At 40.7% G+C, this 57,671-nt stretch carries 42 protein-coding genes and 1 pseudogene (1 of these 43 running past the window's edge); 19 read left to right on the top strand and 24 right to left on the bottom strand.

Features of this window, described 5'->3' with window-relative positions; translation table 11 throughout:
* The 3 genes and pseudogenes from SANK73390_RS13260 to pyrC form a co-directional block, all read right to left on the bottom strand.
* On the bottom strand, positions 1-196 hold the 5' portion of the coding sequence (locus tag SANK73390_RS13260; protein ID WP_462766477.1) for an H-NS histone family protein. Its footprint begins 110 nt before the window's first position; only the first 196 of its 306 coding nucleotides appear in the window; its start codon is at positions 194-196; its stop codon lies beyond the left edge, outside the window.
* 197 nt (positions 197-393) lie between these two features.
* Positions 394-603, bottom strand: coding sequence for a cold-shock protein (locus SANK73390_RS13255; protein ID WP_462766476.1), 210 nt, complete (start codon positions 601-603; stop codon positions 394-396).
* Positions 604-935: 332 nt separating this feature from the next.
* Positions 936-1,980: pseudogene (gene pyrC, locus SANK73390_RS13250) on the bottom strand (dihydroorotase).
* Between the two features lie 191 nt (positions 1,981-2,171).
* Here pyrC and SANK73390_RS13245 point away from each other — a divergent pair.
* The 3 genes from SANK73390_RS13245 (at position 2,172) to SANK73390_RS13235 (ending at position 6,516) form a co-directional block, all read left to right on the top strand.
* Positions 2,172-4,547 carry a bifunctional diguanylate cyclase/phosphodiesterase gene (locus SANK73390_RS13245; protein ID WP_462766475.1) on the top strand — a complete coding sequence of 792 codons (2,376 nt, stop codon included), beginning with the start codon at positions 2,172-2,174 and terminating at the stop codon, positions 4,545-4,547.
* Positions 4,548-4,819: 272 nt separating this feature from the next.
* Positions 4,820-5,707, top strand: a complete 888-nt coding sequence (locus SANK73390_RS13240) for a LysR substrate-binding domain-containing protein (RefSeq protein WP_462766473.1) — start codon at positions 4,820-4,822, stop codon at positions 5,705-5,707.
* A gap of 59 nt (positions 5,708-5,766) precedes the next feature.
* A complete protein-coding gene (locus tag SANK73390_RS13235; RefSeq protein ID WP_462766472.1) occupies positions 5,767-6,516 on the top strand; it encodes a YdcF family protein in 750 nt (249 codons plus the stop codon).
* Positions 6,517-6,538: 22 nt separating this feature from the next.
* Here SANK73390_RS13235 and SANK73390_RS13230 read toward each other — a convergent pair whose 3' ends face one another.
* Positions 6,539-7,291: a Nif3-like dinuclear metal center hexameric protein gene (locus tag SANK73390_RS13230; RefSeq protein WP_462766471.1), complete on the bottom strand. Its 753-nt coding sequence runs from the start codon at positions 7,289-7,291 to the stop codon at positions 6,539-6,541.
* A gap of 163 nt (positions 7,292-7,454) precedes the next feature.
* Between SANK73390_RS13230 and SANK73390_RS13225 the strand changes: the two genes are divergently transcribed.
* Complete coding sequence (locus SANK73390_RS13225) at positions 7,455-7,820, top strand: hypothetical protein (protein WP_462766469.1); 366 nt, start codon at positions 7,455-7,457, stop codon at positions 7,818-7,820.
* Between the two features lie 84 nt (positions 7,821-7,904).
* Here the strand turns inward: SANK73390_RS13225 and SANK73390_RS13220 are convergent, their stop codons facing one another.
* The gene (locus tag SANK73390_RS13220; RefSeq protein ID WP_462766468.1) at positions 7,905-8,447 is read right to left on the bottom strand and encodes an SRPBCC family protein; all 543 of its coding nucleotides are present in this window, start codon (positions 8,445-8,447) and stop codon (positions 7,905-7,907) included.
* A gap of 443 nt (positions 8,448-8,890) precedes the next feature.
* Here SANK73390_RS13220 and SANK73390_RS13215 point away from each other — a divergent pair, with 443 nt between their 5' ends.
* Entirely contained in the window at positions 8,891-9,838 is a 948-nt protein-coding gene (locus tag SANK73390_RS13215; RefSeq protein ID WP_462766466.1) for an ABC transporter ATP-binding protein, read from the top strand.
* Positions 9,828-11,027 (top strand): ABC transporter permease, encoded by a 1,200-nt coding sequence (locus SANK73390_RS13210; RefSeq protein ID WP_462766465.1) that lies wholly within the window; start codon positions 9,828-9,830, stop codon positions 11,025-11,027. The genes SANK73390_RS13215 and SANK73390_RS13210 overlap by 11 nt, the downstream gene beginning before the upstream one ends.
* Positions 11,028-11,067: 40 nt before the next feature.
* Here the strand turns inward: SANK73390_RS13210 and SANK73390_RS13205 are convergent, their stop codons facing one another.
* Both SANK73390_RS13205 and gshA read right to left on the bottom strand, forming a co-directional pair.
* Positions 11,068-11,676 (bottom strand): transglycosylase SLT domain-containing protein, encoded by a 609-nt coding sequence (locus SANK73390_RS13205; RefSeq protein WP_261594271.1) that lies wholly within the window; start codon positions 11,674-11,676, stop codon positions 11,068-11,070.
* Positions 11,677-11,799: 123 nt separating this feature from the next.
* Positions 11,800-13,377 (bottom strand): glutamate--cysteine ligase, encoded by a 1,578-nt coding sequence (gshA, locus tag SANK73390_RS13200; protein ID WP_462766463.1) that lies wholly within the window; start codon positions 13,375-13,377, stop codon positions 11,800-11,802.
* A gap of 798 nt (positions 13,378-14,175) precedes the next feature.
* On the opposite strand from gshA, the gene SANK73390_RS13195 reads away from it, so the two are divergent.
* Positions 14,176-15,723: a methyl-accepting chemotaxis protein gene (locus SANK73390_RS13195; protein ID WP_462766461.1), complete on the top strand. Its 1,548-nt coding sequence runs from the start codon at positions 14,176-14,178 to the stop codon at positions 15,721-15,723.
* Between the two features lie 765 nt (positions 15,724-16,488).
* Entirely contained in the window at positions 16,489-18,735 is a 2,247-nt protein-coding gene (locus tag SANK73390_RS13190; RefSeq protein ID WP_462766459.1) for a S9 family peptidase, read from the top strand.
* A 56-nt stretch (positions 18,736-18,791) separates the two neighbouring features.
* Here the strand turns inward: SANK73390_RS13190 and SANK73390_RS13185 are convergent, their stop codons facing one another.
* The 8 genes from SANK73390_RS13185 to pspA form a co-directional block, all read right to left on the bottom strand.
* Complete coding sequence (locus tag SANK73390_RS13185; RefSeq protein ID WP_261591800.1) at positions 18,792-19,136, bottom strand: 4a-hydroxytetrahydrobiopterin dehydratase; 345 nt, start codon at positions 19,134-19,136, stop codon at positions 18,792-18,794.
* A gap of 11 nt (positions 19,137-19,147) precedes the next feature.
* On the bottom strand, positions 19,148-19,945 hold the full coding sequence (gene phhA, locus SANK73390_RS13180; protein ID WP_261591799.1) for a phenylalanine 4-monooxygenase: 798 nt from the start codon (positions 19,943-19,945) through the stop codon (positions 19,148-19,150).
* A 209-nt stretch (positions 19,946-20,154) separates the two neighbouring features.
* Positions 20,155-21,342, bottom strand: coding sequence for a trans-sulfuration enzyme family protein (locus SANK73390_RS13175; protein ID WP_462766456.1), 1,188 nt, complete (start codon positions 21,340-21,342; stop codon positions 20,155-20,157).
* A 150-nt stretch (positions 21,343-21,492) separates the two neighbouring features.
* A complete protein-coding gene (locus tag SANK73390_RS13170) occupies positions 21,493-22,548 on the bottom strand; it encodes a TIGR01620 family protein (RefSeq protein ID WP_462766454.1) in 1,056 nt (351 codons plus the stop codon).
* Positions 22,545-23,951, bottom strand: coding sequence for a YcjX family GTP-binding protein (locus tag SANK73390_RS13165; protein WP_462766452.1), 1,407 nt, complete (start codon positions 23,949-23,951; stop codon positions 22,545-22,547). The genes SANK73390_RS13170 and SANK73390_RS13165 overlap by 4 nt, the downstream gene beginning before the upstream one ends.
* 77 nt (positions 23,952-24,028) lie before the next feature.
* On the bottom strand, positions 24,029-24,442 hold the full coding sequence (gene pspC / locus SANK73390_RS13160; protein WP_462766451.1) for an envelope stress response membrane protein PspC: 414 nt from the start codon (positions 24,440-24,442) through the stop codon (positions 24,029-24,031).
* A complete protein-coding gene (gene pspB / locus SANK73390_RS13155; protein WP_261591794.1) occupies positions 24,439-24,669 on the bottom strand; it encodes an envelope stress response membrane protein PspB in 231 nt (76 codons plus the stop codon). Before pspB ends, pspC begins: the two co-directional genes overlap by 4 nt.
* Before the next feature lie 76 nt (positions 24,670-24,745).
* On the bottom strand, positions 24,746-25,408 hold the full coding sequence (gene pspA / locus SANK73390_RS13150) for a phage shock protein PspA (protein WP_261591793.1): 663 nt from the start codon (positions 25,406-25,408) through the stop codon (positions 24,746-24,748).
* Positions 25,409-25,594: 186 nt separating this feature from the next.
* Between pspA and pspF the strand changes: the two genes are divergently transcribed.
* From pspF to SANK73390_RS13115, 7 genes are all read left to right on the top strand, one after another.
* Entirely contained in the window at positions 25,595-26,680 is a 1,086-nt protein-coding gene (gene pspF / locus SANK73390_RS13145) for a phage shock protein operon transcriptional activator (protein WP_462766449.1), read from the top strand.
* 2 nt (positions 26,681-26,682) lie between these two features.
* Positions 26,683-28,287, top strand: a complete 1,605-nt coding sequence (locus SANK73390_RS13140; RefSeq protein ID WP_462766447.1) for an ABC transporter substrate-binding protein — start codon at positions 26,683-26,685, stop codon at positions 28,285-28,287.
* Entirely contained in the window at positions 28,287-29,321 is a 1,035-nt protein-coding gene (locus SANK73390_RS13135; protein ID WP_462766445.1) for an ABC transporter permease, read from the top strand. The genes SANK73390_RS13140 and SANK73390_RS13135 overlap by 1 nt, the downstream gene beginning before the upstream one ends.
* Entirely contained in the window at positions 29,308-30,201 is an 894-nt protein-coding gene (locus tag SANK73390_RS13130) for an ABC transporter permease subunit (RefSeq protein ID WP_261591789.1), read from the top strand. Before SANK73390_RS13135 ends, SANK73390_RS13130 begins: the two co-directional genes overlap by 14 nt.
* Positions 30,201-31,208, top strand: coding sequence for a peptide ABC transporter ATP-binding protein (locus SANK73390_RS13125; RefSeq protein WP_261591788.1), 1,008 nt, complete (start codon positions 30,201-30,203; stop codon positions 31,206-31,208). Before SANK73390_RS13130 ends, SANK73390_RS13125 begins: the two co-directional genes overlap by 1 nt.
* Positions 31,193-31,954: an ATP-binding cassette domain-containing protein gene (locus tag SANK73390_RS13120; RefSeq protein WP_261591787.1), complete on the top strand. Its 762-nt coding sequence runs from the start codon at positions 31,193-31,195 to the stop codon at positions 31,952-31,954. Before SANK73390_RS13125 ends, SANK73390_RS13120 begins: the two co-directional genes overlap by 16 nt.
* Positions 31,955-32,539: 585 nt before the next feature.
* Entirely contained in the window at positions 32,540-35,293 is a 2,754-nt protein-coding gene (locus tag SANK73390_RS13115; RefSeq protein WP_462766443.1) for a tetratricopeptide repeat protein, read from the top strand.
* 201 nt (positions 35,294-35,494) lie between these two features.
* On the opposite strand, the gene SANK73390_RS13110 is transcribed toward SANK73390_RS13115, so the two are convergent.
* Positions 35,495-38,674 carry an amidohydrolase family protein gene (locus SANK73390_RS13110; RefSeq protein WP_462766441.1) on the bottom strand — a complete coding sequence of 1,060 codons (3,180 nt, stop codon included), beginning with the start codon at positions 38,672-38,674 and terminating at the stop codon, positions 35,495-35,497.
* 107 nt (positions 38,675-38,781) lie between these two features.
* The gene (locus SANK73390_RS13105; protein ID WP_462766440.1) at positions 38,782-39,612 is read right to left on the bottom strand and encodes a M90 family metallopeptidase; all 831 of its coding nucleotides are present in this window, start codon (positions 39,610-39,612) and stop codon (positions 38,782-38,784) included.
* A gap of 107 nt (positions 39,613-39,719) precedes the next feature.
* Here SANK73390_RS13105 and SANK73390_RS13100 point away from each other — a divergent pair, with 107 nt between their 5' ends.
* Positions 39,720-42,044 (top strand): DEAD/DEAH box helicase, encoded by a 2,325-nt coding sequence (locus SANK73390_RS13100; RefSeq protein ID WP_462766438.1) that lies wholly within the window; start codon positions 39,720-39,722, stop codon positions 42,042-42,044.
* Between the two features lie 427 nt (positions 42,045-42,471).
* Entirely contained in the window at positions 42,472-44,691 is a 2,220-nt protein-coding gene (locus SANK73390_RS13095) for a TonB-dependent receptor (RefSeq protein WP_462766437.1), read from the top strand.
* A gap of 107 nt (positions 44,692-44,798) precedes the next feature.
* On the opposite strand, the gene SANK73390_RS13090 is transcribed toward SANK73390_RS13095, so the two are convergent.
* From SANK73390_RS13090 to SANK73390_RS13070, 5 genes are all read right to left on the bottom strand, one after another.
* Positions 44,799-46,094, bottom strand: coding sequence for a sensor histidine kinase (locus SANK73390_RS13090; protein ID WP_462766436.1), 1,296 nt, complete (start codon positions 46,092-46,094; stop codon positions 44,799-44,801).
* On the bottom strand, positions 46,075-47,445 hold the full coding sequence (locus SANK73390_RS13085; protein WP_462766434.1) for a sigma-54-dependent transcriptional regulator: 1,371 nt from the start codon (positions 47,443-47,445) through the stop codon (positions 46,075-46,077). Before SANK73390_RS13085 ends, SANK73390_RS13090 begins: the two co-directional genes overlap by 20 nt.
* Positions 47,446-47,730: 285 nt before the next feature.
* Positions 47,731-48,483: an ABC transporter ATP-binding protein gene (locus SANK73390_RS13080; RefSeq protein WP_462766433.1), complete on the bottom strand. Its 753-nt coding sequence runs from the start codon at positions 48,481-48,483 to the stop codon at positions 47,731-47,733.
* 31 nt (positions 48,484-48,514) lie between these two features.
* Entirely contained in the window at positions 48,515-49,771 is a 1,257-nt protein-coding gene (locus tag SANK73390_RS13075) for an HlyD family secretion protein (protein WP_462766432.1), read from the bottom strand.
* 45 nt (positions 49,772-49,816) lie between these two features.
* On the bottom strand, positions 49,817-52,237 hold the full coding sequence (locus SANK73390_RS13070) for an ABC transporter permease (RefSeq protein ID WP_462766430.1): 2,421 nt from the start codon (positions 52,235-52,237) through the stop codon (positions 49,817-49,819).
* 528 nt (positions 52,238-52,765) lie between these two features.
* On the opposite strand from SANK73390_RS13070, the gene SANK73390_RS13065 reads away from it, so the two are divergent.
* Both SANK73390_RS13065 and SANK73390_RS13060 read left to right on the top strand, forming a co-directional pair.
* The gene (locus SANK73390_RS13065) at positions 52,766-54,751 is read left to right on the top strand and encodes a hypothetical protein (protein ID WP_462766428.1); all 1,986 of its coding nucleotides are present in this window, start codon (positions 52,766-52,768) and stop codon (positions 54,749-54,751) included.
* Positions 54,752-54,827: 76 nt separating this feature from the next.
* A complete protein-coding gene (locus SANK73390_RS13060) occupies positions 54,828-55,880 on the top strand; it encodes a class I SAM-dependent methyltransferase (RefSeq protein ID WP_462766427.1) in 1,053 nt (350 codons plus the stop codon).
* A gap of 187 nt (positions 55,881-56,067) precedes the next feature.
* Here SANK73390_RS13060 and SANK73390_RS13055 read toward each other — a convergent pair whose 3' ends face one another.
* The gene (locus SANK73390_RS13055) at positions 56,068-56,652 is read right to left on the bottom strand and encodes a DUF6817 domain-containing protein (RefSeq protein ID WP_462766426.1); all 585 of its coding nucleotides are present in this window, start codon (positions 56,650-56,652) and stop codon (positions 56,068-56,070) included.
* Positions 56,653-56,746: 94 nt separating this feature from the next.
* Positions 56,747-57,671, bottom strand: a 925-nt coding sequence (locus tag SANK73390_RS13050) for a thioesterase domain-containing protein (protein ID WP_462766425.1), incomplete at its 5' end; no start/stop codon positions are given.

Raw genomic sequence — 57,671 nt, 5'->3', positions numbered from 1 at the left:
CTTTTGCGCGTTTATCAACAGGTGCGCCTGACACAAGATCGTCAAGAGTTAAACCTTTTTCCTTGATCAGTGCTAATACTTCCTCTTTTACTTGCTGCTGTTCACGTTGAGATTCAATTGCCTCATTAATTAATTCGGCTGCTTTCTCTAACTCACTAAAATTTGCAGATTTTATAAAAGATTTGATTTCACGCATTGATATGACTCTTAAATTATTTTTTGAAAAATACCCAATATAGGTATGTCTAAATCAGATATAAATTACAATTATATTCTGATTACTATATTTTTACATATAAATATAATAAAGCAAATAATATAAGTTAATTTAAAGAAGGTGAAGGGAAATAAAATAGGAGCAACTATGCGTTACTCCTCAGGTAAAATGAAGTTTTATATAGCCACTACATTTTCTGCTTCGGGGCCTTTTTTACCTTGTTTGATGTCAAACGATACCGCTTGCCCATCAGTTAAAGTACGAAAACCATCACCCGAAATAGCACTAAAATGTACAAATACATCAGGGCCATTATCTTGTTCAATAAAGCCAAAGCCTTTAGATTCATTAAAAAACTTTACTTTACCTGTTTTAGAATTAGACATACCTATTATTCCTGTAAGTCAGATCAATTTAACACTTGCCTAAACGGCTTCCTCCTTGAGCTTACGCCGCAATTTGTCGGAATAATAAATACAGCAAAAAATACATAACGCTCATTAACTAGCTAATAATACTATTAGTTAACCAATGAAGCTTCCTTACCGCAACTCTTACATCCATAGAACAGCAAAAACTCAAAGCCCTTTAAGCCTAACATATAAAATAACAAACGGTACAAATCTTACTCAAAATTCATAATAAAATAATGCCTATAAAAACATAAAAAAACGCACTAAAGCGTGCGTTTTTTGTACATCGTATGAATTATTTCTATTTAAGCAATAACTTTCCAGTTTAGCTCAGCACCCGCTTTAATAGGGACAACCTGATCATCACCCAAAGGAAAGCTTTGTGGTGTAATCCAGCTTTCACGTTTCAACGTGACAGTATCTGTGTTTCTAGGTAAACCATAAAAAATCTGGCCCAAAATGACTTGCAAACCCTTCTAGTTTATTTAACGCACCAGCATCTTCAAAAGCTTCAGCATAAAGTTCTAATGCAGCATGCGCCGTATACGCCCCAGCACAACCACAAGCCGCTTCTTTTTTATCTTTGGCATGTGGCGCGGAATCTGTACCCAAGAAAAACTTTTTATTACCGCTTGTGGCAGCCTCTATCAAAGCCTGTTGATGAATATTACGCTTTAAGATAGGCAAGCAATAATAATGCGGTCTTATTCCTCCCGCTAACATGTGATTGCGATTATAAAGCAAGTGATGTGCGGTAATGGTTGCCGCTACATTGTCTGACGCTTTTTGTACAAATTCAACCGCATCTTTGGTTGTAATATGTTCAAGGACAATTTTAAGTGTTGGGAATGAGTCAACAATTTTAGCCAGCTTAGTATCTATAAAAACCTTCTCTCTATCAAAGATATCAATAGATGAGTCCGTTACCTCTCCATGTATTAAAAGCAGCATGCCTACGTCTTGCATTGCTGCCAAAGCAGGAAAAACCTTTTCGATGTCTGTAACGCCGGAATCAGAGTTCGTTGTTGCTCCTGCAGGGTATAACTTTGCCGCAACGATGTGCCCACTCGCTTTAGCTTTTTTTATTTCTTCTGGCGTTGTTTTGTCTGTTAAATAAAGCACCATTAATGGCTGAAAGTTGCCTTGAGGTTGCGCCGCTAAAATACGCGCTCGATACGCCAGTGCAGTATCTGTACAAGTAGCTGGAGGCACCAAGTTCGGCATAATAATAGCACGCCCCATATAACGGCTTATATCTCTTACTGTATCTTTAAGTTGCACACCGTCACGTAAGTGTACGTGCCAGTCATCAGGTCTAGTGATAGTGAGGGAATCTACTTTACTTGTCATTGCTCTTTTCCACGGCTGAATTTGTCCGATCATAGGCAGTTCAAAGCGCAGAGTAAAGTTTTTACGCTAATCAAAGCAGCGAAATACACTCGTTGGGTTTTTCTGATAAAAAATATTTTTTTTCGCAATAATATGTCGTTTACCTTTCAAGTAAGTTAAATTGTTGGTAATTGTATCGATGAGCGATGTACATGCTTTCAAAAAACAAATTAGAATCAAAAACTGAGCAGCTCAGCATTATTAATCTGTTTTCTTCATCGCTGTTGCAAATCACCCAATTAGATGAGCTATTTGATTATGTTACATCTCAGGTAGTGAGCCGCTTAGGGTTTGTAGATTGTGTAATTTATCTTGCAGATGACCAGAACGAGTTTTTAGAAGAAGTTGCGAGCATGGGCGTCGCGCAGCAAAGCAGCGATTATAAAGTCGCACAAACTAAAATTCCAATTGAGCAAGGAATTACTGGCCACGTAGCGCGTACTGGAAAAGCATTCGTATCTGGAGATGTCTCTGTTGAACCTATGTACATTGCTGATAGCCGCCCGGCTTTATCTGAGATTTGTGTGCCTCTAATATACGAAGACACGCTTATTGGAGTAATCGATTGTGAACATCCAAAACGCGACTACTTTAGTCAAAGCCACTTGCAAATCCTCTCAACTGTTGCACACTTATTGAGCGCAAAAATCAACCAAGTTAAAACGCTTAATAATCTCAAAACAACTATTGAACAATTAAATCAAGCACAACAGTTAGAACAATGCCTATTAAAAATTGCCAATATCACTTACCGCTCTTTAGACTTAGAAGCTTTCTATGATGAACTATACCAAATCATCAATAGCCAATTACCTGCAGAAAATTTTTTCATTGGTCTTTACGATAGATATAGCGATATATTAGAAATAGACTACCTGATTGAAAACAAGACCAAGTGTAATGCCCATCAACGTGTCTCTAAATCACAAATAAAGCACACGGCCTCTTATTATACCCTGACATCAGGCAAGCCATTATTATGCAACAGTAGAGAGTTTGAGCACCACATTGATATGGGCCACTTTAAAATGGTCGGCCAATCACCAAAGTCTTGGCTAGGTGTTCCTTTTGCTGTTAATGAACAGTATCAAGGGGTGATCGTGATTCAAAGCTACACCCTAGACAAAGCGTTTCATCATCATCACTTATCAATTTTGACTTATATTAGCCGCCAAGTAAGTATGGCAATTGATCGACAATTATCGCGCCAAGCACTAGAGCATAGAGCGCTGCATGATGAACTCACGGGGCTCGCAAACCGCTACTTATTATTAGAGCGTGTTAAACATGCTATTTTATCTTTAGAAAGAGCTAAGAATGATAATTTGCATTGCTTACTTTATTTAGATTTTGATCGGTTTAAAAGTATTAATGATGCACTCGGACATGATGTGGGTGATCGATTTTTAGTTGCTATTGTAAATATCATTAAAGAGTGTATTCGCCGCACAGATACTTTCGCGCGCCTAGGTGGGGATGAATTTGCGATTTTCATTGAGAATGTCAAAGATAAAGAGCAGGTAGCGCTTGCATTAGAGCGAGTAAATGAAGCAATTGCCAAGCCTTTACTCATTGATGGCCATAAGTTACAAGCGTCTACCAGTATAGGCGTTGCTTATACTGGCAATGCCACCGACAATGCAATTACATTGCTGCAACAAGCTGACGCTGCTATGTACGAGGCGAAATCTCGTGGCCGTGGGCAAGTATGCTACTTTAATAATGCCATGCGTAAAAAGCTTAAACGCCGGGCAGACATTGAAAATGACTTACAACATGGCATTCGAAATAGTGAATTTGAGTTATTTTTTCAGCCCATTTTTTCGCTCAACGACCCACATGTAGTCAGTTTTGAAGCTTTAGTCCGTTGGCACCATCCCAAAAATGGGTTAGTTCCTCCCAATGATTTTATACCCATTGCGGAGCAGACTGGTCAAATTATTGATTTAGATTTACATCTGTTACGCTCAGCCGCGCAACAATTAAAGCTATGGCGACAGGCTGGCTACCCGATGACACGTGTCACAGTGAACGTATCATCACGACACTTTGCCAGTCTCGATTTTGTTACTTATATGCAGCAACTTTATATCGACCATCAGTTACCCAATGGTTCATTGTGTTTAGAGATCACGGAATCTGGATTAATAGAGAACCTAAAGTTAGCAACTCAAATCATTACAGGACTAGCACCTTTAGGTGTAAAGCTATACTTAGATGATTTTGGTACTGGCTATTCCGCTTTAGGTTATTTGCACCAACTTCCCATTCATGTGTTAAAGCTAGATAAAAGCTTTGTAGATCAGCTAACACATAAGGAAAACCCACTAATAGACACCATTTTATCTTTAGCTCGCTCATTAGATTTAAATGTGGTTGCTGAAGGCATAGAAAATCCAAAACAATGGGCGCTATTAAAACGCAAAGGGTGTCAATTCGGACAAGGTTTTATGGTCTCAAAACCACTGCCAGCAGATGAAGCTATGCAGTTTTTGCTTAATCATACAGAGATGGCCCTATCAATATAAGCATGTAACTTATTTGCTTTAGACATTGAGATAACTCAAGTAAATATCAGACATCGCTTAAGGACAAGATGAATAAAATTAATTTGTCTTTTTTGTAAAAAATTTAAATAAAGAATGACAACGCTGTCAACAATAGTGTTATAGTGATTTTGTTAAAAACTAATCATCGATTGCTAGTTTTGTAGACAACTAGGCGTTACTATTAGGTAATAACTAGGGTTTCGGCAAAGCAATCTGAGTTTAACTCACACTGATAATGAGATTTATTAAAGATGATCGACATAAAGCACCTGAAAACCATCTCGACCCTTAAAGACACCGGTTCACTCGTTAATACAGCCCGTGAGTTGTTCTTGACGCAATCAGCTTTATCACATCAAATTAAAGATTTAGAAAACAAATTAGATTGCCAGTTATTTGAACGCAAAACTCAGCCTGTTCGGTTTACCCCTCAAGGTATGCTGTTGCTTGAGCTTGCGAGTGAAATTTTACCTCGCGTGGAAGCGACTAAATGTCGCTTAAAAGAAAGTTTAAACCAGCCTATTTCGCAGTTACGACTTAGCGTAGAATGTCATGCATGCTTCCATTGGTTATTGCCAACAATAAAAGAATTTAATAACTTTTGGCCCGATATTAAGGTCGATTATGAGCGTGGTTTTAGCTACGACGCTATTCCTGACTTATTAGAGGATGATTTAGACCTTGTCCTGACATCAGATATGCGAGAACAAGACAAACTTGAATATGCACACCTTTTTGATTTTAAATTAAAACTCATTGTCGCGCCCGATCATGAACTAGCCAAAAAAGCCTATGTAACAGCGCTTGATTTAAAAGATGAGACCATAATTTCATACCCTATTCCAAAAGAACGACAAGACATATTCAAGCACTTTATTCAAAACGCTCGCTTTGATGGCACACTTAAAACGGTTGATCAAGGTTTATTAATTTTTCAGCTCGTAAGTGCGGGTATGGGTGTTGCCGCTTTGCCAGATTGGTTAGTCACCCCCTATGAAAGCCAAGGACTTATTAAGTCTATTCCCTTAGGCGCACTAGGACTCAATCGTCCCATGTATTTAGCAATGAAAAAAACCATGAAAGACAACCCAGTGTATCGGCACTTTTTAAATACCTGTAAGCAGAACAATAATCGTTAAGCTATTATTTTTATAACAAATTAACTAAACTAAACCCAATCTAATCGATTGGGTTTTTTATGTTTGTTGTCAAAAAAGTACTCGGTAGCCTACTCATGCCATTACCATTGCTGCTTATTGTGCTTGCTTTATGTTTATTGTTTATGAGTAAAACCAATAAAAAGTCGTACATTATAGCTTGGTTTAGTGTTTTATTTGCTTGGTGTATAAGTACACCGTTTATTGCCGGAAAAGTTATTTCACCGATAGAGTCTAAAATCAGCGCGTTTGAGCTAAAAAACCACTCTCATATCGAGAAAATAGTGGTGTTAGGCTGCGATACCTATGCAAATAATCGCCTAAGTGCCAATGCTCAACTTGGCGGATGTTCGCTTTCTAGGCTAACCGAAGGGGTACGCTTAGCACACCACTATAAAAATGCGCAACTTATTGTCTCAGGCCAAACAAGTGCTCACTTGATGAAATTAACAGCCATTGATTTAGGCATCAGTTCATCACGTATTCGCTCCAACCCTAATGCGCTAGATACAAAAGATGAAGCTAAGCAATTAGCACCTTACCTAGTTGATAGAAAGGTCGCTTTGGTAACATCAGCAAGCCACTTAGCTCGTGCAAGCGATTTATTTGCAGCGCAGGGAGTAGAAACCATAGCTGCACCGACCCAATTTTATAGTTTTTCAAGCCAACCGCGGTATAAACAATTTATTGCCCAAATTACCGTCCTAGAAGCCATAACGGTGCATTATTATGAGGTACTTGGCAAAGTCTGGATTAAGATACGTCGCGGTATAAACCCAGAGGTGCTTTAGCGCGCCTCGTTTTTCTGGCTACTCACACTGGATTGTCAATATCAATGAAGGTAACATCTAATCCATACTGCCGTTCTAAATATTCTCCCAGCGCTTTAACTCCATAGCGCTCAGTAGCATGGTGACCTGCTGCAAAAAAATCTATCGCTTGTTCATTTGAGCTGTGAATAGTTTGCTCAGACGCTTCGCCTGTTAAATATGCATCAATACCTTTGCTTGCAGCTAAGTCGATATAACCTTGCCCACCACCCGTACACCAAGCAATGGTTTCGATTGGTTTGTTACGTACTATATTAACGAGTGGCTTTCTATTTAATGCTGTAGCAATTTTCTCAGCAAACACTTCGGCTGACATCGAGCGATTCAAGCGGCCATATACAGGTACACTGCTCGAACCATCTTCAAGACCTCCCAGTAACTCTATATCAAGCAACTGTGCAAGTTGTGCATTATTACCCAGCTCTGGATGTATATCTAACGGTAAATGGTATCCATAAAGATTGATATCATTTATCAACAGTGAAGCGATTCTGCGTTTTTTCATGCCTGTAATCACTTGCGACTCGCCTTTCCAAAAGTAACCGTGATGTACCAAAATCGTATCCGCTTTTAAGGCAATTGCCGCATCTATCAGTGCTTGACTTGCCGTCACGCCAGTAATGATTTTTTGCACTGTGTCCGCGCCTTCCACTTGTAATCCATTAGGCGCAAAATCTCTAATCGCATCGGGCTTTAACAACTCACTCAACATCTGTGTAAAATCTGAACGCTTCATGAAATAACCAATCTTTTTGCTTAATAATTACCAAATTTTGGCGTTTCTGCCGACAAATTGGAAGCAAAACCCTTAAAAAATTGAAAAATTGCGTAAATATGGGTATAAATACTCTTTATTCTTAAATCCCGCGTATCCGCGTATATACCGACTAGGATCTACGATGAGTAAACTAGATAAAACTGAAGTGTTAAGCGCTTTTGAAGCTGCTTACGAAACTGCCCATGGCAAGAAGCCTGAAATTACCACCAAACCTGGTTGGTATAGTATTGATGGCGGCAAAAACCTACGCCTAGCAGACGTAGCTGCATTAACAGAAGAGCTAACTTCTGGTTCAGCGACACCTAGCGAAGCCGCACCAGCTAAAAAAGCAAAAACAAACAATGCAGCTCCTGCTAAAGCTAAGAGTAAAACAGCTCCTTTTAAAGTAGTTAAAGAAAACTCTCAAGGCTACACCGCTGAAGAGCTATGGATTGTTGAGCTTGCCAGCAAAGACCATGATTGCCGTTTACCACGTGGTGTCGTTTAATTTATACCACGCTTAACAACTAGATATAAAAAACCGCTTATTAGAGCGGTTTTTTTATATCTATCTAGCTCAAGAATATGAAGATCATTCTAAAATAGGAGTCTCTAAAATCTCCTTAAGATTATCTAACCCTATTTGCAAGTCATCACCTAGCACAGCTTCAAAGTCCATTAACAATAGCATCAAATTAATCGGATACTCCATATTTCCATGTAGCCCCCACGTCACCTTAGTACCCTCTGGCACTTTTTCCGTCGTCATGTAAGCAGGATCTGTAGATTGAAATGGTTCGATAAACCGAAGTTCAAAATCAATACGCTTATTTTCATCAATTCGCACAATTTCCTGTTCACCAGTTCCCACTTCAGGGTTTTCACTATGCCACGCTGAAACAAAGCCAACGGTGCCATCTTCCCCTTTATAGGTTTTTTCCATACTTGGGTCCATTTGCTCCCAAGTACTGTAATCTGCTTGGTTTTTAAGGTGTTTTATATAAGAAAATACGGATTCAACAGGTTGCTTTATTATAACTTGTCGCTCAACGTGATAACTATCAGCAATAAACAAAGCAATAATAAACGGGGTAACAATGACCAATAACAGTACAATAATTATTTTTTTCAACATCCTTCTGCCTCTTCGGTAATATTTGAAAATACTGAAGTTAATGTACCTTTTTATAGCAAACTAGGAAAGTCTATTTACAAAATTACTACGTAAGTTTTACTAAAAGAATTAGGCCTATGGAATACGGTCTTTAGGCGCTTAAATCTCTGGCCAAAAAAAGAGTTTTGCAAAAGCTGTTTCAATGTATACCTCAGAAAATAACCCTGAGTAGTTATTTATCGATGGAAGTATCGTAAAGACGCATCAAGACAAGACATTTAGCAAAGTAATGATTGAAATACTCAGATCGCCAGCTTACTTGATGCAAAATAATAGCCTAATGGGCTTGAGTGTAAGTAAGTGCTTGATTGAAAAACCTCTTTACAATTTAGCGTATTAACATGGCTCGTTTAATACAAAAATGCGGTACTCTTAATTACAAAGAATATTCAGCAGGTATATTTATGCAAGAAAAATCAATTCTCAATGTTTGCAATGTGTTTAAACATTACCAGCAAGTGACTGCGGTTGATAACTTGACCTTTAGTGTAAAAGAGGGTGAAATCTTCGCCTTACTTGGACCCAACGGTGCAGGTAAATCATCTTTAGTTCGTATGCTGATTGGCTTTACCCACCCTGACTCAGGCACGATTACGGTAAATCTTGATGCGAAATCATATTCCGCAATTCCTCATCATGCACTAGGATACTTACCCGAAGACCGAGGGTTATACTCAGAAAAAACCCTAACACAAAATTTAATGTATTTTGCAAGATTGCGTGGTGTTGATAAACAAATTGCCAAGCAGCGCATTGAATTTTGGCTAAATGAGTTTGAACTTATTGAAAGACAGCATGACCCGCTAAAGTCACTATCAAAAGGTAATCAGCAAAAAGTGCAGCTTATCAGCGCTGTTCTGCATGAACCAAAATTAGTATTACTGGATGAGCCTTTCTCAGGCCTTGATCCAATAAACCAGGAAAAAGTGGTTACCTTTTTAGCAAAACTAAAACAACGCGGTATAACAGTTATTTTAAGCGCACATCAAATGGCCATGGTCGAAAAGCTTGCTGATAGAATGCTATTAATGAACCAAGGCCAAACAGTACTACTAGGCTCATTGGCAGAGATTAAACAGCAAATAGGGGTAAGTGCAGAGCTAGTTTTACGTTACGAGACTGATATCAACTTAAATACGTTAGACGCTGATAGCTCACGGCTCACCTTGTTAAACAATAATACTATACGTATAGAACTAAGCGGTGCTAAGTATCTAAACACTAAACTCATAGAACTCACACAATTGGGCACATTGCAACATATTGAAAGTAAAACTATGGATTTACACCAACTTTACCTCAAAGCCATCGCACAGCACCCTACTCAGGAGCAACGTCAACATGGAGCATAAATTCAATCAAATTCTGTTAGTAGCAAAATGGGAGTTCATGCAATTTTTTAAGTGGAAGCAAGAGCTGTTAAGCAAAGTAATCATGCTATGTGTGGGGCTATTTATTTACTTTTCGCAAAGTGGCGCACTATTTTCTCCAGACAAATATGTCATAGCCGTGCCGAATAATTTCTCGGCCAGCCAACTGCCAGCCCCCTTTATAATTGAAAAACGCTCCGACGCCGTCGAATTACTCATCCCTATGCTAGAAAATAAGCAGCTAGACGGTATTTTGCTACCTATGAATACATTAGATCAGCAACAACAATTTAAGCTGATCACGGTAGGTAAAATGGCATGGCAAAAAGAATTTGAAATGGTACTAAGTACCCATTACTCCAAAGTGCTTGCTGAGCGTTTAAACATTACGCCACAACAAATTGAGTTACTGCAACAACCTATTACTTTGGTAAACAGCTACCTAGACACAAAAATTAAGAGTCTAGAGCAACAGTCATCCTCCACAGCCATAGGCGTTTTGGTATTGATGATCATCGGCGTTTTTATGTCATTTGGGCAAATTTTTGTATCGATCACCGGTGAAAAGCAGCAACGAGTGACTGAGCAACTATATGCTTGTATGAGCGCACAAACTTGGATTGACGGAAAAATATTTGGCCAAATGCTGCATAGTTTAAAAGCGATGATAAGCACGTTAATCAGCTTTATTTTAGTCATGGCTTTTATGCAAGTTATCTTAAAAGGGCAGCCATTAGATTTATCTATGATTAACTTTGACTTGTTGCCGTGGCTAGGATTATTTGCGTTACTGGGAATATATATGGCAACCGCATTTATGGCTGCTATTGCATCTGCCATCGATGACCCAAACCATAGTGGAAAAACGGCTTTTATGATGTTGCCACTACTTCCTATGATCATTGGTTTTTTTATAATTGATAGCCCAAGTGGTACACTCGTTGAGGTACTAAGCTACTTTCCACTAACTGCATTTGCTGTCATGCCTATGAAGATGGCACTCATTGACGTTCCTATTTGGCAAACTCTGATTGCTATAATCAGTACCTCAATTGGCTGCTATTTTACTAGAGTGAGTGCTGGACGTTTATTTAAACTGGGTATGGTCATGTATGGTAAAGAACCAAATTTAAAACAAATGCTACGATGGGCGTTGAAAGAGCCAAGTTAGAAAATACGGAGATAGCTCGCGCTATCTCCAAACTTACTTATTAACCAAATAGCCGCTCAAACCAGTTTTTGTCTAAATCATCTTCACAGCGCTTTAACTGTGCACCATAACGACTGGCTCTGTGTTTCACTTTATTTGCAACTGACATTAGCCATTTTTTCTTACGATAAGTACCTCGTTTGTAGCCACCCCACCCTTCGTGGTAATTCAAATATTGCGCATACGCATCCCACTTTGATATGCCATTTACCTTATGGGTTTTATAAACAAACCATCCCATAAAATCGATGGCATCTTCAAAATCATCCCTGTCGGCACCTGAGTTACCTGTTTCTCGTTTATAGTCACTCCATGTGGGAGTTTTAGCTTGGGAATAGCCATAAGCTGAACTAACTCGACCAATAGGGATTACCCATAAAAAATATTCCATTGGAGGCGCTGCATCGTGCTTGAAGGAACTTTCTTGATACATCATTGCCATCAGCACATGCTTGGGTGATCCCCATTTATCCTGAGCGTCACGCGCATCATAGTACCAATCTTCTTTTTCTTTAAATATTTTACAAATATCATGAGGTTGCTTTGGTGGTGCAGTGGCGCAACCAGTTACAAAAAACAGTACTGACAATAAAGTTATAAATTTTTGCATTTTTTTTAAAACCCATTGAACTTTTCTAAATAATGCCAGTCCTAACTTATGAATGCAGCAGTTTAGCATTGTTTCATCCCTGAAATTTATTTGCGCAGTTTATTAAACTGCGCTTTTTTTTGCCTACGCTTTAGCAAAATAATCATCAAGAAAAGCAACGAAGTCTTTCTCATCACTTTGCTTTATAGACTTAGCCGCTTGTTGTGATTGTTCAGCAACCACATTGAGTGCTTGTTCACTATATTGCTGATAATTAATATTCAAATACGATGCTTTGTAATTCTTAGCTAAATGAAGTGCCATTATACCGCAGTCTTGCTGCTGCGACTTGAGCTGTGAAACTAAGCGGCCAGAAAATGTTTTCTCTGGCTGTGTAACCCAAGAACTTATTGCTTGTATGGTGTCTGAATACTTATTACTTTGCTGTGCTTCGTCCATCCAGCTTGCAACACCTGCTAACTCGGAAAAAATATCCGCAGCCCACAGGCTAAGCAATACTTGCTCATCATGTTGCTGTAACTTTACTTGAGGGTCTCGACCTTGATTGACAACTGTGGTTAAGTTGTCTTGACTGACTTTTTGCTCATCCCAATTCATCATGGGCGACGGCTTTAATAAGCAATAAGTCAAAAATACATCAAGAAAATTAATTTGCTCTAGGCTTATTCCAGTATCAACAAATGGATTGACATCCAACGCGCGAATTTCAATATACTCAATACCACCACGCTCTAAGGCATGCGTTGGTGGTTCACCACTAAGTGCATTGCGTTTTGGCCTAATAGGTGAATAAAATTCGTTTTCTATTTGTAAAATATTTTTATTCAACTGCTTTGGAGATGTACTGGTGTAATCATCTAATTGACCATATAAATCAGAATGACAACGAATCGCCTCTCGTAATCCCCCGATATAATCATCCAACGAGTTGTATGTCACCTTTAGTGATGATTGTGCGCTATTGGTATAACCCAAATCGCCTAAACGTAAAGCGGTGCCGTATTCTAAATATAAAGTACCCTTGCCTAGCTTCTTAAAGGGCAGATGACTCTCTTTACCTTGCAAAAACGATGAGCATAACGCCGGTGAAGCACCGAATAAATAACTAATAAGCCAAAGCTCTCGCTTAAAATTACGAATTAACCCCAGATATTTATCTGAAATAAAATGCTGTAATGGTTGCGTGTTGCTCTGTAATTGCGCCAAGCTCTGCCATAGAGACTCTGGATAAGAGATATTAAAATGCACACCCGCAATTGCTTGCATCATACTACCATAGCGGTTCTTTAGCCCCTGCCGATATAAGGTTTTCATTTTACCAACGTTTGAGTCACCGAACTGCGCTAAAGCAATATCATTTTCATCATTAATAAAGCAAGGCATGCTAACTGGCCAAAGCAATTCATCACCCATTTTAGACACGGTAAATTTTTGCAAATCTCTTAATTGCGATAATGTTTGTTCAGGGTCATCACTGGCTGGTGTAATAAACTCTAATAAAGACTCAGAAAAATCGGTGGTGATACTACTATGTGTCAGAGGGTGACCAGTCTCTTCTGGGTGGGGTGTTTTAGCAATAGTACCATCTTTATTGATACGTAGGGCTTCTCGCTCTATTCCTCGCTTAATACCTTTAATTGCATACTTATGCTGTGGCACTGACAATGCCGCTAGTGTGGTCTGTAAATCTGTAGTAATCAAAAAAATATCCTCGGCCAGTTAGGCAATGCCAAACGTTATGGGGGCACAACTTGCAATACTCAAGTTACAATAATGACTTTTCCTAGATGCTGGGTACTTTGTATATCGCTATATGCTTGGCCAACATCATAGAGCGTAAATTGTTAATCCACATGTATACTCAGTTTGCCACTTATATACGTATGATACAATTTATTGAGTTCATCATTGTTTGACTCAATCCTATTTCTACTGCTCTGATTCGTTTACACTTAACAAAAACAATAAATTGGGCTTTTCTGATAGAAAGCATACTGAGTACTTGACAATTTTCAGTTCAATTAGCAATGAGTTATATCACCTCAACTGTCTGCGACTTTAATGAAAGGCATTAAGCTTTAAACTGAGTGCTATCTCTTTTGAATGCCTCACATTGCTAGTTAGTGCGTAAATAAAAAAGTGGTTTACCTGTTCCATTGGCAAAAAGTTTAATGTTTGCCGCGCAGTGTAACCGCTCAAACATAGACCTGCTATAGCTGGATTTACTTTCTCTTATAGCGTAATTACTTAGCTCTGATGTACTTCTGCCTGCTCTACCGTGCAGGCTAACTGTGGCTATACCATTTAAATACCCCCTGTTGTACGACTTGATAACTCGCTATAATCTAAAAAATTAAAGTAAATTTTAACGGCATGCTTACGAGCTTTCATCATCTTAAGATAAAAGCTAGGTGCTATCAAAACATCAAAAAGGTGTTATCAAATGATAAGTACATACTCGTAAAGCCTTAACGGACTTGTTAGCAAATGGAGAAACTTATGCGTCGCGGGCACAATATAATTAATGAAGAGGTCACATTTGATGATAACCATCAGCTTGTCTCTACTACAGATTTACGCGGTGTTACAACATACGCAAATGATGCTTTTTGTGCAGTTTCTGGATTTTCACAAGAAGAACTCGTTGGTAAAAACCATAATATAGTTCGCCACCCTGACATGCCAAAAGCCGCATTTAAAGAGTTATGGGATAAGCTAAAAGAGGGACATTCTTGGCGAGGTGTCGTCAAAAACCGTTGTAAAGATGGTCGCTATTATTGGGTAGATGCCTTTATTACGCCAATTTTTGAACGTGGCCAACTCATTGGTTATCAGTCTGTTAGAGTACGTCCTAGCAATGCGCTAAAACAAAGAGCACACACATTATATAGCGCCATCAATCAAGGTAAAAGTATTTGGCATTGGAGTGAACAATACACCTTACGTCGCAGCCTCAGCTTTACAATTACAGCGCTTAGTATTGTTTTAACAGGTTGGTTTTTGGGAGTAACTAGCGCATTGCTGCTATTTGCAACATTTATTGCATTACTTGCTATCAATTACGAAGAATTAATAACAACACCTGGCGCTTTAAAAGAGCAGCAAGCACAATTTGATTCCGTTTCTCGCTATATTTATGACGGTCATAGTGCTTTTAGTGTTGCAAAGTATACTCAAGGTATGCTGCAAGCTAAATTACGTACCGTTTTAGGTCGCATGAAAGATTCCACATTCACCTTTAAAGATATTGCAACAGGCCTTGATGATAAGTCCAGCCAAACCGAACAAGGCATACAAGCGCAAAGCCAGCGCTTAAGCTCCATTGCTGCAGCCATGTCGCAAATGAGCAGCACTATTGGGGAGATATCCCATAACACTGGAGAAACCGCAAACAAAGTTGATGCAACTCAACAGCATTGCCAAGACATCAAATCTGCTATGGCTGATAACGCACATATGGTAACTACTTTGGCAGGCCAAGTTGATGAAGCAGCACAAACAGCAACATCACTAGCCAGTGAAGCTGAGAAAATAGGTAAAGTGATGACCGAAATTGAAGGCATTGCTGAGCAAACTAATTTATTAGCGCTCAACGCAGCTATCGAAGCTGCTAGAGCGGGTGAGCATGGTAGAGGTTTTGCCGTAGTTGCCGATGAAGTGCGGGCTCTTTCATCTAGAACACAAAATGCCACTAGCCATATTTATGCCTCAATTAAAGAGATTCAAGACACGCTATTTAGTTGGTCCAAAGTGATGCAAAACACCAAAGACAGAGCCGACTCTTGTGCACAAGCAAGTCAACAGAGCCAACAAGCACTTGAAACTATCTTCTCACAAATAAGTGACATTGCTCAATCAGCGCAAGAAATTTCAGCTGCTGCAGAGCAACAACAAGTTGTCAGTGTTGAGATAAACAACAATATTGGCAATATAAGAGAGCATGGTAACGACAACTTACAATTAAGTTACCGTGTGGCAGAAGATGCAGCAAAGTTAGTTGAAAGTGCTAACAAAATATCTGGCTTGTTGCTTACATTTAAAGCTTAACTGCAAGCATTAAGCAAAGCGAGTGAAGTTATACCGCTTTGCTTGTTTAGTTAATTAATTAGATAAGCGATTTTGTTCAATCTAAGGTTAGAGGCTTATATTGACTCCCTGTCAATGTCAAAAAAAAAGTTAAAATAAATTAGGTGCTCGCTTATATACAGGCTCAAATTAAGGGTCTACCTCTGGCCTCTGATGTATTCGCACCTTCATGACTTTTCTGTTGAGTAGTTTATGCGACTTCAGTCCTTAACAGTCTTTTGAAGGCCCTTCTTACCTATTTTAGACACTCTTATTGACAAGCTTTTTAAGCCACAAGTAATCTTGGCCCATATTTTTTATTATGTTTTTGCATTGCAAAATCGGCTCTTATCGTTTTATTCGCTAAAGCAATTGTCGCAACTTAATAGCCCTCTTAATGCTGATAGTTCCAGTTACATTAAATAAATGGCTTGGTAATAAGGCAAAAATTTCGGCATGTAATTATTTTACATGAGTCATTCGTAACACGGTGAATCAGTCATTTAGCCCGACAGAATAATAAACACGACAATAACAGCACGGTAACGCCAAACTAACTTTATAGATGCTTGCTCTATATCAGACAAAAAAATAACACTCAAACTATTGCATACAATATACATCTATATATAGTCATGATATTCATCTTTCTTAAGCAAAAATTTGGTTTACTTTACTATGCAGATAAAACTCCATTACATTTTAATATTACTTAGTGTTTGCGCAACCTTAAGCGGATGCCTAAATATGCGCTCATCACCAAATCAAGCAATGACTATAAATCAGCAGGTTAGTAGCGAGCAATATCATAGAGCTGAACAGTTTCTACCTCATAATTTAAAACCCTTAATAAAAAATAATTGGCTAGAAGCGCACTGGTTATCAGGAAAAGACATGTTTTGGTTTCGCCAGCAAGTTGCCAATAATGGCCATCAATTTATCATGGTTGATGCAAAAAACAATTTGCAAGGGCCTGCTTTTGACCACACTCAGTTAATGAAAGCAATAGAAAAGCATGGCATTGAAGTAAATGGCCCTACTCACCTACCGCTTAAGCAACCAATTATCACACTTAACAGTCTCAACTTTCAATTAAATGAACAGCAGTGGCAATGTGATCTTACCCATTACTTATGTAACAGTAGCGAGGTCATAAAACCAAACACGCCTAGTTCAGGGTTGTCGCCAGATGGTCGCTGGCAGGTCTCAGTTAATAATTACAACCTAGTACTTCACTCTATTGAGCAAGGTACCCAGCAGCAATTAACTCACGATGGTAGCGAGCTATTTCCTTATGCACTTACCCACCCAAACCCTCGTGCTAGCTTTAAAAACAGCACACCCTACCCTGATGATAATTTCAGCGTAATGTGGTCTGACAACAGCCGATATGTAATTACGCACAAAATAGATAGAAGTAAAACAAATAAGCTCACTTTGGTACAAGCCAACACCTATAAAGGGCTAACACCCAGAGCTATCAGCTACTACTATCCAATGGCTGGTGATGAGCAACTCCCGATGGCTAATTTAATCTTAATTGATACCAAAACAGCTCGCGTGACTATGCTGGAGACTCCTCCTGTTATGCAGACCTATTATGGCAGCCCGATTTGGGGGTGGTGGCAAGATAATGGGCGCTTTGTTTATCATGACAGAGAGCGTGGCAACAAAACTTATCATATGCGCGAAGTAATACCTGAACAAAGCACGGTACGTACTTTAGTCACTGAGCAAGATGATAAATATGTCGACCCATGGACACAGCTATATTGGCACCTTCCTGAACTTAACGCCTTTGTATGGAGTTCACAGCGCTCCGGTTATCAGCATTTATACCTTTATGACACTACCACTGGTAAACTAAAAAATGCGATTACCTCTGGGGCTATGACTGTTCGAGCTATCCGAGCGATAGATAACCAAAGTAAGCATATCTATTTTGAAGCTTCAGGCAAAGAAGCTGGCAGAGATCACTACTACCGACACCTATATCGAGCTAACCTTGATGGTACTGGGTTAACATTACTTACACCGGAAGCGGCAGAGCATAGCACCCAAATATCTGATGATTATAAATATGTCATTGATACTTATTCAACACCCACTACACCACCAGTGAGTGTTTTGCGCGATAGTCAAACAGGAAAAGTAATACGTCAGTTGCAACGCGCTGATACGAGTGCATTAATTGCAACTGGCTGGCAACCTCCAAGGCCATTTAAGGTACTTGCAGGTGACAATAAAACACCACTTTATGGCTTAATGTACCTTCCCTCCAATTTCGACCCAAATAAAAAATATCCTATTATTGATGATATTTACACAGGCCCACACAACTTTTTTACTGCAAAATCTTTCAATACCTATAGCACACAAGCGAATGCACTTGCCGAACTGGGTTTTATCGTTATAAAAATGGACGGTAGAGGTACTCACAAACGCGGGCGCGCATTTCATGAGTACTCATTTAAGAATCTTGGAGGCGGGACTGATGACCATGTTGTAGCAATAAAGCAACTAGCAAAAGAGCATTCATATATCGATATCAACAGAGTAGGTATTTTTGGTTTTAGTGCCGGCGGTTACGATACAGCACATGCAATGTTTAAACATCCTGACTTTTTCAAAGTGGGCGTAGCTGCATCTGGCAATCATGACTTTCGCGTCGACAAAGCCGGATGGAACGAGATGTGGATGGGCTACCCCGTTACATCTCATTGGGATGCACAATCTAACCTTACTATGGCCAAACACTTACAAGGAAAACTGCTACTGGCGCACGGAGAACTAGATAGTAATGTTCATCCTGCTGCCACCTTGCAGTTGGCCTCAAAACTGATTGAAGCAAACAAAGATTTTGAACTGATGATTTACCCAAATATGGGGCATGTACTGGATAAAAACCCTTACTTTGTACGCAAACGCTGGGATTTTTTTGTTGAGCACTTACTTGGTGCTAAGCCTCCAAAAGAGTATGAACTAAGTTGGTAGCAAGTCGCAAACAATAAGGGCCTCAATTGAGGCCCTTATAAGATATTGACGCCAATTTACAGTGCGGCAAACACATCGTCTGTCTTTGCGGCACAAACGAAATCATTTTTATGAAGACCTTTGATAGAATGGCTCCACCAAGTTACAGTCACTTTGCCCCACTCGGTTAACAAACCAGGGTGATGACCTTCTTCTTCTGCCATTGCACCTACAAGGTTGGTAAACTCAAGCGCCTTTTTAAAGTTTTTAAACTTAAATACACGCTCTAGCTGCATAATGCCATCGCGCACTTCAGGCACCCAATCAGGAATTTGCTTGATCAGTACCGCTAACTCTTCATCTGACACCTTAGGCGCATCAGCACGACACGCTTCACATTTTTGTGCACTTAAATCAGACATCTAATAAATCCTTAACTTGCTAATTTTTCTTTAGGGGGAAATTTTGGCTCAAATAAGCCCAACTCTTTTGCTTTTTCAACCAACGACATGATATCCATTTGTGAAATATCAAATAGATCATGGATTGAGTTAATGGTGTAGTACACAGGCTGCATAATATCAATGCGATACGGAGTACGTAATACGTCGGTTACCTCTAATGGTGAGATATCAGGCTTGTCCGTGTATACGTACTGTGTTTCACCCGGGCTTGATAAAATACCACCACCATAAATACGTAAACCATTTTCCGTTTGCATCAAACCAAACTCAACCGTAAACCAATATAAGCGAGCTAAATACACACGGTCTTTTTTGGCTGCTGCATAACCTAACTGACCGTATTTGTGAGTAAACTCTGCAAAATCAGGATTAGTTAACATGGCACAATGGCCAAATATCTCATGAAAAACATCTGGCTCTTGTAAATAATCAAACTCTTCCCGACTACGGATAAAAGTGGCTACTGGGAACTGTTTGTTCGCTAACAAGCGGAAAAATTCATCAAAATCAATAAGCGCTGGTACTGGAGCAACTTGCCAGCCGGTTTCTTTTTCAAGTACTGCATTAAGCTCGTGTAATTGTGGAATGCGATCATGTGGTAGGTTTATTTTTTTAAGCCCTTCCATATACTCGTCACACGCTTTGCCTTCTATGCATTTTAGCTGACGAGCTACTAACTCTGACCAAATTTGGTTCTCTTCATCGCTCCAAGCAATGATGCCATTTGCATCAGGTTGCTTGGAGGTATATTTACTCGATTTAGCCATAATAACCTTCTCACTACATCGGACGACCGTTAATGATCGCGCTTCAACTTGTAGCTACGATACTATGTAAAAGTAAGGAAAAGTTTAATAGTACAGCCTAACAACGCCTAGTGGATAAAGTTCCATTTTGTAAATTTAAACGTACAATTTTGTACAGTCAAAAAAACACCCGCCTACACGGCGGGTTTCATGACACTTTAGTGTAATTTTTAATTTACACCAAAAGCTAAAAATGCCTGTTCTAAGTCTTCAATAATATCTTCAACATCCTCTAGACCGATAGAAATACGAATTAAACCATCTGAGATCCCAGCAGCTTGACGCTCTTCAGATGTATAAGGTGAGTGTGTCATAGATGCAGGGTGTTGTATTAATGTCTCAGGATCACCAAGACTTACCGCAAGTGTACAAAGCTCTGTGGCATTAATAAACGCTTCTCCATCTTGCAAGCTTCCGTCGATTTCAAAAGCGATTACGCCGCCAGCCCCTTTCATTTGCTCACCAAGAAACTTATAGCCCGGATGCGACTTGAGTCCTGGGTAGAAAACTCTGCTTACTTTGGCGTGCTTGTCTAAAAATTCAGCCACTTTTTGTGCGCTTTCACAGTGTCTAGCCATACGCACGGCTAATGTTTTTAAACCTCTATTTATCAACCATGCATCATGAGGACTTATTGTTGCACCAATATCTTTGAGCACAGTCAGCTTAATGACTTCAATATGTTCTTGAGTACCACATACAACCCCTGCGACTACATCACCATGGCCATTTAAATATTTAGTGGCACTATGAATAACAATATCGATACCAAAATGTTTGGGCTTTTGCAGCAGGGGTGTCATAAAGGTGTTATCAATCACACTGATAAGCTGGTGTTGTTTAGCGAAATCCCCCAACATTTTTAAATCTAATACCGTCATATTTGGGTTGATGGGGGTTTCAGCAAATAACATTTTACTGTTTGGTTTAACTGCTGCTTTTAGCTCGGCTTCATTGGTCATATCAACAAACGTCACTTCGATACCAAATTTTGGCAACATATGGGCAAATAATGCAAAACTACACCCATACAGCGCACTAGATGCAATTAGATGGTCACCTTGCTGTAAAAAGCTCAATACCGATGCAGATACTGCACCCATACCTGTTGCCGTTGCGGCTGCGTCTTCCATTTCTTCTAACTGTGCGAGTTTTTGTTCCAACTCTCGTGTAGTCGGGTTGCCAAGTCGCGTATAGATATAGCCCGCCTCTTCTCCTGCAAAGCGAGCAGCTCCTTGCGCTGCATCTTTAAAACTAAATGTAGAGGTTTGATACAATGGAGCAGTTAATGCGCCATGTGGGTCATTGAAATGCTCTGGCCCGTGAATACATTGTGTGTTGTCATGGTACTTCTTCATAAATTAACCTGCTAACTTATTATTCTTTAATTGATTTATTTAATAAATATATAAATAAGTCAGCACGCCAAAATTCACAAGCAAGCCAGACGCTAAGACGGCTAGGTTATGCTAATCACTTAGCGTTAAGTGTACAAAATTGTTGTCACATCATCTTTTACTTTGCTTTTCACTTTGCTCAGTTCGCTTAAGTAATGTGTTTACTAGCTGGTTTACCGTTGACTTTAACAAACTCGGTTTATGCTCTAAGCGAGGTAATGGTCTACATAGCTCCATTGCCTTGTAGCCTAAACGCGCGGTAAATACACCAGCACTTAACCCCTGCCCAGCTCTTGCTGATAACTTACCAAGTAATTCAGCCCCCAAGCTTGTTGCAGCTAAGTCAGACACTAACTCTGTTGCCCCCACAAACACCATTTGCTTTACCAGCAATTTATACAAGGTAATACGACTGCGATAGCCCAAAGTCATACCATAATGCTTAGTGATAGCTTCAATTAAATGTACTCCGCGCCAAAGTACCGCCAGCATATCCACTAGCGCTAGAGGGCTCATGGCAACTAACATCGCGCTTGTCGTTGCATGTTGATTAATAATATTTTTTGCTTTTTGGTCTTGCGATTGCAATAAGCTAGACTCGTATAACTGCAATACTTCTTTGTCAGTATGGTGTACTTGCACAGCTGCTTTAAATTCAGCCACCTGCGATTTTGGGTGATGCGCTAATAAAGGCTCAAGCCAATGATGCGCCTCACCAATTTGCATACTATTGAGTAAGCGTACACCATCTTGTTGATGTTGTTGATGATGTTTTAAACGTCGTAATGCAACCACTTCTTTTACCACAAATACCACGGTACTTATTATTGCTAACCCCAGCACACTGGAATACAGCAGTGCCAATAACCAAGAATTTTGCATAGCTTCCACTATGCTATAAACGCTTTCTACTACTACCAGTATCAATAAACTTAATAAAAAAAGTTTGCCAACACTAAAACGCTTAGATGAGTGATTAAACACCTGACCCAACTCAATCTCGTTACTATCTAATGAAGATAAGTCGGCTGCTGCATTATCGTCTAGTTCATCAATATGTACTGCTTCAACACGCTTCCCCTTGGCTGTCGTACTATCTTGCTCTATGGCAGGTTCGTTTATTGATTCTATACGTCTGCCCGCACGCAGCTCATCACTTTGGCTCATACTAGCTTATCTCCAATTAAAAACTGCAATGCGTGATCAAGCCGAACATGGCCTAAATTACCTTGCTGCGCTTTTTGTGGATAAAAAGACAAGAATTCAAATCCATGCTTTGGCCACTGCTGCGCCGATATACAATGATTAGGTGGCTGCGGCGGTAAATAGGTTGTCCAATCATTTTCGCCCAGCACTTTGCCATAAACGCACTCTAAGTGTTGGCCATTGTCATTGACTTGTTTAGCTTGAGTACTTTGCACTGACGAAATTGCCATCGTATCAACAGCAACACCACTAAAGCGAAGTTCATTGCTTTGCTCCCCCAACATATCATTTAATAACAAAGCGATATCTGATTGCTGCGATGGGCTTACATGATCACATTTGTTCGCAGCAAATAGTACTTTATCAATCTTGGGATAGAACAACCGCTTGAGTAACCCTGATTTACCATAGTTAAATACTTGCATTAGATGTTGTAGCGCTTCACGCTGTGCTTGCAGGGTATCGGGCCCATCATTGAGCGCACTAAGCACATCGACTAATACCAACTGCCTATCAAACTGACAAAAATGCTGCTTATAAAAAGGCGTGACAACTTGCTGTTTATAGGCCTCAAAACGTGCTTCCAATTGCCTATATTGACTACTATCATGGGTATCATCTACAGGCATGACTGGAAAGAACAATAACACGGGGGCTCCCGCCAAATCAGACGGTATTAGCATTCTGCCCGGCTGTAACTGCGCTAATTTAGTCTTACTTTTAAGCGTACATAATAACTGCTGATAACTTTGCGCAAGTGTTTTCAATACGTGTTCATCAACATCATCAGTAGCGTTAAACACATCAAGCAAGGATAAAAATGCTTCACTGTATGGCTTATACTTATCGCGCTGTAATAACTCTAAAGTAGTGCGGCTCCAAGTTTGGTAGTCTTGTGACAACATAGGTAAATCGGCAAGCCACTCACCCGGATAGTCAATTAACTCTAAATAAACGGTACTCGTTGGCGATAAATGCGCACGCAAGCCACTGTGAGTATGAAACTTAAGCGCCAAAGTTAAGGTATTAATCCGCTCAGTTGATGCAGGCCATGTTGGCTGCTCCGCTAATAAACACGCACTGGCTCCTTGGTAATCAAAAGTTGGAATATCAAGTGCACGCTGGGGTACTTGTTTGGCAGCTATTAAACGCCCTTCTCGTACCACGTCAAAAAAAGGGAGGTTTTGCTTGTTCGCTTGGCTTGTTAGGTGTTTAACAAGAGCACTGATAAAAGCGGTTTTTCCGCTTCCACTAAAGCCGGTTACCGCTAGTTTAATATGTCGGTCTAAACTACGGTTTAACGCTTTTTGAGTATTATTTTTTAGTTTATCGAGGGCTTTTTTGGTAACAATTTTTGCTTTCATAAAGAATTAGATTCCCTCTATTGTGTAGCTAAATGCTGTGGCGTTAATACGCCACATTAGCTTAATGTTTGCTGTAATTACAGTTTGTTAATTTCTCGGCTAACAGTAAACTCGCTTGAAGTAACATACGTTTCCATACTTTGCACTCGAGTATCAAGGCGTGTTAAACGTTCTTTTAAATCAAATAGCGCACGTCTTGGCGGCTCACCCTTTTGCCATACTTTAAATTTAACCGAAATAGGGTCTTCATCTTGGCTACTGTAACCACTGTTCGTTTTATGTGCTTGAGTAACCGGCTTAGTATCTAAAATAAACCAACACGCAATGTAAGCAACCACAAATAAAGGTCCGCCAGATAACAACACCGCGGTGATCACTAAAATACGTACTAACCAAAGCTCCATGTTAAAATAATCACTAAGCCCAGCACATACGCCTGCTATTTTACCTCTTTTAGGATCGCGATATAATTCACGTTTTACGCTGCTCATACTTTGCGTCTCCACTGCGGTGCCTCTTGATCAAGCAAAGCTTCTAATGTTTCAACTCGCTCAGCCATTTTTTCAGCTTTACTGGCAAGCTCTAATAACTGGCGATGCTCATGCTCACTTAAACCTTGGCTTACTTGTTTTTTACTGCGGTAGTGTAAGATCAGCCATAAAGGCGCCACTACCAACATAAAAATAATAATCGGGGCTACTAAAACTTCTAAGTCCATATCGAGTACTCCAAACAAAGGACGGTATTTGTGTTGAGGCATCTATTGAGTTTAGCGCAATAGATGCCACTTAAGTTCACTTATTTTTTGCTAGCTTTTTCTTTAACTCAGCCAACTCGTCGTCAACTTTCTCATTCTTTTGCAAGTCTGCAATTTCGTCCGCTAACGATTTTTTACCTAAATCGTATGACTCAACTTGAGACTCTAAACCATCGATTTTGGTTTCATAACGTTCAAAGCGATTCAATGCATCTTCTACTTTAGAACTATCAAGCGCTTTTTTCACTTCCAATCGAGATTCAGCCGAACGTTGACGAAGCACAATAGCTTTTTGTCTTGCTTTGGCATCAGCGAGCTTTTCTTGTAAGGTAGCAACCTCTTGTTGCAGTTTTTCAATATGTGTTTCAACGTGCTCTAATTCAGACTGAACACTTTGCGCCGCATCTTCAGACTTTTGTCTTTCCATCAGTGCTGCGCGGGCTAAGTCTTCACGTTCTTTATTCAGTGCTAACTCAGCTTTTTCTTGCCATTGCTGTGTTTGTTCGTTTAGTTGCTCAACACGACGTGTTAGCTCTTTCTTTTCTGCTAATGTTTTTGCCGAAGTAGAACGTACTTCTACAAGTGTATCTTCCATTTCTTGAATGATAAGGCGAACCATTTTTTCTGGATCTTCTGCTTTATCTAAAATGGCATTGATATTAGAATTAACGATATCTGCAAAACGAGAGAAAATTCCCATAATCTTTACCTCTTTGGTTTATAAATTTAAATAGCTTACATTACATATATCAAATTGCTTGCCAACTTTTTAAAACCTAAAAAGAACCGATATATCATACAGTTATATTATTTGAAAAAAATCTTTAGTTCCCTGCTTTTTTCAAATACACTAACAGTTAGTAAAAATAACTAAGAGTTAGGCAATATGAGCCAGTTTCGCCAACAGGATAATTTACTCGGTCAATCTGACAGTTTTTTAACTGTGCTAGATCAAGTTTCACAACTTGCACCACTTGAAAAACCAGTCCTTATTATTGGTGAACGAGGTACAGGTAAAGAACTCATCGCAGCACGACTGCATTATCTGTCTGAACGTTGGGAACAAAGCTATATTAAGCTAAATTGCGCAGCGCTCAATGAAAACTTGCTAGAAAGTGAGTTATTTGGTCACGAAAGTGGTGCCTTCACCGGCGCAAGTAAGCGCCATGAAGGACGCTTTGAGCGCGCCAATGGCGGTACGTTATTTTTGGATGAACTAGCAAATACCTCTGCAATGGTTCAGGAAAAATTATTGCGTGTGATTGAATATGGCGAATTTGAGCGTGTGGGTGGTAAGAGCACCGTAAAAGTAGATACCCGTTTAGTATGTGCAACTAACGAAGACCTACCTACACTTGCTGATAATGGCGAATTTCGCCACGACTTACTCGATAGGTTGGCCTTTGATGTGATCACCCTACCACCGTTAAGAGCCCGACAAGAAGATATATTGCTGCTTGCTGAGCAGTTTGCAATTAATATGGCACGAGACTTACATTGGTCACTCTTCAGTGGCTTTACGCGTAAAGCTACTGATAAGCTACTAGAGTATGATTGGCCCGGCAACATACGTGAACTCAAAAATGTTATCGAACGAAGTTTGTACCGTCATGGCAGCGAAAGCCTACCCGTACACAACATTGTGTTAGACCCATTTGAAAGTCCGCATCGTCCTAAACAGCGTGTTAAAGCCCAAATAGTTAATAGCCACATGCCTGTTTCGATGCCCATTGTTGCGCAAGAACAAACACCTGCAGTTGAACTGACCAAGTCAGACCCTGAGATTGGGTTTCCATGTGACTTAAAGTCACTCTCCAATGATTTTGAAATTAACTTAATTGAAAGCGCACTCAAACACAGTCAATTTAACCAAAAGAAAACTGCACAAATGCTTGGTTTAACGTATCATCAGCTACGTGGATATTTGAAAAAATACAATTTGTTAGACTCAGGTCAAAAACAAGAGGCATAGGTGTGCGTAATTTGCTACTAGGTGCGTTATGTACCTACTTGCTAGGCTGTATAGATGCTAGCCAACAAACCATTAGAAAAACGCAAGGATTAGTATATTGCGCCGAGGCAAACCCTGTGTCTTTTAACCCGCAAGTCACAACCACAGGTTCAACCATTGATATAATTGCCAGCCAACTCTACGACACACTGCTGAGTATTGACCCCGAAACGGCAGAGTTTAAACCAGAAATTGCCACTCACTGGCAAGTGAGTAACAGCGGTAAAGCCGTGACATTTTATTTACGCCAAGGTATCGAGTTTCACCACACAAGCTATTTCTCTCCCACCCGCTCACTCAAAGCCGACGATGTGGTGTTTTCATTTAACCGCTTGTTTGATGTCTACAACCCTTATCATTTTGTGGGTGATGCCAGCTATCCTTACTTTCAAAGTGTTGGCTTAGATCAGCTTATTAGACAAGTCGTCAAAGTAGATGACTACACAGTTCGTTTTGAGCTGTTTAATGCTGAAAGTAGCTTTTTATCAAACTTAGCCACAGACTTTGCGGTCATTCTATCGAAAGAATATGCTGACCACTTAGCGGCTATTGAACAAAAAGATTTATTTGATATGTACCCTATCGGTACAGGCCCCTATAAATATAAAAACTACTTACGCGATAACCTCATCCGCTACCACCGCAATGAAAATTACTGGAAACATCCAGTCCCCATGCAACAACTCGTGTTCGATATAACCACCAATGGCACCAGTCGAATTGCAAAAATGCTGACTAAAGAATGTGATATCACGGCGCACCCTAGTGCCACGCAGTTAAGTGTGCTTAACGAGCGAACTGACATTCGTGTTGATAAAGCGCCCAACCTCAATATTGGCTATTGGGCTTTTAACACTGAAAAGCCGCCATTTGATAATTTGTTGGTCCGCAAAGCGCTGGCACATTCAGTCGATTTTGAAAAAATCATGCAAGCGGTGTTTTATGGTAATGGCATTATTGCACGCTCACATTTACCACCCTCATCTTGGGCCTATGAAGCACAAAAAAATATGCCCGCATATAACCCTGACTATGCCAGACAGCTACTTATCGAAGCGGGTTTTGAGCAAGGGTTTAGTATGACACTATGGGCTATGCCCGTATCGAGAATATATAACCCAAATGCGCGCAAAATGGCTGAGCTTATTCAAAGTGATTTAAAGCAAATTGGTATTTCAGCGCAAATCATCGAATATGAGTGGAATACCTTCCTAGAACGAATTGGTCAGCATGAGCATGATAGCGTATTATTAGGATGGGCTGCAGATACACCCGACCCTGATAATTTTTTCAGCCCACTACTGAGCTGTACTGCCACTTTTAGTGGTAAAAACCCGGCCAATTGGTGCAACCCCGAGTTTGACTTGCTACTGACTCAGGCGCTTGATACCACAGATGTTGAACAACGCAAGGTTTTTTACCATCAAGCTCAAAGAATGATCATCGAGCAGCTACCACTGGTTCCTATTGCCCATGGAATGCGCTTTCAAGCAACAAGTAGTGACATAAAAGATATCTCCTTGCGCCCCTTTGGTGGTATTTCTCTTGGTAAGGCGAGGCGAGACTAATGCTATTTGAATATTTATTAAGGCGCTTGAGTCTGCTGCTTTTTATGGTATTCACACTCACAGTGTTTACTTTTTCACTGAACTATATGTTTCCGGGTGAATTACTAAGTAATATCACAGGCCAAATAAACCCCACTTATGAGCAAAGTCAAGAGCTTATACAGCAGTATCAGTTAGATAAAGGCATATTCATTCAATACTTAGCTTTTGTAGAACGCATTGTGCAAGGTGATTGGGGGCTCTCACTCTCATCAGGGCAACCCGTTTTTGAGCAAATTGTTAAACTGTTTCCAGCCACCTTAGAGCTATGCGTGTATGCCCTTGCAATGGCAGTTCTTTTTGGTATACCCGGCGGTATAATTGCCTCTGTTTATCACAAACGTTGGCCTGAAAAAGTGATTAACTCTTTAAGTTTGCTCGGCTTTTCAGTACCTATCTTTTGGCTAGCCTTGTTGCTTATTATGGTGTTTTGTTTAGGGTTAGGCTTGTTCCCCATGTCAGGTCGCATCGGCTTACTCTATGAAGTAGATCCAATTAGCAATTTTATTTTACTGGATATTATCTTACAAGGCTTCCCCTATGAAGGGCTTGCATTTGTTGACGCACTGCATCATTTAGCATTGCCTACTGTGGTATTAGCTATGTACCCAACCACGGTGTTAATCCGTTTTACTCGAGATTCGATGCTAGATGTATTGGAGCAAAACTATATTAAAACTGCTCGGGCAAAAGGCTTAAATCGACGTCAATTAATCATGCATCACGCACTGAGAAACGCTTTGTTACCCGTCATCAAACAGATTGGTCTACAGTTTAGTACCTTGATCACGCTTGCGATGATCACCGAAGTTATATTCTCATGGCCAGGCGTTGGCCGCTGGCTTATAGATAGCATCTACCAACGTGACTACCCTGCTATTCAAGGCGGATTATTAGCTGTTTCTATGTTTGTCATTTTAGCAAATATGTTGGCTGAATTTAGCCATACTTTGTTTGACCCATTATCGAGAAATCAGGCCCATGGCAAAGTTTAGTTTATTTAGTGAAGAGTCAAACCGCTCACCGCTATCTAGGTTATGGCGTAAGTTTAAATCTAACCACCCAGCTTTGGTTGGTCTATGGGTATTCGTTGCACTAACGCTACTGGCATTCACTGCACCGTTTATTGCACCTTATGGCATTAACCAACAACATGGAGACGCCTTGTTACTCCCACCTTCATGGCATGAGTTAGGTGATGTTCGCTTTATACTTGGTACAGATGACTTAGGTCGAGATGTACTTTCAAGACTAATGAATGGGGCAACATTTACCTTTGGCTTATCGATTGTGGCGGCCTTGGTTACCACTTTAATTGGCGTTGTGTTGGGGACTTTTGCTGGGATAAGCAAAGGGTTTCGTTCTAGTTTGTTAAACCACTTACTAGACATAACGCTATCAATCCCCTCTTTGCTACTGGCGATAATTATTATTGCGGTGCTCGGGCCTGGCCTACTCAATACCGTATGGGCGATTATATTTGCTCTACTACCACAGCATATACATTCAGTGAGAAACCTAGTTGTTGAAGAACTAAACAAAGACTATATCAGTGCTTTTCGTCTAGATGGTGCCTCTAAATGGCAAATTTTAACACGCGGTGTATTGCCAAACATTTATGAGCATATCGTGGTCATTTTTACTATGGCTTTATCAACTGCTATCTTAGATATTGCGGCTCTGGGCTTTTTAAAGTTAGGTGCACAACCGCCAACTACTGAGTGGGGAGCCATCCTTGCCGAAAACCTCAGTCTAATTTACCTCGCGCCTTGGACAGTAGGCCTACCTGGTGTGTTATTATTCATTGCGGTGTTGTCTACAAACTTAGTCGGTGATGGCTTAAGGCAAGTACTTAAAGGGCGTAAGGTGGATTAATGCAGCTATTAGATATTCGCAATTTAACGATTGAATTGCACACCGAAAGCGGTGTGATACGCGCTGTAGACAGAATAAACTTAAGCCTTAAAGAAGGTGAAGTGCACGCATTAGTGGGTGAGTCTGGCTCAGGTAAAAGCTTAATTGCCAAAGCTATTGTGGGCGTACTTAACAAACGCTGGCGCGTCACCGCAGATAGAATGCATTGGCAAGGAGTTGATTTAATGCGACTAAGCCCTGAAAAGCGCCGAAAAGTAGTTAGCCGTGATATGGCAATGATTTATCAAGAACCAAGTCGTAGTTTAGACCCTACAGCAAAAATTTATGAACAAGTGGCTGAATCATTACCTGATAGCAGTTTTAAGAATAGTTTTTTTGCTCGCGGTAGTGAACGAAAAAACAAAGTGAAAGCGCTCCTGCACAAAGTGGGGATAAGAGACGATAAAAAAGTCGCCAGCAGCTACCCCCATGAACTCTCTGAAGGGGTATGTCAAAAGGTGATGATTGCCATGGCAATAGCACGTAGCCCAAAGTTATTGATTGCTGATGAACCAACCACCGCCTTAGAAAGCATAGCCAAAGCGCAAATTTTTAGATTACTAAAAAGCCTTAACCAATTAAAAAACATGTCGGTTTTGATGATTTCTCATGAGCTTGAAGAGATCACTGACTGGTCACATGCGATGCATGTTTTATACTGCGGCCAGATGGTCGAAGCTGGGCCAACCGCAAAGGTATTTAGCACACCATGTCACCCGTACACTCAGGCATTAGTAAAAAGCTTACCTGATTACGCGCAAGGGCTTGCTCATAAAGAGCCTTTTTATGCCCTTAAAGGGACTATTCCGCCATTACAGCACCTGCCTATTGGCTGTCGCCTTGGCCCTCGCTGTCCACAAGCACAAAAACAATGTGTGGTCACCCCCACGCAAAGTAAAGTCCATAGTCATACCTATGCGTGTCACTTTCCGCTGGTAAAGGAAAAGCCCAAATGCAACCGCTCTTAAAAGTTCAAGCGCTGAATAAATCATTTTGCACCCGTGCGGGTGTGTTCAAACGCAAGCATGCTCAGGTGTTAACAGATATATCATTCTGCGTAGGTCAAGGTGAGACATTGGCGATTATCGGTGAAACAGGATCAGGTAAAAGTACCCTAGCGAGAGTGTTAGCGGGTGCCGATCACGCAGATAAAGGGCAAATTTTACTCAACGGAGAAACAATCGAAGATGATGGTATTCGATGCGATGAATGTCGCCACATTCGATTAATTTTTCAAGACCCAACTCGCTCTTTAAACCCAGGTTTAACCATTGGTGACATGTTAGATGATTGTTTAAGTCTCAACACTGAACTTACACAGCAACAACGAGATAAAAAGATTAAACATACGTTGACTCGTGTCGGGTTACTGACTGAGCACTATGAATATTACCCCCATATGTTCAGTGGTGGACAATTGCAACGTGTGGCATTAGCACGAGCGTTAATTTTAGACCCCAAAGTGGTGGTATTGGATGAGGCTCTGTCATCGCTTGACCCCTCAGTAAGGGCGCAAACAGTTAACTTACTGTTAGAGTTACAACGAGAGTCTGGGCTTAGCTATGTGCTTATCACCCACCACCTAAGCTTAGTGAAGCATATGAGCGATCAATTACTGGTGCTTAATAAAGGTAAAGTGGCTGAATACGGCAACACACTGGCTATATTCGCTGAACCAAAATCACGCGTCATGCAGCGACTGTTGAATGTTTAATATCATATATTCGGCGTTCAATTGATAGGTACAACCCACTCTAGCCCTAATGGATTTTCACCCCTATATTAAAATTTACTCAAATAGAATAACGACCTACCCAAATTTTTGCCTAATTACTAAGCCATTTATCAGTCGGGATATCGGGTCATTTATTTAGAGGCTGTTGATTTTTGCTGTGCGTTTTTACAGCAGTCATTCGGGGGTTTTGGCAAGGCAGAACCTGTATCCATAGATATTCTATGTAAGCTAGGTAATAACGTAGAAAAAATGCCCGAAGACGATTTTGAACCGTTTTCCATCAGCTTTCATCGTTGCAATTTTTACTTGTTGAATCTTATTATGTTTATTTAGTTATGTATGACAATAAACTTGTTTATTATAACGGATTAGCATCAATCAGCCATGTGCTAATAAAGCTAAGTTGGCTGCGCCCCAAGCAATGACTTTACCATCTTTACTCAAATCGACTTAGTACAAACCATGGAGCAAACCTACTCACTATAATAGGTTTAAATATTCGATTCGCTAACCAACGATTTAGGCTCTAAACTTTGGTATATTCTAAGCTCATAGAGATTATGAATGCTTATCCGGTTATTACTCATATTTTTATTTGTAAGCTTTTATGCAATGCCATCTGCACCGACCCCCCAGCAGGTGAAAGCCGCAAGTGGTAAACAACAATTGTTGTTGCTTAATCAATACATGAAAGCACAGTCAAATGTGAATGCCAGAGAAGCGTTAGCACTTGCTCAGTCCCTCACACCAAATTTACCGCTTCAACAATATCCCCAACAAAGGTTATTATTGCAACTATGGCAAGGTGTAGCGCTGACTATGCTAGGTAAACAGCGTGATGCATTAATTTTACTCGACACAGTAATTAATGAATCTAAAAGCGCAGGATTTTCAGACATTTCCGTAGAGGCCCTTTATCACCGTGCGGACGTGTACGTAGAGCTGTGGAACTATGAATTGGCTTTATCGGATGGGTTTGAAGCATTATCTATGCTCGAAAAAAAAGGCGACCTCAAGAAAATAGCCGATGCACAAACAGCCATCGCTAATATGTATGATTATCAAGATAAAATACCTCAGGCATATGAGTGGTTCTTGAAGGCCAAAAATAATTATATTGCGGTAAATGATATCAAAGGAGAAGTTAGCTCTCTAGGGAGCATTGGTTTAATGTATCGTTTTGTCGGTGACTTTGATAATGCGCTAAGCTATCAATTGCGAGCGATTGAAGGGCACAGAAAAATCGGCGACCAAAGAAAGCTCGCCATTAGTTATAACAACACCGCAATTATTTACAAAGACCTTGGAAAATATCAAGAAGCCATAAACATGCACACAAAATCACTCGAACTCAAACGCAAACTAGGCTACGAGCGAGGGATGGTATTCTCGTTTAATAACTTAGGCGAAACTTATCGTTTAGCCGGTGACTTAGAAGCGGCTAAAGCTTATTTAACCAAAGCTGAGTCGTTAGCGAACAAACTCAAAAACCGAAAGTTACTAAGTTCGACAAACCTATATTTGGGACGCATTGCGATTACCGAGCAGCGTTACGACGATGCTAGACGAATCTTAGACGCTGCAATGCAAACTTATCAAAAGAGTAATGAAACAGCCCGAATTGCTGAAGGCTTTTTGGAACATGGCAACCTTTCAAATTTAACAGGCCAACCTGAGCTTGCGATAACACAATTACTTAAAGCGATTGAGTATGCTAAAAAAGCCCAAAAAAATGTCGTGCTGCTTAAAGCCTATGATTTATTGTCACAAACATATGCAGATCTTGGCAATTATAAAACAGCCTATAAAATGCAAAGAACTTATCAGTCAAGCAGAGACACATTATTTGATCTTTCTAGTCAGCAGCGTATAGAAATGCTCATAGTAAAAAACAATATAAATGAAACGCGACGCAATTTAAAATTTATCAAACAAGAATCTATGCTCACAGAGGCTGAACTTCATAACAAAATTACAAATCGTAATTTCATGATATTAGCGGCATTAAGTACTTTGATTTTATTAGGCTTCTTCTATAATCGACGGGCACTTCAATTAGCAAATAAATCCCGAGAGGCGATACAAGAAAAAGAGCAAAAACTCAGCCTAGCACTTTGGGCTAGCAGCGATGTATTGTGGAGCTGGGATATTGAAAAACAAAAAGTTTCACGAGAAAATGCAAGTCAATTAGGTGTGAATCCGTGCGATGATATCAACCCTAATTGGGAGAATTTAAACATCCACAGTGACGACCTTAAGCGTTTAACCGCATGCTTGGATGCGATATTAGAAAAAAAAGAACAATCGTTTGAAGTCTCTTATCGTGTTAAAACCAAAAATGGCGAGTGGACTTGGGTACAAGACAAAGGAAAAGTTGTAGAAATAGGCAGTAACAACGAGCCGTTAAAAGTAGCAGGGATACAGCATGATATTACTATTTTAAAGCAACAAGAAGCTGATTTAGTTGTTTTAAATACGGAACTTGAACAGCGGGTAAAGCAACGAACACATGATTTAGAAGCTGCACTTGATAACCTAAAAGCAACGCAGCAAAGCCTAGTTGAAGCAGAGAAAATGGCAGCATTAGGTTCTTTAGTTGCCGGCTTAGCTCATGAAATTAATCCCCCTTTAGGTACTGTGATCATGGCAGTCACTCACTTAAATGCGCAATTAAAGCAGTTGGAAGTGATGACTGATAAAGGCACATTATCGAAACAAGAATTGATAAAATGCCTGAGCATCTCAATTCAAAGTGCTGACCTTATTTTTACCGGAATAAAACGCACCTCAGCGTTGGTAGAACAATTTAAACGCGTTGCTGTTTCGGCAAAGGGAGAGGGGCAAGTAACCTACCGCTTTGACGAAATTGTCAATACTGCGTTCCATACGGCCTTTAACGCCTTGGGTAAACCACAAAACGTCACTTTAGTTGCAGTAACACAAAGTGAAATAACCACTTATATTGACCCTTTACTTCAAGTTATCGAACAATTACTCAGCAATGCTATTGAACATGCTGAGCCTAATGACATGTTAAACCTTTATGTGACAATGCGTGATATTGGCGAATTTTATGAGGTAATTGTTGAAGACGACGGTGTAGGTATTAATGATAGTGAACGTAGCAAAATATTTGAGCCATTTTATACTTTAGCTCGTCATAAAGGCCATGCTGGACTGGGTCTTAATATTACCTTTAACCTTGTTTCACAAGTACTCGATGGAAAAATTCATTGCGAACGTTCAGAGTTTGGCGGTGCTAAATTTATTTTCAGCGTTAAAAAAGAACAAAGTCATAATGGAGTACCTAATCTTTAATAAATTATGGCAAAAAATTAAAATAACCTTAAACAAATTAATAGTTTGAGTAAAAAAACTTCACCATATCGATTATATGCAAGTCAAGCTAACCAAGTAGACTATTTAAATCTATTATCTTGCAACGAACACTGATATGTCTCCAATAGTGGCAAATGTATCAACATAAAAAGGAAGGCTAAGCCTTCCTTTTTTACTTATTTACTCAAAAAATAACTTATCTCTTTGCTTTTTGCCGACTTCGTTCATGGTCGCAGCATCATACAAGCGACCGTTAATCATGGTATAAGCCACTTTATCTGTATCACGAATATTACTTAGTGGGTCACCGTCAATGACCACTAAATCAGCCAACTTACCCACTTCAATAGAGCCAATGTGATGGTCCAGACCCACATACTTGGCTGGGTCTAGCGTTGCCGCACGCAATGCTTCAAGCGGCGTCATGCCACCTTGAGCAAACATCCAAATTTCCCAATGTGCCGCTAAGCCTTCACGCTGACCGTGCGCACCTAAGTTTACCAATACCCCCTCATCTTGCAGCTCTTTAGACACTCTGGCGTTGCTAAAATGGTTATAGTGATGCTCAGGTGCTTTTACACGGCGCATAGAACGCGGTAATAACTGGTTTTTAGGCACAAACTTACTTAAACGCGGGTGATTCCACACATCCGTTTTATCATACCAATAGTTTTCACCCCAAATTCCCCCGTAGGCTACACCTAATGTCGGCGTATAACCAACTTCGCTTTGCGACCATAATTGTTTAACATCATCATAAATATTGGCAACTGGCAGTGAATGCTCAACACCTGTATGACCATCAACAACCATGGTTAGATTATGTTGCAATAGTGACCCCCCCTCAGGCACCACCATCATGCCTAACTCTCTAGCCGCTTCGACTACTTGTTGGCGTTGTTCACGACGCGGCTGGTTGTATGATTTAACACTAAATGCGCCCACTTTTTGCAAACGTTCAATGTGGAATTTAGCGTCATCAAGTGAATCAATGTGCGCCGTGTAACCCGGTACATTCGCCCCATATAAAATGGTGCCTGTTGAGAAAATGCGTGGGCCTACAATTTTGCCCGCTTTTTGCATTTCACTTGCAGCAAAAATTTCAGTGGTATCGTTAGATGGGTCATGAATGGTGGTTACACCCAAAGATAAGCCAGCAAGGTTCTTCCAGTTTTGCTCTGGTACAATCTCATCACTTGCTTGTGAGCCATGCGCGTGTGCATCAACCAGACCAGGAATAATTGTTTTACCAGCTACATCAACAACCTCTACACCTTGAGGTATTACTACTTCTGCTGCTGTACCAACGGCTTTAATGTGCTTTCCATCGGTTAACACCACACCATTTTTAATAACCTTATCACCCTGCATGGTCACAATCGTCGCACCCGTTAGTGCAATCATGCCCTCAGGCTCAGCCATATCTTGCTTAAAGCCAATATTGGTGCCACTTTTCACTTTAAAGTCAGCTGCCTTATCTTGCTTTATATCAAACATACCATCGAGGTTTGCATGATAAAGTTCAGGGCCTAAACTCCAGTAAAGCTTATCGCCTTTAGCGCTCCAGCTGATGTTTTCACCTGCACGCTGTGAGAGCTGCTCAACTGGGAACTGTTTATCGGTAGGAGAAATCGAAATAGTTTTACCGGTTTGCACAAATGGCGTTACAAATACTTTAAAGCGCTCAGCGAATGCTAGGTATTTACCATCTGGAGATACTCTAAACTCAGTCGCATGTTTGGCTTCATACAATACCCGTGTCTTTTTAGTTGCTAATTCAATTGAGCGAAGTTCAGGGTGTTTACCGTGGTCCATCATATAAAGGATATCATTACTATCTGCAAACTGGGCTTGATAGCCACTTTCACTGATCAGCTCAGGCTTGCCACCGTTACTTGATACCTGATAAAGGCCCGGCTTAAGTGACCACTGTGGATTTAAAATCGAACCACCACGCGTTTTGCGAAATACCACGGTTTGACCATTAGGGCTAAATGAGGGCTCTACATATTTACCCGGTTCAGTCGTTACCGTTTTGCCTTTACCATTACTAGCTGAAACTACCCGAACACTGCCCTGCTTGTTATCGTCCCAAGTGGTGTAGGCAATCTTTTTGCCATCACGTGAGAACTGAGGGAAAAACTCAAAGTGGTCGTTCTGTGAGGTTAAGCGAGCAACTTTGCCAGATGCTAGATCACGCTTATAAATGTGGCCCATAGCTTCAAATATTGCGGTTTCGCCATTGGGTGATACCTGCACATTGCGCAACATTTTTACATCAAACTGGTCTTGATCAAGGTTTTGTGCAAAACGCAGTGCTTTTTGAATTTTTTTCGTTGTATTAACGGCAAATTCAATGGTTTTGATAGACTTGTCTTTCACTGCTAGTTGATGAATTTTACCGCCAGCCCAAAATACAATATTTTCGTTATCAGGGGTCCATGCAATTGTTGGGTAAACACCGTGAATGGCCCACGTTTCTTGCATGTCGCGCTCAAGGTTACCATATAGCTTAGTTTCTTTACCCGACGCTAAGTCGTACAAATACAAACTGCTTTGAAAATCATCGCGCTTAACATACGCCAATGTTTTACCATCAGGTGAAGGTGTTGGCCTAATAGCCCCACCCATGCCAGATAAAATGACTTTAATTTCGCCCGTATCTCTGTCATAACGCTTAATTTTATATATGCCGGCAACTGAGTCTTTTGAATAGTGGAACGTTTTACCCGGTGTAGCATCTTGAGAAAAGTAAACGTAGCGGCCATCAGGTGAAAACGCCGGTTCACCTAAATCTTTTTGATCGTTCGCACGTTTAGTTAGCTGAAAGCCCGTACCACCGGATTTGTGATACATCCAAACTTCACCGGCACCTAATGAACGCGTACCTGTAAAATGCTTACGCGCTACAAGGTAGTCTCCATCAGGACTCCAAGCCGGGCTATTTAACAAACGAAACGTTTCATTTGTTACTGCTGTTTGCTCTGTTCCATCCACTTTCATCAACCAGATATTGTCACCACCACCCTGATCCGAGGTAAAGGCGATATGTTGACCATCTGGACTAAAACGCGGTTGCATCTGCCAACCAATATCACTGGTTAACTGTGTTGCTTCACCACCAGAGGCCGCCATCGTATAAATATCACCCAGCAAGTCAAACACTAAGGTTTTACCATCTGGGCTTATATCCACATTCATCCAAGTGCCCTGAGTCACAGAGATGTTGGCATCTAAAAACTCACCTTGTGGTGCATCCACATTCCATTTTTCTGATTTACTTTCTTCGGTGGCGTGGGCACTGCCCAGCGCGAGTGCAATAGAGAGCGACAGTGCGCTATAAAACTGTTTTTTCTTCATTATTAGACTCTCAACTTAAATTTCGCCCATCACAACAAAAATTAACTAAAGTTGCCAGTAAAATGCCATCAAATACATATTTTTGCGGCTATTTAAAAAAGGTATGATTAACCACGCTGCCAGTCGCTTGGGTCAAACTCAAAGTAACGCATCAGTAAATGGTAAAGTTCGGGGTCATAACTTTTTAATTGCGCTGGTTTTTCAATAAATGTCTCAGTCAATACGGCAAAAAATTCCGCTTCATTGGTAGCACCATAACTATGCATCACATGCGGCATTTGATATGCCACATGGCTTTTCAAATTATTATAAGCACGCGCAAACACGCGCCCCCAATCAGCGTAGTCTTGCTTACTATTTAACTGCGGCGTACCATTGGTTTGCCCTGTTTGTTGGTCCAATTGGTGGGCAAACTCATGAAACACCAAGTTATGACCATCGCCGGGTAAACGATTACCCTCTAATACATCATGCCAACTCAACACTAACGTGCCTCCGGGCCAAGACTCCCCTTGCCTGATTGAGGTATGGTAGTTAACCAAACCAGCACCATCAGTGTTCGTTTGTGGCACATAATAACTACTGGGATAGAGTAAAACCTCTTTGACATTAGGGTACAGTGGCCACGCTTGTTTAAGTACGAGCAAACACGCATCAGCGGCAACAATAAGCGCCATGGCGCGGTTTATTTTTAATCCATCACGACCTAATATTCGTTTTTCACCTAAAAACCAAACAATGTGCTTTTCCAAAGCGGTTCGATCTGCATCGGTCATGGCTCGATAAATTGGCATATATTTAAGCAACACTTGCTTATCAATATGTGACAAATTTTGCGCTTGGTATTTTTTTGCCCAAATTACAGTTTGGATAGACTGCCAACGCCAATACATGGCAACAAAAACCACCAGTACCAGCAATAGAAAAATATTTATCATTTTAATTACTTAATCGCTCTTTTAAATATAGTTGGTACAAATTGCAGTAATTTCAATATGGCTTTGGTAAAATTTACCTTTATTGAGTTAACCAATAACAGGTATTAATGACACTTCCCATCGCAGCCATCCAATCCGAGTTTCTTGCCACTATAAGTAAAAACCATGTGGTTGTCAGCGCTGCTACGGGGTCGGGTAAATCCACCTGTTTACCATTGTGGGCTCGCGCGCAAGGGCGAGTACTGGTAATAGAGCCTCGTCGAATTGCTTGTACTTCTTTGGCTGAATACTTAGCGCAACAAGCAAACACTCAACTGGGTGAGCAAATTGGATATGCCATTCGTTTTGAACATCATTTTGATGAACACACACAAGTTGTTTTTGCCACCCCAGGGGTTGCACTTCGTTGGTACTTTGACAATCAACTGAGCGATTTCAATGTCGTTATGCTCGATGAGTTTCATGAACGACGCTGGGATATGGACTTGTTACTTGCACTACTTAAGCAACAAAACCTTCGACTCATTGTTACCTCCGCGACGTTAAATACCCAACCCTTGCTGCGTTATTTAAATGCCTGTGCGTTGTATTCAGAAGGTAAAATGTACCCTGTCAAAGAGCTATTTATGGCCGATGATAGCCGCACTACGCCCAGTAAACATAATTTGCCTGAACGCGTAAAAGCCGCTTGTGAACAAGCAATTACCAACACCAGCGGCGATATTTTAGTGTTCTTACCGGGAAAAGGAGAAATTCAGACGGTTGCGTCAGCATTAAACCAACTACCGGTATTAGTCGTGCGTTTATACGGTGGATGCAGTGCATCAGAGCAGCAACTAGCATTGAACGTACAAAACACCCAAAGGGTGATATTAGCAACCAATGTCGCAGAAACGTCTTTGACCATCCCTAACGTTAGCTGCGTGATTGATTCAGGGCTTGAACGGCGCACACACCTAAGAGGCGGTAAAACCGTTCTAAGTTTAGAGGCCATTGCTAAAGACTCTGCTAAGCAACGATTAGGCCGGGCTGGACGAACGCAACAGGGTATTTGCATTCGTTTATATGGTGAACATGCCCCCCTTATTGTAACAACCCCACCTGAAATTCATCGAGAAAGCCTCACTGAACTGGTACTAGCAGCGGGGTGTTCAAGTAATGGAGTTGATAGTTTAGAGTTTATTGAAGCACTACCAGAAACCTCAAAAACAGCAGCTCTAAGTAAGCTAATAAAAATTGCTGCCATAGATGAGCAACAACAAGCCACTGAACTGGGTAAAGCGCTCTATCCACTCCCAGTTGATGCCGAACTGGCCTATATAATTAACGCCATGCCCAGTAAATCGTTACAACAAGCGATGGTTGACGCAGTTGCAGTACTCAGTGTGCCTGCTCGCGTTTATCAGCTGCCCAGCAATACCGAGCGCAAAGAAGAGCTGAATAAACAACTTCCGAATCATTGCGACTTAGAGCTAGCAATTGCCTTGGTGCGTGAACAACTGAGTTGTGTTGATTTCGACCCTGATGCAATGCGAGAAGCCAAGTTATTTAGCGACCAACTGCGCCTTGCTTTTGACCTACCAGAGCGCAAACATGCCGCAAGCTATGATAGAACAATGCTAGTGCAAGCAATCGCAATAGCAAAACCCGACTGGGTATTTGTAAAGCGTAATAACCGCAGAGGCGCATTTGGTAATGGCGACAGTGAAGTGATCCCAGCAAAAGAAACTCGCATCAAAGACAATTGCGAAGCGATGTTGGTCATCGACACTTACGCATTAGCGGGCAAAGGCACAAAACAAGCCATGACACTTGCCACTGTCAATGCACCGATTCCCTTACAAATGGTGACACAACTTAATTTAGGACAACAGCAAATCTTAGGTGCTACTGTAGATGACGGCCAAATTATGGTGAGATGTGTACAAACTTTTGCCGGTCGCCACCTTAATGAACAGCTTATAAAAGCCAGTGGCAGTATTTTGATTGATGCTTGTGTAAACTTGATTTTAAGTGACAAATTACTCGCACCAGCAGGTGAGCAAATTATACAATCGCTTGCTCAGCATCAGCTGTATTATCAAGCTCACAACACGCCTTTTGCAGTAATCTCACCACCGCAGTATTTGCACCATAAACTCGAGGAGCTTGGACTGTGTGAACAAGACGATATTGCACTGATTGAACCACAAGACTTATTCTACCAACAACTTGAAACTTGGGAACTTGAGCCCTTTATTGAAAAGCACCCACTGCATGTAAAGCTCAACGATTTACTAATGCAAGTTGAATACTCATTTACCGCCAAACGCATTTTATTAAATTACGTCAGCGGTAATCGCAAGGAAGCCCCAAAAAAATGGGAGATTCCCGCTTGGCCTGGCTTTAAAATACGATACAAAAAAGCCAGTAAAGTAGTTGATGTAAAGTAACAATATCAAAACGTTCACCTGTTCTCATGAGTGTACTTCACTGCACGCTTCGCGCTAACAGAACACAATTAAGTTAATTTTTACGTTTTCGTGCTTTTTTTAATAAATGTATTCAAAAAAGGCACACCAACCGAACAGCCTAACTAATTTTTATTGCCAAGTTATTGCGTGTGATTGTATAATGCCCGCCCAATCGAATAGCAGCTTTTGCTGGCCTTTCATTTTTGTAATTAGCCTTATAAAGAATTTAATAGCAGTCTCCCACAGGGGGTTGCGTTTTTTCACGCGCGTATTTTACATCATGAAGCTTAATTAACTGCATTCAACGGTTGGCGTTTCCCGCGTAGCAGCTTCCTCGCGGCGAGTCACATCGTCATAGCCGAAACACACGAGATTTAAAAATTTTAACCGTTTCTGAGGAACAAATATGAGCACCACAGTACGTAACTTAAACCCAATTGCAGGCGCATTATCAGTCGCATTGGCAAGTTTTTCTGCAGCGTCAGTAATGGCAGCAGAGGCACAAGTTGAGAAATCAAAAATTGAAGCCATTACTGTAACGGCAACCAAACGCTCGCAAGTTATTTATGAAGTACCCATTGCTATGAGTGCATTCTCAGGTGATGACCTTGATTCACAAGGTATCTCAGACATTACTGATGTAGGTAAATTTGTTCCAAACCTAAACATTACAGGCTTTTCAGCTGGTCATAATTCTTCAGCTAACCCGTTCATTCGTGGTATAGGTCTTCAAGATCACTTGATCACCACAGACCCTGGCGTAAGTGTATATGTAGATGGTGTCTACCTTGGTCGCCAAGTAGGCCAAAACTGGAATCTAGCTAACATTGAACGTATTGAAGTATTACGTGGTCCACAAGGCACACTTTACGGTCGTAACTCAATTGGTGGCGCGATTAACATCATTACTAAGCAGCCAGATCAAGACGCGGTGACTAAAGTAAGTACTGAAGTAGGCACTCGTGGTCGTCTAAAAGGCAGTATTTTCACAAACCAAGCTGTTAGCGAAGACTTAGCCTTTAACTTTAATATGGGCTTTAACCGTCGTGGTGGGTTGGGTGAATTCGTAAATTTACCAAATGCAGAGTATGACGTAGGTGAAAACCAAGAGTTTCATGGTCGTGTTTCAATCAAATACAATGCCAGCGAAGATTTACGCCTTGTATTTACTGCTGATGCAAACGATGGTGAAGGCGGTACTCGCCCTTACACCACGTTGATTGACGAAATGCCAAACGGCCGTTTATATCAAAATGGCCTACGCAATACAGATACCACAATAGACCCATACGATAACGCTACTAGCACGATGGAAACGTCAACCGTTTCAAACAAAGCCAATGGTGTTTCATTCACTGCAGAGTACGATATTACTGCTGATTATGGGACTAAATTCATCTTCTCTAAACGCTCATCTGAGTACAAAGCAGGCCTTGATGATGACAGTACGGCAGCAGCGCTTGATCACTACCCTGAGCGTGGTAGGGCAGATCAAACCTCAGTTGAATTACAACTAACAGGCTATTTAGGCCGTGCTGATTTTGTCACCGGCGTTTACTGGTTTAATGAAGAAGGTAGCAACCGTCAGGATGCATCAGAAGCAAGCTTTGATGGTGGTCCAACCAAGCTAGAGCTTGACCAAGAAACCACAAGCCGCGCAGTATTTGTAAATGTAGGTTATGACGCCACTGATGACCTTCGTATCTCTGGTGGTGTACGTTACACAGAAGATGACAAATCAGCGTCTACCAATGTATTCGACCCTGTTGGTACTATTTACTCAAGCCGTGAGTGGGATGAAATTTCTTGGGAACTTGCCACCAACTACACCTTTGAGAGTGGCTTAAATTGGTATACTACCGTACAGACGGGTTATCAATCAGGTCAGTACCCTGCCCGCCCTTACTTTTTAATTGGTCAGTTCTTTGGTGCCGGTGGTTTTGATAAGCAAGAAGAAGCCGCTGCAGCGGTTCGTGCTAATAATGCCTTTTTGGCCAGCGACAACATCAGTGCAATCAACTATGAAACCGGCTTTAAGGGCCAGCTAACAGATGATTTCAGCATGAGCGTGGCGTTTTTCAATACCGAGTATGATGACTTACCTTATCAAGTTAACGTGGTAACTGACGCAGGTTTTGATACTAACAACTTGATTGTTGAGCAAACCTCGCGTGGTGTTGAGTTTGAAAGTACCTATTATGTAACGGACCGTTTCACTGTGCACTCAAGCTTTGGCTTTATGGATGTAGACGTGCAAGAACAAAATGGGGTTAAGCCAGTCGCACCGCTTACACCTGAGTGGACCGCATCAATCAGCCCCTCTTATGAATTTGAGTTAAGCAATGGCGCAGCGGTTACAGCACGCATGGATATTTCTTATCGTGATGGCATGTATGGTGAACCGAGTTCAGACCCACGCCGCATGACGCAAATTGATGACCGTACCACCACTAATTTTGATATCTCATATGCACCAGTGAATGCCAACTGGGATATCTCATTATATGGTCGTAATATATTTGATGAGCGCTATGATGATGCACGCATAAACACAGGCGACTACATTTTAGTTATCAAGAGCAACGACGCCAGCGAGTTTGGTGTACGCTACAAAGCGACATTCTAAATACTCGATTTATACCTGAAACTATGAATTGCCAGCATAATCGCTGGCAATTTGATTTTAGTAACTTCTCTTTGCAGCACGTCAACATCAGAGTGTGTTAAGTCGTTCTAATTTAGCTTGGATGACTTGAGCGGGATGGTAATGGTCACAGTGACTCCATGCGTTGGGTTGTTAACCAAACTAATACTGCCATTGTGTTGCTCAATCGCGTTTCTACAAAAGCTCAATCCAATTCCTTGCCCTTCCTGCTTTGTGGTAAACAAGGGCACGAATACATTCTCCTCATTTGCAAAACCATGCCCATCATCGATAACTTTAATAACCGTATTGTGATTATCTTCACTGAGCGCCAAGTTAACCGTATTTGCCCCCGCTTCTACTGCATTTTTGACGAGATTAATCAATACCTGCTCTAAAACAGACCTATCAGCCCAGATCCATACCGACTTCACGGTAACGCGCAACACACTATGCTCAAACAACCCTGAGACTTGCTGTGCCAGTTGTTTAGCTGAGACTTGCTCATAGTGTAGGTTCACTTCTTTAGTTAAAGAAGCATAGCGATTAATGAAGTTCTGTAGCGATATACAACGCTCTGAAATCAGTGCTAGGGCATCTTGGTCACGTTGGTTGGTTGCCCGTTCAGACAAGCTTTCTGCAATGCTAGAGACAGGTGTTAACGAGTTTCGGATCTCGTGCCCCATAACATTCACCATCTGTCGCCAAGCCTTGTCCTGACTATTGCGAATTGTCGACTCAATATTAGTAAATATGAGAAGCTGATAGGTTCTGCCTGCATCAATGAAGGTACTGTGACTGATCTGCCATTGCTGATTGATATGCTGTTTATCGATATTCAGTTGCCAAGTGTGATCTACTTTGCTCAAGCCTAAAAGTCTAGGCGAAGAATGACGATATCGCTGCCAAGGTTGACCATCATATAACAAACTAAATGCCCCATTGGCGTACGATAGCTGATCTTTTTGATTAAATACCATCACGGGTGTATCGAGCTGATCTATCAGTTGATAGACCAAAAAAGCATGTTGGTCATAACGCTGTTTTTTTACCGAGAGCTCCTCACTGAGCTCTCGCAAATGCTGATGGAACTTACCCACCACACCATAAGGGAAAGCAGGTTTGGCATATTGTTTATAGTCTTCTTGTTTTATCGATTCGATGTGTAACAGCGCGCGATGGAAACTTAAAAGAGTGCGCTTTCGAAAATACCCTATGGCAAATAAGTAGCCACATCCTATCACACATATCGCGACCAAAACCTGCCAAGTTAACCACTCAAAATACCACGCAAAAGCAAGTATTATCGCTGAAAAAAACAGCAAGAAAAGTGACAACCAAAACGTCATAAATGCTTCTAGCGTTTTATCTTTGAATGTCGTCATACTTATCTAAACGTCTGTATAGCGAAGACTTAGTCAACCCTAAAAGGTTCGCTGCCTGGGTAATATTATTACCACTGCTTGCCAGTGCTTGTTTAATTAACAGCCGCTCTGCTTGTTCCAACGTCATCATAGTAATGGCACCATCATCGGGCTGATGTTCCTCACCGACGGGTGTAAACATGGACAAATCTTCCGCACAGATTTGTGCTGACTGAGATAACAATACTGCCCGTTCCATTAAGTGGCTCAACTCACGAATGTTACCTGGCCAAGAGTAGTCACACAAAATGTGTTGCGCTTTGTCAGTCAATGTGATCGCTGGTCTTTGGTATTTGTGTGCATAGATTTGGATAAAGTGCTCTGCCAGCGGTACAATATCTAGCGTACGCTCTCGTAATGACGGTACTCTAAATTCAAGCGTATTCAAGCGATAGAACAAATCTTCGCGAAACTGTTCGTTACGAATTAGCTTTTTAAGATCGGCATTGGTTGCACTGATGATACGTGTGTTCATATGCTGTGTATGGCTTGACCCCAACACTTCATACTGTCCCGATTCGAGCACTCGCAGTAGTTTAGCTTGCTGAGAGAGCGGGATATTTGCTATTTCGTCTAAAAATAATGTGCCATGGTTAGCCAATTCAATACGGCCAATACGATTACTTTTCGCATCGGTAAACGCCCCCTTTTTGTGGCCAAACATTTCACTTTCAAACAAAGTCTCTGAAATAGCCCCCATATTAACCGAAATAAACGCCCCTGATTGATACTTTGACAAAGCATGAATTTTTTCAGCCAACTGACTTTTACCTGTACCATTTCCACCTGTCAGAAGCACATTCACATCCGTTGCAGCAATATTGGTGATTTGCTTCATCAACTGCAGCATACAAGGAGATCGCCACACATACCCTTGCTGCTGCTCAGGCTCTAAACGCTGCTGTAGCTTTTGATTTTGCTGCTGTAGATTTGAGAGGGTCAGTTGGTGCTTAATAATTTGCAACAAACGCTGGTTTTTCCAAGGCTTCTCAATAAAGTCTCCGGCACCAAGTTGCATTGCTTTTACAGCAAGTTCAACGTTAGACCATGCTGTCATGGCTACCACAGGAATATTATACTCTGATTGGGATAGCCAAGATAAAAACTCGATACCTTCCTCCCCTGAGGTAATATCCCGTGAGTAGTTCATGTCGAGTAATATCAAGTCAATGCGGTTGTGTTTTATCGCATCACGTGCCTGCTCTGGACTATTGGCCTCTAGCAGAGAATAACCATTGTCTTCCAACACAAAGCTAGTGCTTAGAAAAATGTCATGACGATCATCGACGATCAAAATACAAGGTTTACTCAAGACGTTCCTTTCTTGCTATTTGTTATTATTAACGCGGTATCTTTGAAAGCCTATAACTTTCCACTTTTGTGTGATTATGATACACAGGTGGATAAAAGGGTCAAGATAAATACAGGAGGAAGAAGCGGAACGAAAGTTAGCTTCAGACTCAATTATTAAAATACCCAGTTGATAAGAAGCATCATGACTGGTAATCGACATTTAATACCGCCACTATGTGGTATGATATTTATAGGATAAAGGTGCAAAGCCAAACCGCTTTACACCTTTATGTATTTGCGAAGGTTACTCTGCAGTAGTTAGTGCCTCTTCACTTTGCTCAACGGTACCCGTAACTTCTGACTCTTTATTCGTTGGCGTGGTTAAAATCTCTCCATCCAACAATTTGAACTGTTTTGTCGCTCTGTCTGCGTAACGAGATTCGTGCGTTACCATACAGATGGTCGTGCCATTTTGATTCAATTGCTCAAGTACATCCATAATTTGATCACCCGTATTAGAGTCAAGGTTTCCTGTCGCTTCATCAACAAACAGGATAGCAGGGTCTCCAACCAAAGCTCGGGCTATGGCAATACGCTGTTGCTGACCACCTGATAACTGGTTAGGTTTATGTTGTGCTCGGTGAGTCATGTTGACCATTTCTAAGCATTTATTCACGCGTTGTTCAATCTGCGAGGCGCTCATTGTTTCTTTGCGATAACGTAATGGGAGTGCGACGTTATCAAACGCTGATATTTGATCAATTAAGTTGAATGATTGAAAAATAAAGCCAATTTTACTATTTCTAATTTCCGCAGCTTCATCTAAAGACAAATTAGAAACATCGACCCCTTCTATCTTATATTCCCCACTTGTCGGCATATCTAACAAACCTAACAACGAAAGTAATGTCGACTTACCACAACCAGAAGGGCCTGATATTGATACATAATCCCCTTTATAGATGGTGAGGTTAACGTCTTTTAGTGCGTAAGTCTCCATGTCCTCTGTTTCGAACACTTTGGAGATATTTTTCATTTGAATTTTAATTTCACTCATATCGATTCCCCTGCTAATTTTTTCATATTCTTCATTGCGTTATAGCCACTTCTGTTGTTGTATTTTTCAGATTTGATAAATCCGAAATGATGAAGGCATCATTCAGCTGTGCGCCTGATACAACCTCAATGAAGCGACCAGCTTGTTGGCCTAATTCTAACGTACTAAGCTGTGCTGTTGAGCTGCCTGAATTCAGGCGGTATAGGTTTATTGTGCTATATGGTTTAACATTTGCTGGACGCTCAATGTAATACACTTGCTGTAATGTATCTGCGATAATCGACGCATCCACATTGAGCTGTGGACGAGCACTGACTGGCAAGTCATCTGGCAAAGCTATTTCTATCTCTACGGTATTGTCCTGTACGATAGGCTCAATACGAGAAACCGTACCTAAGATTTTATCTCGCCGGGTGTCAACAACCGCCTTTTGACCAACAACAACTTGCTGAACTTGGCTTTGTGAAACACGAACAAGTGCAATTAGATCAGTAACACTACCTATTAATGCAACTTCCTGACCTTGAATTAAGCTTTGCCCTAACTCCACAGATAGTCTTTGTAGTACGCCTGAAAACCCTGCTTTCACCTCAAGTGCGTCTAGGCGATTTTGTCTAATTTTTACCTGCCCTTGCTGTTGCTTGAGTCGTTCCAGTTGAATATTTACAGACTCTTGATGAACGAGTTTCAGTTGCTCAATACGCTGTTTAAATATTTCAATTCTCTTCGCTAGTTGATTTTCTTCCAATACTGACTCTTGATAAGCCAATTGAGATACAATGCCTAGCTTGATGAGTTTTTCTTCAGCTTTTCTATTTAGGGTTGCCGACTCATAACGTGCTGTTAATTCGGCAAGATTGGCAGTCTCATCGAGTATTTCACGTTGATTGTTTAATTTCAGTTGCCGTAAGTTAGCCATAACCTGCAACAACTCTTGTTGGGAATCTTCAACCTCCTGAATTAAATCAGGATTTTCTAACCTTACTATCACACTATCTGGTTCGACATGTGCGCCAGGTTTCAATACAATCTCTTTGACTGTGGCCGGCGTCAAGGCCGTCAGCAACTGCTGCTTATTAGAGCTCAACATGCCAAAGCCTTCCGTTATCACTTCTAGATCACCGAACTTAACTTGTTCAATCAGTACATCTTTACGTGATATTGACATCGTTCCAGCCGCCTTTAACGCCCACGCAACTAAAGCAATTGTGACAAGTAATACCACTGCTGCTAGTTGGTATTTACTTGCCAACCATTGTGTCTTGGGTTTCTTTTTCATTACATCCATTTAGCTTTACCTCTCATAATCCAAATAACTTCGTGACAACTATGCTTATTGACTATCACGAAGTGATTGAATAGGTAGCGCGTTAATGATAGAGCGTAGTGGCCAATAACAAGCAAACAATGTCATCAAAGCGACCAATACCAAAGTGATTGGATATAAGAGTACGACCTCAGGATTGATGTAACTGTTCAATGACTCTGAAAAGCCAACATACAGTCCCAATACCACTATCAAACTTATGATAATACCAATACTCACCGACCATGCGTTATCTTTAATCACCAAAGACACAATTTTACTTCTGCTGGCACCAATAGCTAGGCGAGTTCCTAACTCAAATTTACGCATTTGTATGGCATAGTTGAGGATGCCGTACAAGCCAATCGTCGCTAAGAGGAATGTGAGCACCGCAAGCACCGCACTCGAAATCGCTGTCATATATTGAGTAAATAAACGTTTGTTGACTTGAGCACCTAACGATTCCATCTCAAATAACTTAAATTGATTACTGACAGACTGTACTGCCTTAACAGCTTGCTCTCTTGACAAAGTTTGATTTTCTTTGAGCTTAATCATAAAGCGTGAAGAGGGTCTTGATGATAATTCATATGTACGCATAGGAATTTCAGTTTCCGTTGGCATCAATACACCTTTAACTACGCCATGAACGGTATAAACTGAATCACCAATGCTAACCTTAGTACCAATTGCACTGCCTTCAGGCGCAAGCTTGCGAGCATATACATCATTTACAATGAATAGTCTTCTGTCATCTCTTCTATCAGCTTCACTGAAATAGTCACCCTCAATCATCGGCTGGTTGATCATTTGAAAGTAGCGTTCATCGACAAACTTAAACTTAGTAATAAAGCGTTCATTCGTGCTTTCATTCTTTTGGGTAACACTTCCCCACAATAATGGAGACAAAGAATGCGAGATATCTTCGACCTGCGGCAGGTCCATCACTTTATTCTTCAAGTCTTCAATGAGCTGCTTTTTCTGTTCATCTGACAAATCATCTGAAAAGTTTATTTTCAGGTTAAACGTCGATATATTTTTAGTTTCAAAACCAAGGGGTTGATTGATCACTTTTATTGAGTCTCGTAGCAGCCCCATGTTCACAAACACCAGTATGGTTACGATTGCTACTTGAGAAATAATAAGTACACGTCTCACCTTCTCTGACACTTGCACACCGGTCCCTTTACCACTTGCTTGAAGCGTAGCGTTGAGCGCTCGGTAGTTGATCATCTTAGCACTTAAGCGCGCAAAAAATAGACCGAGCAATAAGGCAATGACAACAGCCGCAGCGAGCGTTACACCATTCATAGCGACTTCATCGACACGAGGAAGACGCTCTGCGAGATATTGTTGTAATCCCCAGAAGCTAAGGTTGGCAATAACAAGTGCAACCACCACCGACATAGAAACAACTATGCCAGATTCTGCAAATAAGCTTTTAAATAAGTCTTTTTTACGGGCACCCACTGCGGCTTGAATCGCTAATTGACGACTTTGCTCAGCCGTTCTAGACATAAAGAGATTGGTAATATTGGCACAAGCAATCAACACTAATCCAATGACCCCAATAAACAACAATAGAACGGTGTCACCACTGTCTCCTAAGATAACGCTCTTAACTGACTTTAGCTCAGTTATTAAAGCCCAGCCTTTGAAAGACTCGCGATCATAGGTATTTTCAACCCATTTGTCGCTGACCAGCTTGGTTAATGACTGCTCAACTTGTGTATTACTAAGTGTACTATCAAGCTTTCCGACAAAGCGGAATTGTTCACTAAACCCACCCCACGCATTTCTTCTAGATTCATCTGCACTAAACGCATTAAAATCCCAAGGTAAAAAGACATCAGTTTTTGCACCAATACCACCCAATTGAGGCTCCACAAAAGATTTAGCCAGTACCCCAACAATACGAAAGTTCGTGTCACCAATTGTGATTGACTGTTCTAATATGCTGTTGTCCGCGTTGTACTCATTTTGCCAAGCATTGTAACTAAGAATGGCTACGGGGTTGTGTGTGTCTTTGGCTTCCGTTTGTTCAAACCGTCTTCCTACCGCCATTTGGCTATCAAACAACTCAAACCAACTAGCCGTCACAAATGTTGTTCTCACTGAAGGTTGTGTGGGCAATGAGCCGATAACAGCATTCTCAAAACTGACCATTGCAGCTTTGCTAAATGCAGTTTGGTTTTCGTAAAGATGAATTAAACTTGGCAAGTTATAATCAGGCGTTGGATATTGCTCGCCTTTTTCATTTACAGTATAGGCGTTGAGCTGATAAAGCTTATTCTGCTCTGGATACGGTAACGGTTTGCCTAACATCACATAAGCTAGCGTCAAAATACACAATAGCGCACCTAAGGTTATCCCTAATGTAGTCATTATTGTTATAGAGAAGCCTTTTTTGGCACTTAACCCTGCCCAGGCCTGTTTTATCAGATACATGCTATGGTTCATCCTTTGCTTCCTGTTTTATACGATGAGACTTTAAGAAGTCCTGAATCAATTTACCAAAAGTAGAACCAAAGATAGCTAATTACATGCCACTTTTTCTCTTTAATCAAAACCCCTTGATATACCAACTTCGTTCACGACGGAAAAAAACAAAAAAACAATCAATACAAGAGCTTAATATAAATCACGTTAGTATCATAAGTCAGCGTTCATGTTAACTTTGTTGGAAGTCCTCCCCTTTGATGTTTAATCTAACACCCTACCGACCGATATCGGACGCTGAGAGGATCGATATCGGACGCATAGCCTTTTTTTATCACGGTGGTCGATTGAAAAAAGTGGTATTACTGTTTGAAAATTTCGCACGCTCCCACAGGTATATGGGGAATCCATGGGCTTGAACACTTTTATGCATGGAAGGTGTGTTTTTGGCACACAATTTGCGATTTAAAATTGAGTAATAGCGATTTTTCATATCGCAATGACTTCAATAACAATAATTAGATCTAGGGTTACGATATGAGTGTGCAACTTATTGAAATGGATAAACAGATACTTGGCAACACAAAGCTAGTTATCTGGGATTTAGACGACACTTTTTGGAAAGGTACATTAACAGAAGGAGAGATCCACTACTCTACAGAAAACCATGAAGTTGTCATAGCTCTTGCAAAACAAGGAATTATTAGCTCTATATCAAGTAATAACAACTATGATGACGTCGTTGAGGTTTTAGAAGCTCATGGCGTTTTGCCCTATTTTGTATTCCCTAAAGTAAACTGGGGAGATAAATCAGAGCACATTACTGAAGTATTGCATGACGCTCATCTTAGAGCACAGAACACAATCTTCCTCGACGATAAAGCACGGATCAGAGGAGGTGTGCTTGCGCAGCACCCTGAGCTATTAACCGTGACAACTGCAGAAGAATTCATAAAATCCTTTCATCTATGGCACAAATCAAGGCCAGCTGCGGATCCTGATTTGACAAGACTAAAGCGGTATCAGCTGCTACAAAAGAAAGCTGTCGCAAAATCAGAGTTTTCAAAGACTACCTCTGATTCTCACGGATTTCTAAAAAGGTGTAATATCAAATGTATAGTCGACAAGATTACAGAGGCAGAAATTCCGAGAGTTGTTGAACTTGCTCTGCGTTCTAACCAAATAAATTTCACACAAAAACGAGATACAGAACAAGCAATACGAGAGCTTGTCGCTGATAGCAACTTTGAATGCAGGTATATTAGAGTGTGCGATAAATTCGGTGATTATGGAATTGCTGGATTTTATGCGCTTAACCTAGCTCAAAACACACTCCATCATTTTGTTTTTTCATGCCGAGTTTTACGCATGGGTGTAGAGGTTGCGGTTTATCATTTTCTAAAAAAACCTGCAGTTTTGTTCGCGCCTAATAAAGCACAGGAGTTTGCTGAAATATATGAAGAGTACGTTCAGCCAGATTGGGTCACTTTTACTTTACCAGCGGATAAAGTTGACGTCCCAAAACCGGCCTTTAAAAAAGAGCGCTCTGGAACTATCGCTTTTATGGGCCCTTGTGAATTAGAAACTTTAGGGTATGGACTCGGCTTTTTGTTAAGCGACAAGCTAGATTTCAAATACTATGTCCAGCACGTAAATGATAAAGGTCATCTAGTCACACCATTTGGTTATGCAAGCATACTAGAGTTAGCCAGACAGACCGCACTACTGAATAAATATGGTAACGTATTGGAGCAACTACCATGGATTGATTCATCTTTATTCGATATGTCTATTTTTGAACAAGAAAACACCGCGGTTATACTTTCATCAGTTCGCAATGCTCAGTGCGCCAACTACCTTCATAAGAGCGGTGAATTCAATGTACCTTTGGACTACTTTTTATTTGGGTGTATGGATTTTTCTCTTTCCCAAAATAAAGCAAAATTAAACGACTTTATAAAACGCTATCACTTAGCGAAAGACTTTGACACGTCGTCATTTATAAAAGAATTTAGTTTTAACGGAACGTTGAGCGAACAGGAGTACACCAACAACTTGCAACAGTTAGCCGCTAATATGCCTGAAAGCTCAAAACTTGTCGTTCTGAACGTTCCAGAAATACCACTGGCACTGTTTGAAGACGTAGAAAACTCGCTTCGCCCTGTGATTGAACAATGGCAGCTTCATCATCGTCATATCAACGCCGCTATTCAAACGGCAGCGATGAAAATGCCAAATAAAATTATACAACTTGATATCAATGCTCATATTAAAAGTGATGACGACTTCACTGGGAAAAGGCCAGAAAAATCTGACGTTCAGGTAGGTGAGTTATCAAATGCAATGAACCGTTATTATCATTACGAACGACATGTCCACATTGGCTTAGGTCTTGAGCTTATCGATCATCTAATTGACTGGAAAATGCTTGCTCTAACACCTAAAGATAAGGAGAGTTTGGCAAATGTGGCTAAATCTTTAACGCCAGATGATGTACGTCAAGTAAAAGAGATAACCGTATAAATATACCTGATAATCAGGGCCATATTGGCAATCCCCTGACGAAGGAAACACTAGGAATCAACAAGGAATTAAAAATATGAATAATATCGAACGTGTACTCACATTTCCTACATCCTTGCTAAATCAATATATCAAAGATGCCTATCCGACTTGTGGTAAAGTATTTGAATCTGAATTTGTTGCTTTGCATCCTTGGAACAAGGGCATCGTTGAATTGAACACAGCCCAAGCCGAATGGATCGAAACAGCTAGAAAAGATAGCACTATCAGCATCCCTTCTGATTTAGCGGCTAAGCTACCACCTTCATTTTTAGATACGTCTGTAAATGTTGATGGTATTCTCGATAGGGCTGCGACCAACTTTCGCTCTATTCAGCATTATTCTGAGTTACAAGAGTTTCTTAACAAAGCAGCCGTAAAACGTCCAAAAACTGTAGTTGAAATTGGCACAGCTAGGGGCGGCGTTTTCTTCGCTCTTTGCCAAGTAGCCGATTCTGACGCAACAGTGGTCAGTATCGATATAGGCTCTGGAGCACCTTTCGGTGGCGGACAAACGGATGCAGAGTGTGATTTGTTTCGCCAATTTGGTTGGGGACAACAAGAAGTATCTTTCATTCGAGGATCTTCTTATGCAATGAGTAGTGTGTACGAACTTGAGAAAATTCTTGGTGATAAGAAGATTGACCTGCTCTTTATTGACGGCAACCACAACTACGGCGCTGTAAAGAGCGACTTTGAAATGTACCGCCATTTACAAGCAGAAGATGGATGGACTGTTTTTCATGATATTATGGTAAAACCTGAAACCCATGGTATTGGAATGGATGTTGGTATTTTCTGGGAGCAACTAAAAGATCAATATGCAGTTGAAGAGATCATTAGTGAAACAGGTGCGCGCTCAAAACAGCAAGCCAATGAACGTTTTGCTCAGTTAAGCAACGAATATCCACACTTGCTGCAAGCCATTAAGGAATCTGAGCTTAACATGGACGAAGTACTAGCCATTGGTATGGAGTCTGAATTTGTCAATCATTCAATCTCATTACCAGAACTAAAAACGTTATTTAACTCAGCAGCTAACGTCCCTTCTTCATTACAAGTCGCATGGGGTATTGGTATCATTCCCTAACAATAAAAAAGCTTGAGATAGCCCTTTAAAGTACTGTGATGTGGCTATCAATTAAATTAGCTGTCTATGTAGCAGCCCCAAGCCAAACGGTTCTGGTTTCATCTAGATTATTTAGATAAATGGACCAAGATACCAACCGCCAGCTTACCAATGAGCACATTATACTAATGCGCTCATTAACGAAGAGTCATGAACCGAGCAAGTAGCTCTGCATTGCATGGGTCGATTTGTGGCTAACAATACCTCTTAAACTCATAGCCATACCTATCAAAGTCTGTCTAGTGGTACTGGCTAAATCTTTAATATGAGGTGCCTGATCGAGCAAGTTCGCCACTTCAATCTCAAGTAAAGCAGCCAATGTTGGCTTCGTAATGTTAATTGGCTTATTTCCTTCAATCATATTAACCGTGAAGCTCGTATCAACATTAAAACGAGTCGCGGCTTTGAGAAAGCTTTTCCTATCACAAACCGAAAACAAAAAAGCTAGATTTTCTGATTCTTCACCTACTAATTGCTTAAGTTTGTCACGCTCACTATATTGTAAAGATTGCCTCTCAAAATCCTCTGTACCATAGATACTATGGAAGAGCCCAGCATTACACACTGCATCTGAATTTCCCCACGCATGTAGCAATGAAGAAACGCCAGTTAAATGTTCATGAAAGCTTACTTTAGTATGCGCTACGGCATCGAGATGTAAGCTTTGCAAAAATGCCAACACATCTGCCCTAATAGTAATTTCTGACGCTTTTGTGGCAAATTGACTTTGCATAAAATTCTCCATTATTAATTATTTTTGTTTTTTGTGATAACGATTATGCGTGGCAAGGTATTGATTCCTACAACTTGCCACGAGAAACAATATTTCAGTCATTCTCTAACATGATGTGATTCAAAATAGAGAAGTGATCAGACTCTACGCTGGTACATTTTACAGGTCTAGTCAGCAACTCATTCCAACGATAGTCTTCAGCACTTTCGATACTATTTAATGTTGCTGTGGCTTGATATAAGCGTACATTTAAATCTGCTATCAGCGCCTGCGGTTTATATTGCAAATAACACCTTAAATTTGCTTGGTAAACAGAATAAAATAGATTGAACTGTTGAGAGGTAATATCAACCCCCTGTTGATTAAACAGCGCACAAACGTAGTCTCCAACACTATCTTCTGGTACTTGCTCTAACCCTTGTGCATTGAAGTTTAAAGTCGCACCAAATTGTTGAGCTAAGTAACCACAGACTTCATACAACTCCTCCGTAGCACTGAGCATTTTTGAGAAAAACTTTTGCTTAAATAATGATGGAGCTAAAGCATCTACAAGTATCAACTCCAGTACTGATTCACCTCTTTGCAAAAGTATGTTGGCCATTTCGAACGCAACAGCACCTCCATATGAATGACCTAACAAACGGTAAGGGCCTTGTGGTTGTATGGCTTTTAAAGCATTAATATTGGCAATTGCAGTATCTTCTACACTTTCGATAGGCGCTTTACGACCATCTATGCCTACAGCCTGTAAGCCATAAACCGCATAACTCCCCTGCAATGATTGCGCTAATAACTGAAATGACAGTACATTTCCGCCTGCACCGGGAACCATGAACATATTTTGTTGTTCACCACTTACTTGTAAAGGTACGGAGATCTCAAAACCAAGCTCATGATCATTTTCTAGTAACTGAGCGAGCATCAAAATATTTGGTGATTTAAATAGCTCAGCCAAAGGTAATGTTTGTCCAAAGTGCTTGCTGATCTTCGCCATGAGCCTAACTGCAAGCAGTGAGTGG

It is taken from the genome of Pseudoalteromonas sp. SANK 73390 (genome assembly GCF_054966645.1).
Note: the sequence above shows the minus strand (reverse complement) of the source record. Positions and strands in the feature narration are given on the sequence as shown.

Excerpts from the sequence above, each read along its gene's own strand:
- SANK73390_RS13255 (WP_462766476.1), bottom strand. The coding sequence starts at position 603 with ATGTCTAATTCTAAAACAGGTAAAGTAAAGTTTTTTAATGAATCTAAA.
- SANK73390_RS13245 (WP_462766475.1), top strand. The coding sequence starts at position 2,172 with ATGCTTTCAAAAAACAAATTAGAATCAAAAACTGAGCAGCTCAGCATT.
- SANK73390_RS13240 (WP_462766473.1), top strand. The coding sequence starts at position 4,820 with ATGATCGACATAAAGCACCTGAAAACCATCTCGACCCTTAAAGACACC.
- SANK73390_RS13235 (WP_462766472.1), top strand. The coding sequence starts at position 5,767 with ATGTTTGTTGTCAAAAAAGTACTCGGTAGCCTACTCATGCCATTACCA.
- SANK73390_RS13230 (WP_462766471.1), bottom strand. The coding sequence starts at position 7,291 with ATGAAGCGTTCAGATTTTACACAGATGTTGAGTGAGTTGTTAAAGCCC.
- SANK73390_RS13225 (WP_462766469.1), top strand. The coding sequence starts at position 7,455 with ATGAGTAAACTAGATAAAACTGAAGTGTTAAGCGCTTTTGAAGCTGCT.
- SANK73390_RS13220 (WP_462766468.1), bottom strand. The coding sequence starts at position 8,447 with ATGTTGAAAAAAATAATTATTGTACTGTTATTGGTCATTGTTACCCCG.
- SANK73390_RS13215 (WP_462766466.1), top strand. The coding sequence starts at position 8,891 with ATGCAAGAAAAATCAATTCTCAATGTTTGCAATGTGTTTAAACATTAC.
- SANK73390_RS13210 (WP_462766465.1), top strand. The coding sequence starts at position 9,828 with ATGGAGCATAAATTCAATCAAATTCTGTTAGTAGCAAAATGGGAGTTC.
- SANK73390_RS13205 (WP_261594271.1), bottom strand. The coding sequence starts at position 11,676 with ATGCAAAAATTTATAACTTTATTGTCAGTACTGTTTTTTGTAACTGGT.
- SANK73390_RS13195 (WP_462766461.1), top strand. The coding sequence starts at position 14,176 with ATGCGTCGCGGGCACAATATAATTAATGAAGAGGTCACATTTGATGAT.
- SANK73390_RS13190 (WP_462766459.1), top strand. The coding sequence starts at position 16,489 with ATGCGCTCATCACCAAATCAAGCAATGACTATAAATCAGCAGGTTAGT.
- SANK73390_RS13185 (WP_261591800.1), bottom strand. The coding sequence starts at position 19,136 with ATGTCTGATTTAAGTGCACAAAAATGTGAAGCGTGTCGTGCTGATGCG.
- phhA (WP_261591799.1), bottom strand. The coding sequence starts at position 19,945 with ATGGCTAAATCGAGTAAATATACCTCCAAGCAACCTGATGCAAATGGC.
- SANK73390_RS13175 (WP_462766456.1), bottom strand. The coding sequence starts at position 21,342 with ATGAAGAAGTACCATGACAACACACAATGTATTCACGGGCCAGAGCAT.
- SANK73390_RS13170 (WP_462766454.1), bottom strand. The coding sequence starts at position 22,548 with ATGAGCCAAAGTGATGAGCTGCGTGCGGGCAGACGTATAGAATCAATA.
- SANK73390_RS13165 (WP_462766452.1), bottom strand. The coding sequence starts at position 23,951 with ATGAAAGCAAAAATTGTTACCAAAAAAGCCCTCGATAAACTAAAAAAT.
- pspC (WP_462766451.1), bottom strand. The coding sequence starts at position 24,442 with ATGAGCAGCGTAAAACGTGAATTATATCGCGATCCTAAAAGAGGTAAA.
- pspB (WP_261591794.1), bottom strand. The coding sequence starts at position 24,669 with ATGGACTTAGAAGTTTTAGTAGCCCCGATTATTATTTTTATGTTGGTA.
- pspA (WP_261591793.1), bottom strand. The coding sequence starts at position 25,408 with ATGGGAATTTTCTCTCGTTTTGCAGATATCGTTAATTCTAATATCAAT.
- pspF (WP_462766449.1), top strand. The coding sequence starts at position 25,595 with ATGAGCCAGTTTCGCCAACAGGATAATTTACTCGGTCAATCTGACAGT.
- SANK73390_RS13135 (WP_462766445.1), top strand. The coding sequence starts at position 28,287 with ATGCTATTTGAATATTTATTAAGGCGCTTGAGTCTGCTGCTTTTTATG.
- SANK73390_RS13130 (WP_261591789.1), top strand. The coding sequence starts at position 29,308 with ATGGCAAAGTTTAGTTTATTTAGTGAAGAGTCAAACCGCTCACCGCTA.
- SANK73390_RS13125 (WP_261591788.1), top strand. The coding sequence starts at position 30,201 with ATGCAGCTATTAGATATTCGCAATTTAACGATTGAATTGCACACCGAA.
- SANK73390_RS13120 (WP_261591787.1), top strand. The coding sequence starts at position 31,193 with ATGCAACCGCTCTTAAAAGTTCAAGCGCTGAATAAATCATTTTGCACC.
- SANK73390_RS13115 (WP_462766443.1), top strand. The coding sequence starts at position 32,540 with ATGCTTATCCGGTTATTACTCATATTTTTATTTGTAAGCTTTTATGCA.
- SANK73390_RS13110 (WP_462766441.1), bottom strand. The coding sequence starts at position 38,674 with ATGAAGAAAAAACAGTTTTATAGCGCACTGTCGCTCTCTATTGCACTC.
- SANK73390_RS13105 (WP_462766440.1), bottom strand. The coding sequence starts at position 39,612 with ATGATAAATATTTTTCTATTGCTGGTACTGGTGGTTTTTGTTGCCATG.
- SANK73390_RS13100 (WP_462766438.1), top strand. The coding sequence starts at position 39,720 with ATGACACTTCCCATCGCAGCCATCCAATCCGAGTTTCTTGCCACTATA.
- SANK73390_RS13095 (WP_462766437.1), top strand. The coding sequence starts at position 42,472 with ATGAGCACCACAGTACGTAACTTAAACCCAATTGCAGGCGCATTATCA.
- SANK73390_RS13090 (WP_462766436.1), bottom strand. The coding sequence starts at position 46,094 with ATGACGACATTCAAAGATAAAACGCTAGAAGCATTTATGACGTTTTGG.
- SANK73390_RS13080 (WP_462766433.1), bottom strand. The coding sequence starts at position 48,483 with ATGAGTGAAATTAAAATTCAAATGAAAAATATCTCCAAAGTGTTCGAA.
- SANK73390_RS13075 (WP_462766432.1), bottom strand. The coding sequence starts at position 49,771 with ATGGATGTAATGAAAAAGAAACCCAAGACACAATGGTTGGCAAGTAAA.
- SANK73390_RS13070 (WP_462766430.1), bottom strand. The coding sequence starts at position 52,237 with ATGTATCTGATAAAACAGGCCTGGGCAGGGTTAAGTGCCAAAAAAGGC.
- SANK73390_RS13065 (WP_462766428.1), top strand. The coding sequence starts at position 52,766 with ATGAGTGTGCAACTTATTGAAATGGATAAACAGATACTTGGCAACACA.
- SANK73390_RS13060 (WP_462766427.1), top strand. The coding sequence starts at position 54,828 with ATGAATAATATCGAACGTGTACTCACATTTCCTACATCCTTGCTAAAT.
- SANK73390_RS13055 (WP_462766426.1), bottom strand. The coding sequence starts at position 56,652 with ATGCAAAGTCAATTTGCCACAAAAGCGTCAGAAATTACTATTAGGGCA.